Origin of the sequence: Rugamonas brunnea (assembly GCF_014042345.1) — a bacterium.
Classification (GTDB): Bacteria; Pseudomonadota; Gammaproteobacteria; order Burkholderiales; family Burkholderiaceae_D; genus Rugamonas; species Rugamonas brunnea.
This window is the reverse complement of record NZ_JACEZT010000008.1, coordinates 56,808-114,478: the sequence shown is the minus strand read 5'-3', so window position 1 is coordinate 114,478 and position 57,671 is coordinate 56,808. Positions and strand designations below refer to the sequence as shown.

Here is a 57,671-nt window from a genome sequence, read left to right as displayed (position 1 = left end):
CCGAACAGCGGATCGACGTCGCAATAATCGGACACGTCGTAGCCGAAGTCCTTCATGGGCGACTTGAAATACGGCGAAATCCAGACGATGTCCACGCCCAGCGATGCGATATAGTCCAGCTTGGCCGTAATGCCGGGCAAATCCCCCACGCCGTCGCCATTGGTATCGAGGAAGCTGCGCGGATACACCTGGTAGATGATGGCTTCGCGCCACCATTGGCGTTGCTGGTCGGAAGGCTGGGAGAGTTGTTTGGTCATGGCAAGGCCCGATATTGAATTTGTAGACAATATACATCAGCGATATGCATTTTTCAATGGGGACATGGTTTTCGCAACACCAAGCAAAAACCAATTAAATCAATAACTTACAAAGTTAAATGAAAACAGGGGCAACAATGAATAGTAGTCAAACTACACAAAAAGTAGTGCAAAGTGAGGAAGTGGAAGCCGGCAACGGGCCGATGCCGCGCCAAATTCCCTACATCATCGCCAACGAGGGTTGCGAGCGCTTCAGCTTCTACGGCATGCGCAACATCCTCACGCCCTTCCTGATCAGCACGCTCCTGCTGTTCCTGCCCCAGCCCGACCGGGCCGGCGAGGCCAAGCACGTGTTCCACACCTTTGTGATCGGCGTGTACTTCTTCCCGCTGCTCGGCGGCTGGATCGCCGACCGCCTGTTCGGCAAGTACAACACCATCTTCTGGCTGAGCCTGGTCTATGTGGCCGGCCACGCCTGCCTCGCCATCTTCGAGAACAACCTGCAAGGCTTCTATTTCGGCCTGTTCCTGATCGCGCTCGGCTCGGGCGGCATCAAGCCACTGGTGGCGTCGTTCGTGGGCGACCAGTTTGACCAGAGCAACCGCAACCGCGCCAAGGTGGTGTTCGACGCGTTCTACTGGATCATCAACTTCGGCTCCTTCTTCGCGTCGCTGCTGATGCCCATCTTCCTGCGCGACTATGGCGCCGCCGTGGCGTTCGGCATTCCGGGCCTGTTGATGGCCATCGCCACGCTGGTGTTCTGGATGGGGAACAAGCAGTATGTGCACGTGCCGCCGGCCCCGGCCAATCCCCATTCCGTGCTGCGGGTGGCGCGCTCGGCGCTGCTGGCGCGCCAGCCCGGCCAGTCGCGTCCCGGCCTGACCGTGGCCGCCATGGGCGCCGCCGGCGCGCTGGCCTCACTGGCCATGACGCCGCAATGGGGCTTCGTGATCTCGGCCTGCCTGGCCCTGGTGCTGGTGCTCGCGTTCGGCGGCCTGGGCACGGCCATGCAACTGGAACGGGCCCGTGGCGCGCATCCGGACGAGACCATCGAAGGCGTGCGCGCCGTGCTGCGCATCCTGGTCGTGTTCTCGCTGGTCACGCCGTTCTGGTCGCTGTTCGACCAGAAAGCCTCAACCTGGATCGTGCAGGCCAACGACATGACCAAGCCGGACTGGTTCCTGCCCGCGCAAATGCAGGCGCTCAACCCCTTGCTGGTGATGCTGCTGATCCCGTTCAACAATTTCGCGCTGTTCCCGCTGCTACGCCGGCTGGGCTGGGAGCCGACCACGCTGCGCCGCATGACGGGCGGCATCGCCTTCACGTCGCTGGCCTGGGTGGTGATCGGCGCCATCCAGTTGCAGATGGACGGCGGCACGCCGACCTCGATCGCGTGGCAGATCCTGCCCTACACCCTGCTCACCTTCGGTGAAGTGCTGGTGTCCACGTCCGGGCTGGAATTCGCGTACAGCCAGGCGCCGGCCTCGATGAAGGGCACCATCATGAGCTTGTGGTGCCTGGCCGTCACCGTCGGCAGCCTGTGGGTGCTGATTGTCAATGCGGGCGTCAAGAACGATGCCATCACGGCCATGATCGCCACCACGGGCCTCAGCACGATCGCATTCCAGATGTTCTTCTTCGCCGCCTTCGCGCTGGTGGCGGCCATCCTGTTCGGCTGGTATGCGCGCAGCTACCGCATGACCAACCACTACCGCCCGGCCTGACCCTGGCCTCCCGCCTTGGGCGGAAATCCGCATGCGGCGCGCGCGCCAATGGCGGATTTCCGCCCAGCTTGCTGATGGCGCGCAATCCGACTGCCAGCACGATCCGATATAAATCAACACCTTAGCGTTCGCTATAGGTTCCCCTTGTGGCTGGCACAGAAACTGCAGTTGCTTCTGCATCACAACCACAACGGAGACCCAGCATGTCCAAGTACCGCCTGCTCGCCCTCAGCACCGCCCTCCTCTGCACCGCCGCCCAGGCGGAAGACGTGGTCCGGCTCGGCAATCTCAAATTCGCCCACTACGGCGCCGTTTCCTACATCAAGGAAATCGCGCCCAAGTGCGGCATCAAAGTGGAAGAACACGTGTTCGCCAAAGGCCCGGATGTGATGCAAGCCATCCTGGCCGGCGAACTGGACGTGGGCGCCACCGCCTCCGAGGCCGCCATCTCCGGCCGCGCCAACGGGGCGCCCATTTACGTCGTCGCCGGTTTCGCCAAAGGTGGCGCGCGCCTGGTCGCGCGCCCCGATGCCGGCATCAAGTCCATCAAGGATTTGAAGGGCAAGAAGGTGGGTGTCACGCGCGGCGGCATCCATGAAGTGCTGCTGGTGGCGGAACTGGCCCAGCACGGCCTGACGGCGTCCGACCAGCCAGGCAAGGACGTGCAACTGGTGTATCTCGCGTTCGCGGACTTGAACCAGGCGCTGATGGGCAAGAACCTGGACGCCATCATGCAAAGCGAGCCGCAATCGTCGCAGGCCATCAACAAGGGCTATGGCGTGGAAGTGATGAAGCCCTACGACACGCCGATCGGCGCGCCGGTGCGCACCATGGTCATGAGCGAGAAGTTCTACAAGGAGCACCGCGCCGTGGCGGCCAAGTTCATGAACTGCTTCGTACAGTCGACCAAGCTGTTCATCGATAACAAGGCCGTGGCCGAGAAATACGTGCGCGAAGTGATCTTCAAGAACCAGATCACGAAGAACGACTTCGACGACGCCATCAGCAATTCGCCCTACAGCTACGACATCACGCCCGAGCATATCCAGCTCACCACCGACGTGATGGCGAAAACCGGCACCGGCAAGATGCGCACCCCGCCCGTGGCCAAGGACTGGGTCAAGACAGACCTGCTGGAAGCGGCCAAGAAAAGCCTCAACATCCAATAAGCGGGGACACCATGAAACAACAACACTGGCGTGAATTCGCCGCCGGCATCGTGGTGCCGGTACTCGTCGTCGCCCTGTGGCAGGCCAGCGCCATGCTGGGCTGGGTCAACCCGCAGGTGCTGCCGTCGCCCGCAGCCGTGGTGCACAAGTGGTTCGAATACCTGCTGCCGTTGCAGCCCTACGATCCGGCCGCCGGCTCGTGGCTGGCGTGGGCGTTTTCCGGTGAACTGGTGGGCGACACCTTGAGCAGCATGTACCGCGTGCTGGTCGGCTTCGTGGTGGGAGCCGGACTGGCGCTGCCGCTGGGCCTCGTGATGGGGTCGAGCAAGCGCATGTACGCGTGGTTCAACCCGCTGATGCAGGTGCTGCGACCAATTCCGCCGATCGCCTACATTCCGCTGGCGATCCTGTGGTTCGGCCTGGGCAACGCGCCGGCCGTGTTCCTGATCGCGCTGGGCGCCTTCTTCCCGGTGCTGATGAACACCATCGCCGGCGTGCGCCAGGTGGACGGCATCTACATCCGCGCCGCCCGCAACCTGGGCGTGGGCCAGCACACCATGTTCGTGCGGGTGATGCTGCCGGCGGCCGTGCCCTACATCCTGTCGGGCGTGCGGATCGGCATCGGCACCGCCTTCATCGTCGTCATCGTGTCGGAGATGATCGCCGTGAACAACGGACTCGGTTTCCGCATCCTGGAGGCGCGCGAGTACTTCTGGTCGGACAAGATCATCGCCGGCATGATCAGCATCGGCTTGCTGGGACTGGCCATCGACGTGGCCATGAACAAATTGAACAACCATCTGCTGCGCTGGCACCGCGGCCTGGAGAACTGACATGAGCGCATCCCACATCGCCGTACGCGGCGTCAACAAGGTATTCCAGGCCGACGGCCGCGAGGTTGTCGCGTTGAAGAACATCGAGCTCGATATCCCGCAGGGGCAGTTCGTGTGCCTGCTGGGGCCATCGGGTTGCGGCAAGTCCACGCTGCTCAACGCCGTGGCAGGCTTCTCGCTGCCGTCGTCGGGCACCATCCACGCCGACGGCAAGCTGGTGACGGGCCCCGGTCCCGAGCGCGGCATGGTGTTCCAGGAATACGCGCTGTTCCCGTGGATGACGGTGGCGAAAAACATCGCGTTCGGCCTGGAGATCAAAGGTATGGGCCAGCGCGAGATCGACGCCAAGGTGGCCGAACTGCTGAAGATGCTGTCGTTGCAGGACTTCGCGCAGCGCTATCCGAAAGACCTGTCGGGCGGCATGCGCCAGCGCGTGGCCATCGCCCGCGTGCTGGCGCTCGATTCGCCCATCATGCTGATGGACGAACCATTCGGCGCACTGGACGCGCTCACCCGGCGCAACCTGCAGGATGAATTGCTGCGGATCTGGTCGGAGCTGAAGAAGACCATCATCTTCGTCACCCACAGCATCGAGGAAGCGATCTACCTGGCCGACCGCATCATCGTGATGACCTACCGCCCCGGCACGGTCAAGCGCGACATGCTGGTGGAGCTGCCACGCCTGCGCGACCCGGCCGCCGCCGAGTTCAACGCCCTCAAGCGCGAGCTGGGACAGTTGGTGATGGAAGAACAGCAGCGCCACCACAACGACGAAATCCGCCTCGCGGCCGTGGACTAAAGCGCCAGCAAGGAACAGCCCCCTCTGCAGGTAGCAGCAAGGGAGCATTCCTCCTCAGTTAGCGCCAGCAAGGGGACTGACCCATCATCAGTTAGCGAGGCCGGAGCCCGCGACACCAAATGCGGGTCTGTCCCCGGTTTTCGCTTGCCGAGAATCAGCCCCCGTCCCCGATGTTGTACAGTACCGACCATGAAGCGCGCACTCCCCTCCCTGCTGCTGTTCCCGGCCCTGATCGTGGCCGCCTGCATCGTAGCGGGCGCTTGGCTGTTCGGCACCCGCCACGCCCGCGCGGAACTGCAGGACCAGGCCCAGCGCCAGCTCCAGCTGATCGCGCCCGACCTGCAATCGGTGCTGCAAAAATTCGAAACCCTGCCCTTCGTGCTGGGCTTCCAGCCCGACCTGATCCAGGCCCTGGCCCACCCGGACGACCCGCAAGCCATCGCCCGCCTGAACAGCACCCTGCACACCATCCAGCAGCAAGCCAAGGTGGGCGCCATCTACGTGATGGACCGCGACGGCCTCACGCTGGGCGCCAGCAACTGGGACCAGCCGCTGGGCTTCGTCGGCAAGAACTTCTCCTACCGCCCCTACTTCCACGCCGCCCTGCACGGCCAGGCGGGCCGCTTCTACGGCATCGGCACCAGCACCAGCGAAGCCGGCTACTTCATCGCCCAACCCGTGTACCGCGACGGCAGCGCGCGCGGCGCCGTGGCCGGCGTGGTGGCCGTCAAAATCAGCCTGGCCGAATTCGAGCGCACCTGGCGCAGCAGCGCCGATCCCATCGTGCTGGCCGACCGCAGCGACGTGATCTTCCTCAGCAACCGGCCGGACTGGATCTACCGCAGCCTGCGCCCGCTGGCCCCAGCCACCGTGCAGGAACTGGCGCGTACCCAGCAATACCTGGACAAGCCGATCGCGCCGCTGCCCGCCAGCGTCCTATCCCCCATCGCGCCCGTCACGCAGCCGGTCGGTGAACTGGGCTGGCAATTGATGCTGTTCCCCGGCCAGGAGCGCGTGTCGCGCGCCGGCCTGCAATGGGCCCTGGCGGCCATGCTGCTGCTGGCCTGCGCGGCCGTGTCGCTCTGGGCCATGCATCAGCGCCGCCGTCGGCTGGAGGAAGCCCAGGCGTCGCGCGCTGCGCTGCAACGGGCCGCGCTGCAACTGGAAGACCGCATCGCCGAGCGCACCGACCAGCTGCGCCAGACCAACGCCAGCCTGGAGGCGCGCTACGCCAAGCTGCAGGAAACGGAGCAGTTGCTGCGTTCGACGCAAAATGAGCTGATCCAGGCCGGCAAGCTGGCCATGCTGGGCCAGATGGCGGCCGGTGTCACGCATGAACTGAACCAACCGCTGGCAGCCATCCGCGCCTTCGCCGACAATGCCCGCACCTTCCTGGAACGGGGCATGACGGCGCAAGCCACCAGCAACCTGGGTCACATCGCCGACGCCAGCGCGCGCATGGGCGCCATCATCAGCCAGCTCAAAGGCTTCGCGCGCAAGGACGAAAGCGTGGCCACGGTGGACCTGGCCGCCTGCGTGCGGGCCGCGTGCTTCCTGCTGCAAAGCGAATTCCGCCGGCTCGGTGTGACGCTGGAGGTGACAGCCGACGAGGGTTGTTGCAAGGTGACCGGCGACGCCGTGCGCATCGAACAGGTGCTGATCAACCTGCTGCGCAACGCGCTCGATGCGGTGGAGACGGGCGCGCCCGACGCGCCACGGCACGTGCGCGTGGCACTCGCGCGCGAGGGGGAGCACGCACATGCACTCAACCCTGCGCACGACCATACCAACGCGCTGGTGAGCATCACCGACAGCGGGCCGGGCATCCCGGAGCAGGTGGCGGCCCACCTGTTCGAGCCATTTTTCACCACCAAGCCGTCCGGCAAGGGACTGGGGCTGGGACTGGCCATCTCGTCGTCCATCGTGCAGGCCATGAACGGCCAGCTCACGGCCCGCAATTTGCCGGAGGGCGGCGCGCGCTTCGAACTGCGCCTGCCACTGTTGATAGAAGGAGAACTGTGAAGTGAGCGCGATGCAAGCGATCCTGGTTGAAGATGAAGATGCGCTGCGCCTGGCCACCAGCCAGACGCTGGAACTGGGCGGCTTTACCGTGCAGGCCTGCGCCAGCGCCGAGGAAGCGCTGCCGCTGCTGCGGCCCGACTACGGCGGCGTGGTGGTGACGGACGTGCGCCTGCCCGGCCGCAGCGGCCTGGAATTGCTGGAGCAGGTGGTCGCGCTGGATGCGGAACTGCCCGTCATCGTCGTCACGGGCCACGGCGACGTCAGCATGGCGGTGGCGGCCATGCGCGGCGGCGCCTACGACTTCATCGAAAAGCCATTCGCCGCCGAGCGCCTGCAGGAGACGGTGCGCCGCGCCCAGGAACGGCGCGCGCTGGTGCTGGAGAACCGCGCACTGCGCGCCCAACGCGCCCTGCATCCCGATTTGCCGGACCTGGTTGGCCGTTCGGAGGCCATCGAGCGCGTGAAGGTCATGATCCGCAACGTGGCGCCGGCCGCCGTCGATGTACTGATCCATGGGCAGACCGGCACAGGCAAGGAGGTGGTGGCGCGGCTGCTGCACGCGGCCAGTGGCCGCAAGGGCCAGTTCGTCGCCATCAATTGCGGCGCCCTGCCCGAATCGGTATTCGAGAGCGAGATCTTCGGCCACGAGGCGGGCGCCTTCACGGGTGCGCAGAAACGCCGCATCGGCAAGCTCGAATACGCCAACGGCGGCACCGTGTTCCTCGACGAGATCGAAAGCATGCCGATGGCCTTGCAGGTCAAGCTGCTGCGCGTGCTGCAGGAGCGCCGGCTGGAGCGGTTGGGCGGTAACGAAAGCATCGCGCTCGATTGCCGCGTGGTGGCCGCCACCAAAACAGACCTGCTGCAACTGGCGGCCCAGGGCCTGTTCCGCGAAGACCTGTACTACCGCATCGGCGTGGTCAACCTGGAGCTGCCGCGCCTGCGCGACCGGCCCGACGATATTCCGCTGCTGCTGGCCCACTTCGTCCAAGACGCGGCGGCCCGCTTCCAGCGCCCAGTGCCCAACTGGAGTGCGCAGCAAATGGCGCAATGGCAGGCCGCCGACTGGCCCGGCAACGTGCGCGAGCTGCGTAACTTCGCCGAGCGGCTGGTGCTGGGCGTGGTGCAGATGCCGGCCGGCGTTGCGGCCACCGGCGCGGCTGTCGGTGCGGCGACCGGCACAGTCACCGGCACTGCCACCGGCACGGCTGCCGGCATGGCGCCGGCCGATGCCGCCACCACACCCCATGCGGCGCCGGCCGGCCCTTCCCTGCCCCAGCAGGTCGACCAGTTCGAGCGCGAACTGATCGTCCGCGCGCTCGACGCCACCGACGGCAACGTGGCGCTGGCCGCCGACCACCTTGGCGTGCCGCGCAAGACCCTGTACGACAAGCTCAAAAAATACCAGATCGGCACCGGCAGAAAATAGCCTGCTCCGGCTGGCGACGCATACAGCCGGCGCAGCCCTGCCCTCAAATATGTATCAAAACTACAGAAATTGGATTACCATATCCAGCAATTTCTAGGCTGTGTTCTGCATATTTGTAGCAACACTACCAAATCATGATACGGAGATGAGCTGATGGGCGCACACCAGACCGGCGCGTGGCAACGCGTGGCACACCTTACGGCGGGCGGCGCGCTCGCCCTCACATGTCTGGCTGCGGCTGCGGCCGGCACGGTAGCCAGCACACCTGAGCTGGCCGCCTGCAACGGCCCGTTCTCCATCGTGCAGCAACCTGCTGTTACCACCGACGCCCGCGCCTACTGGTTCAACCGCCAACTGCTGCGCTGGCCTGGCGCGGACGCCGGCGCCACCTTCAAACTGTACTACTCGGCCGCCGGCACGCTGAACACCGCCGCCGGCGCCAAGGTCAGCGGCGCGGACGGCGCCATCACGCTGGAACGCTACGACGGCGCCCTGCCCGCCGAGCTGGCGCAACGCTTCAAGTTCGTCGCTGCTGGCGCCACGCTGGCCCTGCCGGCCGCCGACGGGGCCCGCGCCGGCACGCTGCTGCGCCAGCAACTGGTGCTGGTGCAAGAAGGGCCGGACGGCACCGTGCGCGACGCCACCAGCATGCAGATCGCCGGTGCGCTGGACGACCTGTACGCCGGGGCCGGCGAAGCGAACGATCTGGGGGTGACCGTGGCGCCCGGCCGCAGCACCTTCAAGCTGTGGGCGCCCACGGCGCGTCAGGTCGCCGTGTGCGTGTACCCCAAAGGCAGCGGCGCAGCGCGCGCCATCGTGCCCATGGCGTTCGACGCGGCCACCGGCATCTGGTCGGCCACCCAACCTGCCGACCTGTCGGGCCAGTACTACCAGTACGCGGTGGACGTGTTCGCGCCCACCAGCGGCATGGTGCGAAACCTGGTCACCGATCCGTACTCCATCAGCCTGACGACGGATTCCAAACGCAGCTACATCGCCAGCCTCGATGCGGCCAATTTGAAACCGGCGGGCTGGGAGCGCGACCGCGCGCCCAACAAGGTGGCGGCGCAGCCCGACATGGCCGTGTATGAACTGCACGTGCGCGATTTCTCCATCAACGACAAAACGGTGAGCGCCGCCCATCGCGGCAAATACGCGGCCTTCACGGAAACGCACTCCAACGGCATGAAGCACCTGGCCGCGCTGAGCCGGGCCGGCATGACCGACGTCCACCTGCTGCCCGTGTTCGACATCGGCAGTGTGCCGGAACAAGGCTGCGTGACGCCCCATCCATCGGGCGCCCCGGACAGCGACGCCCAGCAGGCGCTGATCAAGTCCACCCAGCTCACGGACTGCTACAACTGGGGCTACGATCCCTACCACTACAACGCGCCCGAAGGCAGCTACGCCACCGATCCGGCCGACGGTGCGCGCCGCGTGATCGAATTCCGCCAGATGGTGATGGCGCTGCACAAGGCAGGCCTGCGGGTGGGCATGGACGTAGTCTACAACCACACCTACATCGCCGGCCAGAACGAGAAGTCGGTGCTGGACCGCGTGGTGCCCGGCTACTACCACCGCCTGGACGCGCTGGGCAAGATCGAACGTTCCACCTGCTGCGACAACACGGCCACGGAAAACCGGATGATGGCCAAGCTGATGATCGACTCGGTGGCCCAGTGGGCCGTGCAGTACAAGATCGATTCGTTCCGCTTCGACCTGATGGCACATCAGCCGCGCGCCGCGATGGAGCAGTTGCAACGCCGCGCCGACGCGGCCACCGGCCGCCACGTGAACCTGATCGGCGAAGGCTGGAACTTTGGCGAAGTAGCCAATGGCGCGCGCTTCGTGCAGGCGTCGCAGCTGTCGCTCAACGGCAGCGGCATCGGCACCTTCAGCGACCGTGGGCGCGACGCCGTGCGCGGCGGCGGCGCAGGTGACACGGGCCTGCAGCTGTTCAGCAAACAGGGCTACATCAATGGCCTGGTCTACGATCCCAACGCGCAGGCAGGCCAGCATGCGGCCAGCGAATTGCAGCATGCGGCCGACATGGTCAAGGTGGGCCTGGCCGGCTCCATCCGCGCCTATCCGCTGACGCTGGCCGACGACAGCACGCGCGAACTGCAGGCCATAGCCTACGCCGGCCAGCCAGCCGGCTACGCGAGCGAACCGGGCGAAGTGGTCAACTACGTCGAGAACCACGACAACCAGACCATGTACGACAACAACGTGTTCAAGCTGCCGCTGGCCACCAGCACGGCCGAGCGCGCGCGCGTGCAGATGCTGGGCGCGGCCATCAACGCCTTCAGCCAGGGCGTGGCTTACTTCCACGCCGGCTACGACATCCTGCGTTCCAAATCGCTGGACCGCAACAGCTTCGAATCGGGCGACTGGTTCAACCGGCTGGACTGGACCTACCGCGACAACAATTACGGCGTTGGCCTGCCGCCGGCCGACGACAACGGCAAGGACTATGCGCTGCTCAAGCCCCTGCTGCGCGACGCGAAGCTGAAACCGGCGCCGGCCGATATCGCCTATGCACGCGACGCGTTCCGCGACCTGCTGGCCATCCGCGCCAGCAGCACCCTGTTCCGCTTGCGCACGGCCGACGACATCAAGCGCCGCCTGCATTTCTACAACACCGGCTCGCAGCAGCAGCCGACCGTGATCGTGGCCCACCTCGATGGCGAAGGCTATGCGGGCGCGCGCTTCAAGTCGCTCACCTACCTGATCAACGTGGACAAGGTGGCGCACACGCTGGCCGTGCCGCAGGAACGGGGCCGGGCCTACGTGCTGCACCCGGTGCACCTGCGCGCCGGCGCCGCCGACCAGCGCCCCGCGCGCGCGGCGCGCTTCGACAGCGCGACGGGCACATTTGCAGTTCCGCCACGCTGCGCTGTGGTTTTTGTCGAGAATAGATAAGATTATCAAAGTTTCATGTTATCTTTTTGGTTTTGCAATTTCACCAGAAAGAGAACATGAAGCGTCCATCCCTGCTGCCCCTGCTGTTGTCGATGGCCCTGAGCTCGGCCCTGCTGACCGCCTGCGGCGGCGGCGATGCCGGCCTGCCCAAGAATGTCGCCCCGGTCGCCAACGCGGGCACCGGCCAGACGGTGGACGCGGGCACGCTCGTCAAGCTCAATGGCAGCTACACGGACGCCAACCAGGATCTGGTCAGCTACACGTGGACGCTGACCAAGCCGGCCGGCAGCATGGCCTCGCTGCTCAATCCGAAAGTGGCCACGCCCGACTTCATCGCCGACATCGCCGGCACCTACACGGCCACGCTGACCGTCAACGACGGGGAGCTCAATAGCACGCCGGCCAGCGTGTCGTTCACGGCACAGGTGCCGGTGGCGGCCTTCGTCGCCCTGTGGGATGGCGACACCTGTGCCACGTCGCGCCGCATCTACGTGGCGGACGGCCATCTCGTGTACACGCAACAGGGCTCGACCACCTGCGCCGACACCAACAGCGCCAGCCTGTACGAAAGCACGCCGGCGCGCCTGCTGTGCAAGAGCGGCGGCATCGCCACATTGCCATGCAGCGAATCGGCCAACCAGGCGCTGATGACCAGCATCCAGGCCGACATCGTGCACTTCCTGCGCAACGAGCCGACCGTGGACCACAGCATCAAACAGGTCTACACCTACGGTCCCTGATCACTGGCCGATCAACACCACCGCGTTGTGGGCCGGGAAGGTGACCTTGCCCTTGACCACCACGGCGCTGGTGCCGGAGTAGTAATCACGCACCCGCGCGCCGTTGGCGAACACGCCATGCACGTCGATCGCGGCCGGCTTGTCGGTCGGCTGCTCCAGCGCCACCACCACTTTGTCGTGCAGGACGCCGCGCTCGAACGTGCGCTTGAACACGTAGGGGTGGGCCTGCAATTGCTGGTGCACGCCCGCGCCCACAGCCACGTGGGCCTTGCGGAACAAGGCTAGTTTGGCCCAGTGGCTACGCACGGCCGCCACGCTGTAGCCATCACGCTTGGCGTCCGTGGCCAGGTCATCCCAGTTCATGAATGAGCGCAGCTTGGCGTCGCCCTGCGCCTCGGCCGGATCGAGCCGGCGCGCCGTTTCGTCGCCGTAGTAGATCTGGGCGGCGCCGGGCGCCAGCAGCAGCTTGTTGGCGCTTTCGAACGGTTTGGTGCGGGCCGGGTCGAACGGTTGGTCGAAGTCGTGCGACGCCAGGTAGTTGAGCACCGTGTAGCCTTGCAGCTCGCCGTGCAGCTTCGCCGAGTAGCTGCTGAACAGGGTTTCATAATCCTGCTTCGCGTCCCACACCAGGCCGAAGTTGATGATGCTGTCGAAGCCGCCGTCCTTGTAGTAGTTGACCTTGTGGCCGCCGCCCAGGTCGAACTCCTGGCCGTTGGCGAGGTTGTAGCCAAACAGCTCGGCCGTCATGAAGAACTTGTCGTCACCCAGCTTGCGGGTGGGATGGTCACGCTTCCATTCCTCGTAGGCCAGCGACGCTTCCTTGCCCAGCTCCTTCCATGCGCCCACTTCCACGTGCTTGACGGTGTCGGCCCGGAAGCCGTCGAAGCCGTACTTGCGCACCCAGTCCGCATGCCATTTGATCAGGTAGTAGCGCGGCGCGCGCGGATAGCCGGTGCGGGCGAAGAAGGCATCCAGTTCCGCCACCTCGCGTTCGTAGCGGCCCTCAGCCTTCCACTTGGCCACCAGCGCCGGCGGCAGGGCCACGTTGTCGTTGCTCTCGGTGCGCACGTCGGGCAGGTTGGGTACCAGGGTGCAGGAGATGGTGGTGGCCGGGTCCTTGTAGGTGCAGACGGGGCCGGTGCGCACCCACTCGGGCGGCCACACGGGGTCCTGTTCCGTCACGGGACCGGTCTGGTTCATCACCACGTCGAGCAGCACGCGGATGCCGTGCGCATGGGCCGCGTCCACCAGCGCGCGCATGTCCTGCTCCGTGCCCAGGTTGGCGTCCACGCTGGTCCAGTCGCGCGCCCAGTAACCGTGGAAGCCGTAGGACTTGCCCGTGCCCTCGTCGGTGCCGCCGTGGATCTGCTCGACGGGCGGCGTGATCCAGATCGCAGTCACACCCAGGCTGTCGAAATAACCGTCGTTGATCTTGGCCGTCACGCCGGCCAGGTCGCCGCCCATGTAGCCGCGCAGCGGCGCGGCGTCGGCCTGGCGGCCATAGGCCAGGTCGTTGGCACGGTTGCCGTTGTTGAAGCGGTCCGTCAGCAGGAAGTAGACGGTGGCGTTCTCCCACAGGAATGGCCTGGCGGCCGCGGACGCAGCTTGCGCCAGCTTGCCCGATGCGGCCGGCGCAGACATGGCCAGCGGCGCGGCCAGCGCGCCCAGCGCCAGCGCCAGGGTCATTGCGAGAGGAGTCTTGTTCATGCTGTCTTTTCCTGTGTGGTTGTCGTTTCAGTTGAAATTCAGGTGACCACGCTGGGCGCGGCGCGGCCGGTGTAGGCGCTGATGCCGGCCACGTGTTCGGCGACGGCAATCAGGCCGGCCAGCGCCTGCTGCGTGGGCAGGTGGTGCTGCGCAGGATCGGCTTCGTAGCGCTCCAGGTAGACGCGCAAGGTGGCGCCCTCGGTGCCCGTGCCGGACAGGCGGAACACGACGCGCGAACCGTCCGTCATCACAATGCGCACGCCCTGCTGGCGCGCCACCGAACCATCCACCGGATCGGTGTAGCAAAAGTCGTCCGCCAGTTCCACCGTGTACTCGCCCAGGCGCTGGCCGGCCAGGCCGCCCAGGCGCGCGCGCAGGGCGTCCATCAGTTCGGCGGCGGCAGCGCTGTCGATGGCTTCATAATCGTGGCGCGAATAGTAGTTGCGGCCGAAACGGGCCCAGTGCTCCTGCACCAGCACCGCCACGCTCTTGCCGCTGGCGGCCAGCAGGTTGAGCCAGAACAGCACGGCCCACAGGCCATCCTTCTCGCGCATGTGGTCCGAGCCGGTGCCATAACTCTCCTCGCCGCACAGGGTGACTTTGCCGGCATCGAGCAGGTTGCCGAAGTACTTCCAGCCGGTCGGCGTCTCGAAGCAGGGCACGCCCAGCGCGAGCGCCACGCGGTCGGCCGCGCGCGAGGTGGGCATGGAGCGGGCCACGCCGCGGATGCCGGCCCGGTAGCCCGGCGCCATGGTGGCATTGGCGGCCAGCACGGCCAGGCTGTCCGATGGCGTCACATCGAAACGGCGGCCGACGATCATGTTGCGGTCGCCGTCGCCATCGGAGGCGGCGCCGAAGTCGGGCGCGTCCTCGCCCGCCATCAGCGCGATCAGGCTGGCCGCGTTGACGGGGTTGGGGTCGGGATGATGGCCGCCGAAATCCTCCAGCGGCACGGCGTTGATGACGGTGCCGGCCGGCGCGCCCAGCATGCCCTCCAGGATAGCCTTTGCGTAGGGGCCGGTGACGGCGCTCATGGCGTCGAAGCGCATCGTGAAGCCGCGCGCGAACAGGGCGCGGATGGCGGCGAAATCAAACAGCCCTTCCATCAATTGCGCATAGTCGGCCACAGGGTCGATCACATCCACCGTCATCTGTTCGATGCGGGTGCTGCCCGGCGTATCGAGGTCCACATCGGGCGCATCGCTGGCGCGGTAGCGGTGCAGCGCCACGCTGTGCTGCCACACGGCCTCGGTCAGCGCTTCCGGCGCCGGGCCGCCATTGGCGATGTTGTACTTGATGCCGAAGTCGCCGTCCGGCCCGCCCGGATTGTGGCTGGCCGACAGGATGATGCCGCCGGACGCGCCATGCTTGCGGATCACGCAACTGGCGGCCGGTGTGGACAGGATGCCGCCCCGCCCCACCAGCACGCGCGCGTAACCATGGGCGGCGGCCAGCCGCAGGATGGTCTGTACGGCGGCGCGGTTGTGGTAGCGGCCATCGCCGCCCAGCACCAGCGTCTTGCCGCTGCAATCGCCGAGCGTATCGAACAGGCTTTGCACGAAATTGTCGAGATAGGCGGGCTGCTGGAATACCGTCACTTTCTTGCGCAAGCCCGAGGTTCCCGGCCGCTGGCCGGGATATGGCGTGGTCGCCACCGTCTGTATCGTCATGTTCGCTCCGCGTTGGTTGGGGGGACAGCGGACGATACTATCGCAAACAGCGCAACTCAGGCGGCGGCCTTGATCCCCGCGTCCTTGGCGCTGGCGGCTGCGCTGTCCTTGACGAACAGCGTCAGCACACCGGCCAGCACCATGCAGCCGCCGCCCAGCATCAGCGTGTTGACCGTGTGGCCGGCAAAGAAATGCTTGGTGATGGAGCCCAGCAGCAAGCCGCTGCAGATCTGCGGAATCACGATGAAGAAGTTGAACACGCCCATGTAGTAACCCATGCGCTTGGCGGGCAGCGCGCCGGCCAGGATGGCATACGGCATGGTCAGGATGCTGGCCCAGGCGATGCCCACGCCGATCATCGGCACGAATAGCAAGTTCAGGTTGTGGATGGTGAAGATGCTGATCAGGCTCAGGCCACCGATGGTCAGGCAGGTCATGTGCACCACCTTGCGGCTGGTGTAGCGTGCGAACACGGGCAGGATGAAGGCGGCCAGCGCCGACACGCCGCTGTAGACGGCGAACATGATGCCCACGTGGTTGCCCGCTTCCTGGAACGCGGCCGATTGCGCATCCACCGTGCCGAACACATTCTCAGCGATGGCCGACGTGGTGTAGATCCACATGGCGAACAGCGCGATCCAGGTGAAGAACTGCACGAAGGCCAGTTGCACCATGGTCTTGGGCATGCGCGCGAAGCCGCCCAGGATTTCCGCCATGGCGTGGCCCAGGCCTTTGCTGCGGGCGCGCTCGGCGCGGAACGCTTCCATGTCGTCCGGCGGCGCCTCCTTGGCCGTCAGCACGGTCCACAGCACCGACACCAGATAGACGGCGCCGCCGATGTAGAACGAGTAGCGCACGGTGTCGGGGATGGCGCCGTTGACGGGCACGTTGCTCACACCGAGCAAGTCCGAGAAGATGGTGGGCAGCAGCGAGGCGATCACGGCGCCCCAGCCGATGAAGAAGGTCTGCATGGCGAAACCGGCCGTCTGCTGGGCGGGACTGAGCTTGTCGCCGACGAAGGCGCGGAACGGCTCCATCGACACGTTGATGGCGCCATCCATCAGCCACAGCACGGCGGCGGCCATCCACAGGGCGCTGGAATTGGGCATCAGGAACAGCGCGATCGAGGCCAGCACGGCGCCGACGAAGAAGAACGGCCGGCGGCGGCCCCAGAACGGGTGCCAGGTGTTGTCGCTCAGGTAGCCGATCACGGGCTGCACCAGCAGGCCGGTGACGGGCGCGGCCAGCCACAGGAAGGCCAGGTCGTCGGGATTGGCGCCCAGCGTAGAAAAGATGCGGCTGGTGTTGGCGTTCTGCAGTGCGAAACCGAACTGGATGCCGAAAAAGCCAAAGCTCATGTTCCAGAGCTGCCAGAACGTCAGCCTGGGCTTGTTGGAAGAAGGTTGCATGCCTGCGTGTCCCCGTTATGTGGTCCGGTCTGGAGGCCGGAGCTCAGCGTCAAAATGCGAATTTGTAGCAAAGTAACACGCTAGACCACAGGTGTCAATCGAAACAACTTCATAGTAAAATAAAGGAGTTAGCCGCGCACAGCACCGTGGTTTTGTAGTCAAATGTAGTCAAATAACATAACCGAACACATGACTCGGAAAAACTGAGACCCCTCCACATGACAAGCAAACCAAGCAGACATTTCGCGGGCCTGGCCCTGCTGCTCGCCGCCAGCCCCGCCGTGCTGGCCCAGAACCTGGAACGCCGCTTCGACAGCGCCACCCTGCATGGCAACCAGCTGGAAGTGCGCACCAGCGATGGCCAGTACCTGATCAAGCCCTACTCCACCCGCATCGTGGAAACCACCTTCGTGCCGGCCGGGCAAAGCGTGGAGCCCGAGTCGCACGCCGTGGTGCTGGCGCCGGCCGCCGTGAAGGCCACACTCAGGAACAAGGGTAACACCGTCGAATACGCGACCGGCGGCCTGACCGTCACCATCACCCGCGCGCCGTTCCAGATCGCTTATGCCTACAAGGGACGGCCGCTGGTGGCGGAAAAACGCGGCTACGGCAAGACCGGCTACGGCGAGCGCATCGAGTTCGCGCTGGACGGCACGGAAGCCCTGTACGGCGCCGGCGCCCGCTCGGTGGGCATGAACCGGCGCGGCCATCGCTACACGCTGTTCAACAAGGCCGACTATGGCTACAGCGACCATTCGGAGCTGATGAACTTCACCATGCCGCTGGCGCTGTCGTCCAAGCGCTACCTGCTGCACTTCGATAATCCGCAAACGGGCTACCTCGATTTCGACAGCAAAGGCGACAACAGCCTGACCTACGAAACGGCGGGCGGGCGCAAGACCTACCAGGTGGTGGCCGGCGACAACTGGCAAGACATCATCGCCGGCTACACCAGCCTCACGGGCCGCCAGCCCATGCCGCCGCGCTGGGCGTTCGGCAATTTCGCCATGCGCTTCGGCTACCACACGGAAGCGGAAGCGCGCGCCACGGTGGACAAGTTCATCGCAGACGACATCCCGGTGGACGCCATCGTGTTCGACCTGTACTGGTTCGGCAAGACCGTCAAGGGCACCATGGGCAACCTGGCCTTCGACCAGGACAACTTCCCCCATCCGGCCCAGATGATCGCCGACTTCAAGACCAAGGGCGTGAAGACGGTGCTGATCACGGAGCCGTTCATCGTCGATACCTCGTCGCGCTGGCAGGAAGCCGTGCAAAAGCACATCCTGGGCACGGACGCCAACGGCGCGCCGCTGGCCTACGATTTCTATTTCGGCCACACGGGCCTGATCGACATCTTCGGCCAGCCGGGCCACGACTGGTTCTGGAACATCTACAAGGGCTTGCACGACATGGGCGTGGCCGGCGTGTGGGGCGACCTGGGCGAACCGGAAGTGCATCCCGGCTCCATGCGCCACGCCACCGGCACGGCGCAGCAGGTGCACAACATCTACGGCCACCAGTGGGCCAAACTGGTGGCCGACGGCTACCGCCAGGACTACCCGACCGAGCGTCCGTTCATCCTGATGCGGGCTGGCTACTCCGGTTCGCAGCGCTTCGGCATGATCCCGTGGTCGGGCGACGTGGACCGCAGCTGGGGCGGTTTGAAGTCGCAGCCGGAGATCGCGCTGCAGATGGGCATGCAAGGCCTGGCCTACATGCACTCAGACCTGGGCGGCTTCGCCAACCCCAACCTGGACAATGAGCTGTACACGCGCTGGCTGCAGTATGGCGTGTTCCAGCCCGTGTTCCGCCCGCACGCGCAGGAGGAAGTGCCGTCCGAGCCGGTCTACCGCGACGCGCCCACCAAGGCGCTGGCGCGCGACGCGATCCGGCTGCGCTACCGCATGCTGCCGTATAACTACACGCTGGCCTTCGACAACCACCAGCAAGGCTTGCCGCTGATGCGCCCCATGCTGTACGAGGAGCCGGACAACGTGCAGGCGCGCGCCATCGCCTCCACCTACCTGTGGGGCAAGGACTTCCTCGTCACGCCCGTCACCAGCAAGGGCGCCACCGAGCAGCAGGTATGGTTCCCCGCGCACAGCGTGTGGTTCGACTTCTACACGGGCCAGCGCCAGGACGGCGGCGCCAGCCGCGCCGTGAAGCTGGCGCCGGACCACATCCCCGTCTACGTGCGGGCCGGCGCCTTCATCCCGCTGGCGCCCGTGGTGCAGACGACGCGCGACTATACGACCAAGGCCATCGAACTGCACTACTACCACGACCACACGGTCCGCAGCGGCGAGGGCAAGCTGTATGACGACGATGGCGAAACGGCGCAAGCTTGGGAGCAGGGCAAATACGAGCTGCTGCACTTCGCCAGCAAGCTGCAGGGCCGCGCGCTGACGCTTTCGCTGTCGTCGGAAACGGGCGCGCACTACCAGCGCCCGCAGCGCAGCATCGCGCTGCAGGTGCACAACGTGGGCGCCAAGCCGCCCGGCGTGCAGCTGGACGGCCAGGCGGTGGACTTCGCCTGGGACGGCGCGGCGCGCCTGCTGACGGTGCAACTGCCGGCCAGCGACCTGGCTGCGCGCACAGTGGACATTTCACTGGCGGCGGCTGACGCTCACTAAAACCAGGGTCAGACCCTTGCTGCGCTTGCTGCGGTGGCCATCACGCTGGCGGCGGCCGGCACCCGCTGACAAATCCGCAACACTTGGCAAAACCGCCACACGCGCCAGCCTGACGTGTATATTAATGGCCTTCGGACCACCCGGTCCGGAGGCCATTTTTACATTTCAGGGAGACACGCGTGTCATCTACCTTCATCAAGGCGCTGCTGGCGGTAAGCGCCATCACAGCCGCCAGCGGCAGCGCCTACGCGGCGCCGGCCGCCAAGCCTACCGTGGCCGAAGCCGAACGCTTCCTGGCCGACGCGGAAGCCCGCCTCAATAAACTGAGCATCGAACAGGCGCGCGGCGCCTGGGTCGGCGAGAACTTCATCACCGACGACACGGAAGCGATCAGCGCCTTCTTCTCCGAGCGCTACCTGACCGCGTCCGGCGAACTGGCGCTGGCCGCGCGCCGCTACAACGGCCTGCCGCTCAAGCCGGACGCCGCGCGCAAGCTCAAGCTGCTGCAACTGACGCTGATGCTGTCCGATCCCAAGGAGCGTGAAGCCTACACGGCGGCGCAGACGGCGATGACCGGCGCCTACGGCAAGGCCAAGTACTGCCCGAAAAACCCGGACGGCAGCGCCGGCGCCTGCATGGCGCTGGGTGAAATGGAAAAAGTACTGGCCGACAGCCGCGACCCGAACCGCCTGAAGGAAATCTGGCTCGGCTGGCACGCGCAATCGCCGGCCTACAAGCAACGCTACAGCCAGTACGTGGCGCTGTCGAACAAGGGCGCCCGCGAGATGGGCTTCGCCGACACGGGCGCGCTGTGGCGTTCGCAGTACGACATGCCGCCCGAGCAGTTCGCGGCCGAGATGGAACGCCTGTGGCAGCAGGTCAAACCGCTGTACGAATCGCTGCACACCTACACCCGCTACAAGCTGCGCCAGGCCTACGGCCCCGACGTGGTGCCGGCCACGGGCCCGATTCCGGCCCACCTGTTCGGCAATATGTGGAGCCAGACGTGGGACAACATCTACCCGCTGCTCAAGCCGGCCGGCGAGACCGGCAGCTATGACCTGAGCAAGGTGCTGGTCGAGCGCAAGATCGACGCGAAAGAAATGACGGCCGATGCGGAACGCTTCTACACCTCGCTGGGCATGCAGAAGCTGCCGGCCAGCTTCTGGGAACGCTCGCTGCTGACCAAGCCGCGCGACCGCGACGTGGTGTGCCACGCCTCCGCCTGGCCAATGGACGACAAGGACGACGTGCGCATCAAGATGTGCATCACGCCCACGGCCGAGGACTTCAGCACCATCCACCATGAGCTGGGCCACGTCTACTACTACCTGGCCTACAACAAGCAGCCCTATTTGTTCCGCAACGGCGCCAACGACGGCTTCCATGAAGCCATCGGCGACACGGTGGCCTTGTCCGTCACGCCCGACTACCTGAAGACCATCGGCCTGATGCCCAAGGATGCGGCGGCCGACGCCGACATCGGCCAGTTGCTGCAACGGGCGCTGACCAAGGTGGCCTTCCTGCCGTTCGGCTACTCGGTCGACAAATGGCGCTGGGATGTCTACTCCGGCAAAACCAAGCCGGCCGACTACGACAAGCACTGGTGGGAACTGCGCGAGCAGTACATGGGCATGTCGCGCCCGGCCGCCATCAGCGAGCAAGGCTTCGACGCCGGCGCCAAGTACCACGTGGCGGCCGACGTGCCGTACGCGCGCTACTTCCTGGCCGACATGCTGCAGTTCCAGTTCCACCGCGCGCTGTGCCGCGAGGCCGGCTACACGGGTCCGCTGCACCGCTGCTCCGTGTACGGCAATCCCAAGGCCGGCGCCAAGCTGCAACAGATGCTGGCCATGGGCGCCAGCAAGCCATGGCCGGAAGCGCTGAAAGCCATCTCGGGTGAGGACAAGATCGACGGCAACGCGCTGCTCGAATATTTTGCCCCGCTCAAGACCTGGCTCGACGCGCAGAACGCGCAGTTCGCGGCGGCGGAAAAACACTGACGCAAAAACATGCAGCCGAAAAAAAAACCTCGCCATCTGCATGGCGAGGTTTTTTTTCGGCTTAACATCCAGTAGGTTTAGAACTTGTAGTTCGCGCCCATCAGGATCGTGCGGCCATACTTCTGGTATTCCAGCTGCTGGCTACGGGTGCCGGTGTAGGTCTCGTAAGCCGAGTTGGTCAGATTGTTGACCTGCAGCAGCAGACCCAGGCCCTTATAGGTGCCTTCGTTGAAGGTGTAGCCAACCTGGAAGTCAACCACGTTCTCGCCGACCACATAACGCAGCGTACGCGAGTTGGCGAAGTTGCTGATCTCACCCACGAAGTCCGAACGCTTGCGCTGGCTGATACGGGTTTCGAAACCGTTCTTCTCGTAGTAGGCGGTCAGGTTGGTGACGCGCTTCGACAGGCCTGGCAGCGGGATGTTGCTACCGATGCTGCTGGTCGGATCTTCGATCTTGATGTCGCTGGTGCTGAAGGTGGCGCTAGCCTGCACACCGAAGCCGTCCAGCGACTTGGTCACCAGGTTCATCGGCAGCGAGCCGGACAGTTCCAGACCCTTCATCGTGCCGCCCTGGCCGTTGTACGGCGCCGAGAACGGGCCGATAGCGGTGTTGAGCGAACCCAGCACACCAGTGTTGTACACATAGCCTGGCGGGATGAAGGACGAGAAATCGTAGTCCTTGGTCTGGGTGTAGATGTAGCTGGTCAGCTTCTTGTAGAAACCGGCCACGGCATAGTAAGCCTTCTTGTCGAAGTATTTCTCATACGAGATGTCGAAGGCATTGGCGCGCCATGGGTCCAGCTTGGCGTTGCCGCCGTTGGCGGTCAGGCGGAACAGGGTCTTGTCGTAGTCCATCTGGAACGCCGAGCTCAGCTGGTCCACGCGTGGACGGGCCAGTTGCTTGGCCACGGCCAGACGCACGGTCTGCTGGTTGTCGAAGCCGAACGCCAGGTTCAGGCTAGGCAGCACGTCGGTGTAGGTCTTGCCCAGGTCCACAGGCTTGATCTCGGTGGTGCCGCTGGAATTGTCCACATAACGCGATTGCGACGACTGGTGGGTGCGCTGCACTTGCACGCCCACGTTACCGCGCACGCTCACATCGCCCATTTCGGCTTCGATGTTGGCCTTGACGAAGCTGGTGGTCACTTTTTCCTGCACGTCCCAGGCCTTGGTCACCAGGTAGGACAGGTTGTCGACCGGGTTGAACGCCATGCCGCTGGCGACCACGCCAGGCACGTTCCAGGCCGGGATGGTGCCCACGCCGGCGAAGCTCAGGTCCACGGGCGAGTACTGCAGGTTGGACGGCACGGTGAACTGGTCGCCGGTCAGGGTGATCGGACCTTCAGGCTGACGACGCTTCTTGCTGCGGTCGGCGTAGTTGACGCCCACGTCCACGCCCGAGAACAGCTTTTCCATCATGTCCGGCACTGGCAGGCTGGCCACCAGCTTGAAGCCTTTCAGCTCGTCTTCCACGTGCGGCACTTTGCCGTAGCCCGAACCGTAGATCGTGTTGCGCACATACAGCTGGCTTGGATCGCTGTAGTTCAGGCCGGTCGTGATGGTCGGGAACGCGCCGGACGCATATTTCAGGCCCAGGTTGTCGAGGAACTGGGTGCCTGCCACAGGGTTGTGCTGCAGGTTGTTTTCCAGGCTCAGCTCATCGCGCTTGGCTTGCGAGTAGTTCACGTCGGCGAACAGCGACCAATCCTTGAACTTGATGGTGTTGCTCCAGCCGGCAGCATGGATTTCATCCTTGCGCTTGTTGTACATGCCGCGTACCAGCGGGAACACGCCGGTGGCGGTGCCGCCAGCCAGGCTGTTGCCGTTGAACACAGGATTGACGTAGTTCAGGCCGGGCGTGAAGCCGCCGTTCCAGCCACCCAGGTTGACTTCCAGCTGGTTGTTGGTTTGCTCTTGCTTGAACTCGGAAGCGTAGATGTCCAGGATGCTGGTCCACTGCTTGTTCGGACGGTATTGCAGCACGCCCATGAAGCCGTCGCGCTTGTTGGTGCCGCTGGTGGCCACGGCCTTGATGCCGTCGGTGATGTAGGTGCCCGACGGGATGCCTGGACGCGAATCGGTCTTCCATGGCTCGTACATGCCCGTCTCATGGTCGAGGATGGGCGATTCCAGGTGGGCGAAGCCCAGTGCGATACCGATCGTGCGGTTGGCGAACTGGTCGATGTAGCTGGCGCTGAAGCGGTTGCCGTTGGCCGAGGCGCCGGCGATGCTGCCCAGCGAGTTGTGTTCGCCACGGGCATTCAGCGCCACGGTGCGGCCGCCGAACGACAGCGGACGTACGGTCTGCATGTCGATGGTGCCCGACAGGCCCTGGCCGACCAGGCCGGCGTCCGGGGTTTTGTAGACGGTCACGCCAGCCATCAGCTCGGATGGGTACTGGTCGAATTCCACCGAGCGGTTGTCGCCCGTGCTCACTTGCTCGCGGCCGTTCAGCAGGGTGGTCGAGAAGTCCGGCGACAGACCGCGCACGCTGATCACCTGGGCGCGGCCGGCCACGCGCTGGGCGGCCAGACCGGGCAGGCGGGAAATCGATTCGGCGATGCTGACGTCAGGCAGCTTGCCGATGTCCTCGGCCGAAATGGCTTCGACGATCGAGGTGGCATCCTTCTTGACCGAGATCGCGTCCTCGATACCACGGCGGATGCCCGACACGGTCACCGTCGCCATCGGCGCGGCGTCAGCCTGGGCGGCCGGCGCCGTTTGCGCGTAAACCGGTTGTGCCAACGCGGCCACGAACAGGGCGCAGCCTGCCGCGACCGGACTCAGTTGAAAAGTGGCGCTGTTGCGCTTGCTTGCGAACTTACTCATTGTTAATGCCCCCTCACTCGACACCAAATATATTTCCCGAGCCACGAACGACTTCACGGGTTCCTTGGAATTCAACGTTCTTTGACGTTCCAGAAAGAATTTTGTACTAAAACTAGATTTGGTGTCAATCGAAGTTAAGTTTAGCTACGTCGAAAGAAGCACGCTTACACTGCGCTCCCTATGAGAAGAATGGGGATGCGTTGTATTTCGGCTACAGAGTTACGCACGAGGCGATGTAATCGAACTACAAGATGGAAGAAAAAAGGGGCCGCCGGCGCGCGGCGCCGGGGATCAGTCACAGCCATCATCCCATGCTGCGCGACCCCGATACGCCTACCAGGCGAAGAAATCGAAAACTTTGCACATCGCAGCAACACGATAATGTAGCAACACTAAAAATTTAGCATTTCGCGCCAAGCTTGAAATGCACGAACGTTGCTAAGTCACTGTTTTTAAATTATTATTTTTAAATCGCTAAATTTCAATAAATTGTAGTCTGCCTACCAGAAGAATGGAGATCCCATGAAGCGCCTGATCGTGCTGGCCGCGCTGGCCACCCTGTCCCCGTCACCGGCATGGGCGCAGCCCCGGCAGCACAGCATCGACCACCTGGAGCCGCCCTCGTGGTGGACCGGCATGCACAGCCGGCAGCTGGAATTGATGGTGCATGGGCCCCGGATCGCCGAACTGGAGCCGGCACTGCACTATCCGGGCGTGCGCATCGCCAAGGTGGCCCGCAGCGATAACGCTAACTACCTGTTCATCGACCTGGACATCGCACCCGGCGCGGCGCCGGGCACGCTGACGCTGCAATTCCGCCAGCAAGGCAAGACCGTACTCAGCACCCCGTACACGCTGCAGGCGCGCGCGGCCGGCTCGGCCGACCGGTCCGGCTTCAGCAGCGCCGACGCCATCTATGAAGTGATGCCCGACCGCTATGCCAACGGCGACCCGGCCAACGACAACATGCCCGGCATGACGGAGCAGGCCAACCGCCAGGACGGTTCCGGCCGCCACGGCGGCGACCTGGCCGGCATGGCGGCCCACCTGGACTACGTGGCCGCCATGGGCTACACGATGCTGTGGCCGACCCCGCTGCTGGAGTCCAACATGGAGCGCGGCTCCTACCATGGCTACGCCACCACCAACCACTACCGCATCGACCCGCGCTACGGCAGCAACGAGCAATACCGCGCGTTCGTGGCGCAGGCGCGCCAGCACGGCATCGGCGTGATCCAGGACGTGGTGCTCAACCACATCGGCGACCGCCACTGGTGGATGCAGGACTTGCCGAGCGCCGACTGGATCACCCACCAGGGCAAGTTTGTGCCCACCGAGCACCACCGGGTGGCCGTGCAGGACCCCTACGGCTCGCAGGCCGACAGGCGCGACTTCACGCAAGGCTGGTTCGTCGCCACCATGCCAGACCTGAACCAGGCCAATCCCCACCTGGCCACCTACCTGATGCAAAACAGCATCTGGTGGATCGAGTACGCCGGCCTGTCCGGCCTGCGGGTGGACACCTACAGCTATTCCGACAGCGCCTTCCTGTCCGCCTGGTCGGGCCGCATCATGCACGAGTATCCGAAGCTGAACCTGGTGGGCGAGGAATGGAGCCCGCACATTCCCATCGTCGCCCGCTGGCAGGAAGGCAAGCGCAATTTCGACGGCTATGTCTCGCACATGCCGGGCATGATGGACTTCCCGCTCAACGACACGCTGCGCCGCGCGCTGGCCTCGGACGACGCCGACGGCGCCCAGTACAGCCTGACGAGCTTGTATGAAACCCTGTCCCAGGATTACCTGTACCCCAACCCCGGCAACATGGTGCTGTTCGAAGGCAACCACGACCTGTCGCGCATCTACAGCGACCTGCACGAGGACGACGCGCTGTTTCGCATGGCCATGGCCTACGTGCTGACGGCGCCGCGCATCCCGCAGTTCTATGCCGGCACGGAAGTGCTGATGACCAGCACCACCGGCCGCCGCGACGACGCCTCCTACCGCCACGACTTCCCCGGCGGCTGGGCCGGCGACACCGTCAACGCCTACACGGGCGCCGGCCTGACGCCCAGGCAACTGGCGGCCCAGGCCTTCCTGAAAAAGCTGCTGAACTGGCGCAAGGGCCAGCCCGTGATCCACCACGGCAAGACCATGCAGTTCGGACCCGAGCACAACACCTATGTGTTCTTCCGCTACGACGGCAAGCAGAAGGTGATGGTGGCGTTCAACAAGAACCACAGCGACACCACGCTGGCCACGGCCCGCTTCCAGGAAATGCTGGCCGGCGTGCACGGTGGCGACGACGTGATCAGCGGCCAGCACGTCGCACTGGACGGCACGCTGACCCTGCCGGCCCGCTCGGTGCTGGTGCTGGAGTTGCGCTAAGTTCAGTGGTGCGTCAACGCGGCGCGCACCGGCGCCGCCACTGGTACCACGCCGTCGTTGAGCTTGAAGATGCTGACCGCCTCGTTCAGGCTGGCCGCCTGCTGCTGCAAGGCGTCGGCCGCGGCGGCAGCCTGCTCCACCAGCGCCGCGTTCTGCTGGGTCGCATCGTCCATCTGGCTGATGGCGGTGCTGACCTGTTCGATACCCTCGCGCTGTTCAACGCTGGCCGTGGCGATCTCGCCTATCATGGCCGTCACCCGCCGCACACTGGTCACCACCTCGTCCATCGTCATGCCGGCCTGCCCCACGAGCCGGCTGCCCGCCTCCACCCGGTCGACGGAATCGCCGATCAGTTCCTTGATCTCCTTGGCGGCGGCCGCGCTGCGCTGGGCCAGGTTGCGCACCTCCGACGCCACCACCGCGAAACCGCGCCCCTGCTCGCCCGCGCGGGCCGCTTCCACCGCCGCGTTCAGGGCCAGGATATTGGTCTGGAAGGCGATGCCGTCGATCACGCCGATGATGTCGACGATCTTGCGCGACGACTCGTTGATCGAGCCCATGGTCTGCACCATCTGCTCCACCGCCTCGCCGCCGCGCTGCGCGACGGTGGAGGCAGCGTCGGCCAGCCGGCTGGCCTCGCTGGCGTTGTCGTTGTTGTGCTTGACGGTGGTGCTCAGTTCCATCATCGAGGCCGCCGTCTGTTGCAGTGCGCTGGCCTGCTGCTCCGTGCGGCCCGACAAGTCCAGGTTGCCGCTGGCGATCTCCACCGTGGCCTGATGGATGGTGTCCGTGCCTTGCCGCACCTGGCCGACGATGCGCGCCAGGTTGTCCTGCATGGCCTTGAGTGCGCGCAGCAAGTCGCCGATCTCGTCCCTGGTGCTGGCCCGCACGTCGCTGCGCAAATCGCCGGCCGCCACGGTCTGGGCCATGCCCACGGCCGCGCCCAGCGGCACGGTGATGCTGCGGATCAGCCAGCGCACGGTGACCAGGCCCACCGCCAGCGTCACCAGCAGTGTCGCCAGCATGACGGTGACGGCGCTGCGGTACTCGCGCGCGTTCGCCTGCGCCATTTCCGCCGTCAGCCGGCGCGACTCGGCGCCGATGAAAGCGACGATGTCATTGATCCTGGCCGTGGGCGCCCGGTCTATGCCCTTGACCAGCTTGTCGACCACGTGGGCGCTGTCGGCATTGGCCACATCGTACTGCTTGAGCGCTTCCAGGTATTTGCCTTGCAGCTCGGCGTGGGTACGGATCGCCTCGTCGACCAGCGGCGTGCGCAATTGCAACTGGTCCATGAGACCCTTGAGCCTGGCCAGTTCCGCCCCGGTCGCCTCGCTGCTTTTGAGGAAGGCCTTGGAATACTTGTCGAAGGCGGCCGGATCGTTGCCGCGCAACAGGGTGTCCTTCCATTCCTGCACCTGGATCTTGAATTGCACCTGGGCGCTGCGGGCCGTGTCCACGGCGGCGCTGAGCATGTCGGAACGGGCCATCGCTTCGGCACTGCGGGCATTGCTGCTGCTGAGGGCACGCCAGCCGCCGCCGGCCACCACCAGCAAGGCGGCGAAAAAGAACGCACCCAACAAGCCCAGCCGCACCCCGATTTTCAGATTTGCGAGTCTCATCACTTCCCCTTGCGCGTTGAGAGCCGGCGGCCGGCTCCTGGCAGTCCAGAGTCAAGCGGCCCGTGGCGTAGCACGCGCACGGGCCGGGCTGATGCATTGCAGTGCATGTATAGCTTACATCATGCGCTTCCGCATGGAAAAATCAAGCTGAGCCGTCGCGACTGAAGTCCAGGCGATACAGATTGGAGGGCACGGCCGGCGTCAATTCCGTGCAATGCACAAATTGCAAGCCCAGCTTGCGCAGCAGCGCGTTCGAGGCCACGTTGTCGGGGCCGGTGATGGCCAGCAGCGCGGGCAGGCGCAACACATCGCGCGCGTAGGCCAGCACGGCGCTGGCCGCCTCATAGGCGTAGCCCTGGCCCCAGTGGGCGGGCCGCAGCGCGTAGCCGATGTCGACGCCGGGCAGGCTGTCGCGTTTGATCAGGCCGCACAGGCCCAGCGGTGCGCCATCGGCGCTGCGTTCGACGAGGTAAAGGGAATGGCCGAGGCGGCGCTGCATGTCGCACGGCCCTTGTTCGATGGCGGCGCGGGCCGCCTCGACGGTGCGAAGATGCTTGTCGCCGATATGGCGCAGCCAGGACGGTTCGTTGACCAGCGCCAGGTAGAACGGCGCGTCATCCACGGTGAGCGTGCGCAGGCGCAGGCGCGGCGTCTCCAGCACGATCATGGGGCCGGGTCTGCCCTATTCGGGCCAGTGGGCGCGGTCATTGAGCAACTGGACCATCAGGTAAGCGTCCACATAGCCCAGTTGCGGATGGCGGTAGGCGCCGGGCAAGGTGCCGGCCACCTGGAAGCCCAGCCGTTTCCACAACAGCACGGCCGCCACGTTGGAACTGATCACGAAATCGAGTTGCACGGCCAGGTAGCCGGCCTGGCGCGCAGCCCGCAGGCAGTCGGCGCCGAGCAGCTTGCCCACGCCGATGCCCTGTGCGGCCGGGCTGACGACGAAGAAGGCGCTGGCCACGTGGGCGCCCCGGCCCGGCTGGGCCGGCAGCAAGCGGTACATGCCCAGCAGGCGCTCACCGTTGAGGATGGCCACAAGGCTGGCCACGCCGGGGCCGAACCAATAGGCCAGGCAGGCCTCGCGGGTGATGTCTTCGGGGAAATACAAGGTGTCGCCACTGGCGATCAATTCTTCGTGCACCGCCCACATGGCGTCAAAATCAGCCGGCGTGGCGGGACGTATCGCGATTTCTTTCAAGACAGCTCCAACAGGTTGCCCAGCAAGTTTTTTGATAGTCGATTGTCATGTATTTTCGGCGTCAAGTCCAGCGGGCGAGCGCAAGCGGAACCCGGTCTGCGCCGGCCGGCCCGGCAGATCCAGCGTGGCCGTGGCGCGCGGCGTGGTGCTGATGACCTTGCCGCGCCGCATCACCATCCGCCGCGCCGCGCGCAGCCGGATCGCTTCCACCGGGCTGGCCGCGTCCAGCAACACCAGGTCGGCATGGCAGCCGGGCGCCAGGCCGTAGCCGTGCAAACCGAGGATGCGGGCCGGCGCGGCCGTGACGGCCTCGAAGCAGGCGCGCATGGCGTGCTGGCCCGTCATCTGGGCCACGTGCAAGCCCATGTGGGCCACTTCCAGCATGTCGCCCGAGCCCAGGCTGTACCACGGGTCCATCACGCAATCGTGGCCGAACGCCACCTCCACGCCGGCCGCCAGCAGTTCCGGCACGCGCGTCATGCCGCGCCGCTTGGGGTAGCTGTCGTGGCGGCCTTGCAGCGTGATGTTGATGAGCGGGTTGGCCACGGCCGCCACGCCGGCCTCGCGAATCAGCGGCAGCAGCTTGCTCACGTAGTAGTTGTCCATCGAATGCATGGAGGTCAGGTGGGACCCGGTGACCCGGCCTTGCAGGCCGAGCCGGTTGGTCTCGTAGGCCAGCGTCTCGATGTGGCGCGAATGGGGGTCGTCCGATTCGTCGCAATGCATGTCCACCCGCAAGCCCTTGCCGGCCGCGAACTCGCACAGGATGCGCACCGATTCGGTGCCCTCGGCCATGGTGCGCTCGAAATGGGGGATGCCGCCCACCACGTCCACGCCCATGGCGATGGCGCGCTTGAGGTTAGCCAGCGCCGTGGGGCTGCGCAGCAAGCCATCCTGGGGGAAGGCCACCAGTTGCAAATCCAGGTAGGGCGCCACCTGGCGTTTCACGTCGAGCAGGGCTTCCACGGCCAGCAGGCGGTCGTCGCACACATCCACATGGCTGCGGATGGCCAGCAAGCCCTTGGCCACGGCCCAGTCGCAATATTGCAACGCGCGCGCCACGAGCGCCTCCTGGGTCAGCTGCGGCTTCAATTCGCCCCACAGCGCGATGCCTTCGAGCAGGGTGCCCGATTCGTTCACGCGCGGCAGGCCGTAGCTGAGTGTGGCGTCCATGTGGAAATGGGCATCCACGAACGGCGGCGTGAGCAGGTCGCCGCCGGCGTCGATCTCCTGCCGCCCGCGCGGCGCCAGGGCCGGGCCGATGGCAGCGATGCGGCCGTCGGCGATGGCGATGTCCATGCCCTGGCGGCCGTCGGGCAGGCTGGCGTTACGTATCACGGTATCAAAAGGCGCATCCATGGGCAGCTCCCGGCCAGCTTACTTCTTCCAGTAGGAAAATTCAGTCTCGTAACAGACCGTCTCGATGTCGGCAATGCGCTCCTGCATCGCGCTTTGCGCGTCCAGGATGGCCTGATTGTAGACAGAGGGGCCAATTTCACGCAAACAATAATCGAGCAGCAGGCGCGCCTTGAGCTCGCCCACCTCCTCGTCCATGTTTTCCGCGCAATAGCGCTGGATGGAGGCCAGCAAACGTTGCTCCACGTCCTTGTTCAGCTTGATCGTCATGTTGTTTCACCTGGAAAAGATTATTGTTGCAGCGCATTAATTTGACCATACACCCGGTCCTGTTGGGTATCGCACAGCGGTGCACGGATAGCGGAAAAAATAACTTTCCAAGGCCGGCAATCGCCGCTAGAATGCATTTATTGCAGCGCATCATAAACTCACGGCCACAGCCGCTCCGGTGCGCCAGGCCCGCATTTTAATCGTCCCAGGAGAAGCCATGTTTTCGATTCCAGAACAGTTTTCCGCAGCTACGAAATCCCAGATTGAAGCGCAGTTGAACATCATCAACAACCTGGCCGCCAAGGCCGTGGAAAGCGCCGAGAAAGTCATCGCCCTCAATATCAGCACCACCAAGGCCTCGGTGGAGAAATCGTCTTCGGCCGCCAAGCAATTGCTGGAAGCGAAAGACCCGCGCGAATTCTTCACCCTGAGCACGGGTCAGGCCAACTACCTGGACAACCTGCTGGCTTACAGCCGCCAGCTGTTCAACATCGCCACGGCCGCCCAGGCCGAGCTGATCCAGAGCGCCAAGGAACAGATCAAGGACGTGCCGCAGACGCTGACGCTGGCCGCCCCCGCCAAGCCCGCCGCCGCCCCAGCCCCGGCGCCGGCCCCGAAAGCGGCCGCCAAGGTGGAGCCGGAAGCCAAGGTGACCGTGGTTGCCGAGCCCGTGGTCGAAGTGCCAGCCAAACCCGCCATCGTGGCCGAAGCGCCCGCCCCTGCCAAGGTGGAAGCAGCCGCCGCGCCAGCGCCGGCCGTGACGGAAGCCGCCGCCGCACCTGTGGCCAAGGTCAGCGCCAAGTCCAAGAAATAAGGCACCAACCGGGCGCCAACCCCAAACCGGGGTCAGGTCATGCGATCAAGCAATCACGCCGTGATTGCTTGATCGCATGACCTGACCCCGGTTTTTTTGCGCTTGTTGTATCCTAGCGCCCTGCATGGACAACAACACAATGAATCTCTCCGGGCTGATCGGCCATTTCGTGCGCCAGCATTCCCGCGCCTATGCGGCGGCCGGCGCCATGCTGGCCGGCGTGGCCGCGCTCGGCGTGTGGGTGCCGCGCAAGGTCGGCGCCATGATCGATGGCCTGGCCGCCCACCGCCTCGGCGGCAACGCGCTGCTGCTGGAAATCGGCAGCCTGCTGCTAATCGGCGTGGCCATCTACTTCCTGCGCGTGGGCTGGCGCCAGACCCTGTTCGCCGCCGCCTACCAACTGGGCGTGTCGTTGCGCACCCGGCTTTACGAGCGGCTGGCGCTGCAAGGCCCGGCCTTCTACCAGCAGCGGCGCACAGGCGACCTGATGGCGCTGGCCACCAACGATATCGACGCCATCGAACTGGCGGCCGGCGAAGCCATGCTGGCCGGCTTCGATGGCTCGCTGACGCTGGTGATGGTGCTGGGCGTGATGCTGCTGGGCGTGGACTGGCGCCTGGCCGCCGTGGCCCTGCTGCCGTTTCCCTTGATGGGACTGGCGTTCTGGCGCATTTCCAGCCACATCCACAAGGCCTCGACCGACGCGCTGCGCTGCTTCTCCGCCCTCAACGACCACGTGCAGGAAACCCTGGCCGGTGTGCGCACGCTGCGCGCGCTGGGCCTGGAGCAACGCAGCGCCAGCCAGTTCGCGGACCTGACGGAGCACGCGGCCAGCGCCAGCCTGCGCGCCCAGGTGTGGGAAGCGGCCTACGAACCGGCCGTGGGCCTGACGCTGACGGCGGCCAGCGCGCTCACGCTGGGCCTGGGCGGCTATCTCGTGTGGCATCAGCAGCTCACCATTGGCGCGTTGACCAGCTTCACCATGTATCTCGGGCAGCTGATCTGGCCCATGTTCGCGGCCGGCTGGGTGCTGTCGCTGATCGAACGGGGCCGCGCGGCCTGGGCCCGGCTGCAACCGATGCTCGATGCGCCGCTGGCCGTCGACGACCAAGGCACGCTGGATGCCGTGGCGCCCGGCGCGCTGGAACTGCGCGATGTCGCCTGCGCCTATCCAGGCCAGACCGCGCCCGCCCTGTCCCACCTGACGCTGACGCTGGCGCCGGGCCAGACCCTAGGCCTGGTCGGCCCGACCGGCAGCGGCAAATCGACCCTGCTGCGCGTGCTGCTGCGCCAGCTCACGCCGCAGGCGGGCAGCGTGCGCTGGTCCGGCCAGCCGCTGGAGGCCTACCGCCTGCACGCACTGCGCGCGGCCATCAGTTGGGTGCCGCAGGAATCGTTCCTGTTCTCGGCCACGATCGCCGACAACATCGCGCTGGCCCGCCCCGGCGCCAGCCGCGCCGACGTGGAGCGGGCCGCCACGCTGGCCGCCATCCACGACGACATCCTGCTGTTCCCGGACGGTTACGACACCCAGGTGGGCGAGCGCGGCATCACGCTGTCGGGCGGCCAGCGCCAGCGCGTGGCCATCGCCCGCGCGCTGCTGGCCGATAACGACTTGCTGCTGCTGGACGACGCGCTGTCGGCCGTGGACACCGGCACCGAGGCGCGCATCCTGCAGCACCTGGAACAACTGCGCCAGGCGCGCCCCGGCCGCAGCGCCATCATCGCCAGCCACCGCCTGAGTGCCGTCGTCAGCGCGGACCGGATCGTCGTGCTGCGCGACGGCCACGTGACGGAAGCGGGCACGCACGACGAACTGCTGGCGCTCGACGGCTGGTATGCCAGCCAGTGGCGCTACCAACAACTGGAGGCCAGTCTCGATGCAAGCTGACCACGACCTGCAGCCGCACGACGCGCGCCGCCAGACCCTGCAAGCGGTGGCGCTGCTGCGCCGCGCCGCGCAGCCGGACCAGCGCCACCTGGGCTGGGCCGTGCTCTGGCTGGTGCTGGCCGCGCTGCTCGAAGTGCTGGGCCCCATCATGGGCAAGGCGCTGATCGACCAGCACCTGCTGCCGCACCGCCTCGACTGGCCGCGCATGGCGGCGCTGTTGGCCGGCGTGCTGCTGACGGGCTGGGTGGCCAGCGGCCTGCGCTACCTGCAACTGGTGCGCCTGTCCGGGCTGGCCATGCGTTCGGTGCGGCGCCTGCGTGAACAGGTCTATGGCCACGTGCTGCGCCTGCCCATGGCCTTCTTCGACCGCGCCATCACCGGCCAACTGGTGTCGCGCGTGACCAACGACACGGAAGCCGTCAAGACCCTGTACGTTCAGGTGCTGTTCGTGATGCTCGACAGTTCCATCGTCCTGATCGGCACCGTCTGCGCCATGGCCTGGCTGGACTGGCATCTGATGAGCATCGTGCTGGCCTTGCTGCCGGCCGTGCTGGCCATCATCTGGCTTTACCAGCGCTGGAGCGCGCCGGCAGTCACCCGCGCCCGCGCCCTGCGCAGCGACATCAACGGCCATCTGGCCGAATCGATAGGCGGCATGAGCGTGCTCCAGGCCAGCAACGCCGAAGCCCGTTTCGCCGCGCGCTTCCGCACCACCAACGAGCGCCATTACGAAGCCCGCATGGCCGAACTGCGCGCCAACGCCTGGCTGCTGCGGCCCGCGCTGGACCTGCTCAACATCGTGCTGCTGGCCTCCGTCATCTTCGCCTTCGGCCAGCGCCAGATGACGGCGACCGAGGTGGGTGTGCTGTACGCCTTCATCAGTTACATCGCCCGCGTGATCGAACCGCTGATCCAGATCACCATGCAATTCAGCCAGTTGCAGCAATCGGTGGTGGCCAGTGCGCGCGTGGCGGCCCTGCTGGACGAAGCCAGCGCGCCAGAGCACGCGGCTCACGATAAGGCGGCGCACAACAAGGTGGCGCATGGCGCGGCGGCGCACGACAACGCGGCGCAAGGCAAGGCGACACAGGACGAGGCGGCGCATGACCTCGGAGCGCGCGCCCCTACGACAGCGCAGCGCCCCGCACGGCGTCTGCACGACGCCAACGCGCCGGCCGTGGCGCTGCGCCACATCGGGTTCGCCTACGTGCCTGGCCAGCCCGTACTGCACGACCTGTCGCTTGAGATCGGTCAGGGCGACTTCGTGGGCATCGTCGGCCACACGGGCAGCGGCAAATCCACGCTGCTGTCGCTGCTGCTGCGCTACTACCCGGTGCAGCAGGGCGCCATCACCATCCTCGGCGCGCCGCTGGAGTCGATCGCCAACGCCGAATTCCGGGCCGAGGTGGGGCTGGTGCCGCAGGAACCGTTCCTGCTGGCCGCCTCCGCGCGCGAGAACATCGCCATGGGGCGCGACCTGAGCGACGCCCAGGTCGAGGCGGCCGCCCGCGCCGCCCATGCGCACGACTTCATCATGGCGCTCGAACACGGTTACGACACGGCGCTCGGCGAAGGCGGCTCGCGCCTGTCCGTGGGTCAGAAACAGTTGATCGCCATCGCCCGCGCGCTGGCCGGCCAGCCCCGCATCCTGCTGCTGGACGAGGCCACCTCGCATATCGACAGCCAGACCGAGCAGATCGTGCAGACGGCGCTCGACGAGTTACGCGGGCGCGTCACCATCATCGCCATTGCGCACCGGCTGTCCACCATCCGCGAGGCCGACCGCATCGTCGTGCTCAACCATGGCCGCATCGCCGAATCGGGCCCGCACGCGCAATTGATGCAAGTCGATGGCGGCTTATATCAACGCCTGTACCAGCTCCAGCAACTGGCCGCCTGACGCCCAGGCTGGCAGCAGCATGCCGCCAACGCCGTCGGGGTCTGACCCCAGCCGTATGCGCCGTTGGGGTCTGACCCCGGCCGTATGGGGTCTGACCCCGGTTTGATATTAATCAATATGGGACCTGACCCCGGTTTGATACAGATCAAACAATTCATCTTCGTTTAACATTGCTTTAAAAGCCATTAAAACTGTAGCAAACCACCAACTTCGTTAGCAGAACGGCCATGGAACTGTGCGGATTTCGGTAAATATGCGGCGTGGCTTGGACTTTCTAGACTGCAACAAGAATATAATTGTCTAGACACTTTGCGCACCATGGGCGCAGTGCAGGTGGAGGTGACGCGTTGGCAAGAAAGAAGGCATTTTCGGTACCTGGCGCGCGGCGCCTGCTGATCGCGACGGCCCTGCTGGCGCCGTTGCTGGCGTGCGCCCAGACGCCGCTCGAACAGCGCATCGCCGAGGTGCGCGAACAGAGCCGCTTCGTGCCCGACAAGGCGCTGGCCCAGCTGCTCAAGCTGCAAACGGAGGCCGATGGCGCGCCCCCTGCCACCCGCGCCGAAATCATGTCCCAGATCAGCCTGGCCCACATGCGGCTGGGCGAGAACGATGCCGCGCTGGCCCAGGCCGACGCCGTCATCGCGTATGGCAAGGCCCAGCATAACAACGCCATTCTGGCCAACGGCCTGCTGTCGAGAGCCTATGTGAAATTCGCCCAGGCCGACGTCAAGCAGGCGCACCAGCTGGCGTTCGAGGCCGAGGCCACGGCCGCGCGCACCAACGACCTGCCGCTGCGGGTGCAGGCGACGATCACGGCCGGCCAGGCTTACGCGGAACAGGGCGACTTCCCCACCGCGCTGGTCAAGCTGCAGGCGGCCGTGGACCTGGCGCGCCAGATCACCGACCAGCTGCCGCTGGCCACCGCCCTCAACGCCCTGACCCAGTTGTACAACCAGATGCGCGAATACGACAAGGGCTTCGCCGTGCTGGAAGAACTGCTGAGCGTGTCGCGCGCCCTGCACTCGGCCGGGCGCATGGCCGTGGCCAAGGATACGGAATACGGCCTGGCCATCGAAGCGCACCAGCCGGCGCGCGCGCTGCGCGCCTTGCAGGAAGCGCTGGCGCTGGAACGCCAGTTGGGCGCGCAGCGCATGATCGCCAACTCGCTGGTGAACCTGTCGGACAACTACCTGAAGGCGCGCGACTACGCGCGCGCGCTGCGCTACGGGAACGAATCACTGCAGGCGGCGCGCGCGGCCGGCTCGGCTCCGATCGAGGCCACCGCCCGCGTCAACATCGGCGAAGCCTACATGGGCCTGGGCCGCATCGCCGACGGCAAGAAGAGCTTCGAGGCCGGCCTGGCGTTCTACGAAAAGGCCAACAGCAAGCCGGATCTGCAAGGGGTGCTGCTCGAATATGGCCAGGCGCTGGAGAAGGCGGGCGACCTGCGCGGCGCCGTCGACGCCTACCACCGCGAGCGCGCCATCTCCAACGAATTGTTCGAAAAGCAGCGCCAGCAAGCCGTGCTGGAACTGCAGGAGAAATACGAGGCCGACAAGCGCCAGCGCCAGATCGAACTGCTGAGCCGCGAAAACCAGGTCAAGGGCACGGAACTCGACAACCGGCGCCTGCAACAGCGCGTGTGGTGGCTGTTGGCGCTGGTGTTCGCGCTGGCCGCCGCCGTGGTCGGCCTGCTGTACCGCAAGGTACGCCACGCCAACGCCCAGCTGGAAGTGAAAAATCTGGAGCTGAAGGCGCAAAGCGCCCTCGATCCCCTCACCTCGCTCTACAACCGGCGCCACTTCCAGGACTACATGCGCGGCCACGCGCCGCCCGAACGGCGCGAGGCACCCGTGCGCACCAGCAGTGGCGACGACATCGTGGGCGCCCTGTTCCTGCTGGACGTGGACCACTTCAAGCACGTCAACGACACCTACGGCCACGCGGCTGGCGACGCGGTGCTGAAGATGATCGCCGAACACCTGCGCATCGCGCTGCGCGAGACGGACATGATCGTGCGCTGGGGCGGCGAGGAGTTCCTCGCCTTCCTGCCCGCCATTCCGCGCCACGGCGTGGACGAGGTGGCGCGCCGCATCCTGGAGAGCATCTCGGCGCAGACTGTGGCCTACCAGGACCACCACATCCAGGTCAACGTGTCGGTCGGCTTCGCGCCATTCCCGCTGTTCCCGGACGAGCGGCCGCTGTCGTGGGAACGGGCCGTCAACCTGGTCGACATGGCGCTCTACCTGGCCAAGGCCCATGGCCGCAACCGCGCCTACGGCGTGCGCGGCTTCGCCAATTTCGCCGACACCTCGATGGAGGCCATCGAACAGGATCTGGAACGGGCCTGGCGCGCCGGCTATGTGGACCTGAGCGTGGTGCTGGGCCCGGCCGCGGATGGTCCGCCGCCGGCCGGCTCGGAAGCGAGCAATGTCGTACCATTGAAACAGGCGGCCAAGAACAACCACTAGGCCGCGCGGCGCATCCATGCAATACCAACCAGGGAGAATGGCATGACGAACAGGCGATGCACCACCTTGCTGCTGGCCGCGCTGCTGTGCGCGGGCACGTGCGCGCAAGCGGCGCCACCGGCGGCACCGGCTGCGCCAGCGGCACCAGCGGCCGAGGTGATCGGCACCATCCAGAACCTGCAAGGCACGGTGAGCATCGTGCGCGGCGGCGCCACCTTGTCCGCCACGGTCGGCACGCCGCTATACCGGGGCGACCAGGTCCGCACCGGCAAGCCCGGCGCCGTCGGCATCGTGCTGGGCGACGACACCACCATCTCGGCCGGCTCGTCCAGCGAGCTGGCGCTGAACGACTACATCTTCGATCCCAACAACGGCAAGTTCGCGCTCGTGGTGCGCATGCTCAAGGGGACGTTCTCATACATCACGGGGCAGATCGGCAAGCTGGCGCCAGACACGGTCAAGGTGCGCACGCCGGACGCCACCATCGCCACCCGCGGCACCAAGGTGCTGATCGAAGTGAAGGAGTGACCATGCGCTTTCCATCCAAAGCATTGGCCGCCGCGCCGGCATTGACACTGACACTGCTGCTGGCCGGCTGCGCCGGCGGCGCCAGCGTGATCCTGGTGCCGGACCAGCAGGGCAAGGTCGGCAAGGCCGAAGTGAGCACCGAGGGCGGCAAGCAGTTGCTCACGCAGGCGGGCGCGATGACGCGCACGTCCGGCCCGCGCCAGGCGCCCGGTGCCATCACCACGGCCGATCCGGCCTACCTGGCCAGCACCTTCGGCGAAGCGCTGGCCGTGGAGCCCCCGGCCGGCGAGACCTTCACGCTGTATTTCAAGACCGGTTCCTCCATGCTGGCGGCCGATGACCAGAAGATCATCGACGACATCGCCGCCGCCGTGAAGCGGCGCGCCGCCATCAGCGTGCGCATCAGCGGCCACACCGACAGCACCGGTTCGGCCGCGCTGGACACGGCGCTGTCGCTGGAGCGGGTCAAGCAGGTGCAGGCGCTGCTGCTGGACAAGGGCGTGCCGCCGGAACGCATCAGCACCTCCTACCACGGCAAGGGCAACCCGGCCGTGCCCACCCCGGACGGCGTGGCCGAACCGCGCAACCGGCGCGTGGTGGTGATCGTCCACTAAGGCCAGCGCCCTGCCGCCGCCCATGGCCGCCGCCAGCCGCCCCCACCCGTCCCTGCTGCGCCGCCTGCGCGGCTGGCTGCCGCTGCGCGAAGGCCAGGCGCCGCTGTACGCGTTGGGCCTGTGCCTGACGCTGGCCGTGGCGCTGCTGTCGATCTTCCAGCCCCCGCCCTTGCAGCAGCTCGACCTGCTGTTGTACGACATGATGGTGGCCGGCCGCGCGGCGCCGCCGCCCTCGTCCGCGCCGGTGGTGGTGGGGATCGATGAGGACAGCCTGGCCGCCTACGGCCAATGGCCCTGGCCACGCTACCGGCTGGCGCAACTGGTGCGGCAATTGCGCCAGTTTGGCGCCACCGTGGTGGTGCTGGACTTGCTCATGCCCGAAGCGGACCGCACAGCGCCCGAAGTCATCACGCACGAACGCCAGCGCGACCTGGATGCCACCGCCACCGACTCCAGCCACGCGCCACCGCCCACGCCCGACAGCAACTCCCAGCGCCTGGCCAACACGCTGGCAGAAGGCGCAAGCGTACTGGCCTACTATCTCGACTTCAGCCAACAGGGGACGGCTGCGGCAACGTCAGCGGCTACAACGACGGCTGCGACGACAACGACCACTGCGACCGCGACTGCAACTACGCTTGCGACCGCAACCACGACCACGGCGGCAATAACTGCGGCCTCCACCGCCACCGCCCCGTCCGCGCCCGACGGCACCGTGGTGCTGCGGGCCGATGGCGGCCGCGCCTGGCACATGCCGCGCGCCGGCCGCCTGCTGCGCAGCGTGCCCGTGCTGACGGCTGCCGCCAGCGCCGAGGGCTACACCAACGCGCTGGAAGACCTGGACGGCACGCTGCGCCGGGTGCCGCTGCTGCTGCCCGTGGCGGGCAAGGAGCGGCCATCGCTGGCGCTGTCGGCACTGTTGCTGACGTCGCAGGACCGGCTGCTGCGGCTGGGCAAGGACGGCAGCGATTTCACGCTGTACTGGGACCGCCACGCCATCCCGCTCGACGCGGCCGGCAACCTGCTGCTGGACTACCGCAACGCCAGCCATGCCTACCTGTCGGCGCGCGCCGTATTGGACGGCAAGGTGGCGCCGGCCTCATTACGCGGCAAGATCGTATTGATCGGCACCTGGGCCCGGGGCCTGGGCGACTGGCACCGCACGCCATCGGGCAATTGGCTCAATGGCCTCGACATTCACGCCACCATCATCGACAACGTGCTGAGCGACAGCTACATCAGCCGTCCCGACTGGGCCCGGGGCGTGGAGCTGACCGCTGTGCTGCTGGCCGGCCTGGCCGGCACGCTGATGCTGAGCCAGCCCGGCTACCTGCTGTCACTGCTGGCCGTGCTGGCCGGCACCGGCGGCTTTTACTGGACCGCGCGCCAGTTGCTGCTGGAGATGGGCGTGCACCTGTCGCCGCTGTTCCCCATCATGGCGCTGGTGCTGATCACCACTTGCCTCAGCCTGCTCAAATACGGCATCGAGGCGCGCAAGCTGCACGCCCGCACCCAGGACCTGTACGAGGCGCAGGACGAGATCATCTTCAGCCTGTCGGTGCTGGCCGAATCGCGCGACAAGGACACCGGCCAGCACATCCTGCGCACCCAGCGCTACGTGGAAATCCTCGCGCGCGAGCTGGCCACCACGCCCGCCTACGCCCACCTGACGCCGTCGGACATCGAACTGTATGCCAAGTCGGCGCCGCTGCACGACATCGGCAAGGTGGGCATCCCCGACAGCATCCTGCAAAAGCCGGGCAAGCTGACGCCGGAGGAGTACACCATCATGAAGACCCACCCGCTGATCGGGGCGGCCACGTTGGCGCGCATCATCGTCGGCCACGGCCACCCGGAGAAGCGCCACTTCCTCAACTACGCGCGCGAGATGATCGAAGCCCACCATGAACGGTGGGACGGCGGCGGCTACCCGCACGGCCTGCGCGGCGCCGCCATTCCGCTGGCGGGCCGGCTGATGGCGCTGGCCGACGTGTACGACGCGCTGATCAGCAAGCGCGTCTACAAGCGCGGCTACTCGCACGCCGAAGTGTGCGCCTACATCGCCGAGCAATCGGGCACCCAGTTCGATCCCGACCTGGTGGCCGCGTTCCAGCGGCGGCACGAGGAATTCTTCCAGGTGGCGCAGGAGCATGCGGACGTCACGTCTGCCGATGGCGATGTGAGCGCCGCCTGAACGGCGCCCGCTTCCGGGTCATCCGCGCCCGAATACTTGCATATTTTGCAAATCAATATGATAATATTTTCGTGCTGACAATAACGCCGGGAAGCGGCGAAGCGCAGCACGCTCCACGCGCCGGCCCCTGCTGTCCGCCAGCCGGGCCGTCGCATCAACCTCCTCAACCAACCGAAAGTGACCTATGCTCAAGCAACTCATGTACGGTAGCGTGTTGGCCGCGTGCTGCTCACTGGCCCAGGCCAGCGCCCCCACGCAGTATGCGTTTTCCTGGACCGGCTTCGACGTCTGGGAACCCTACAGCATGCCTTATTTCGACGCCACCCGCACCGTCAGCGGCACGTTCGCCGGCGTGGACGCCAACCACGACAACGCGCTCGAACTGAACGAACTGACCGACCTGACCATCAACGGCACCGAGTTCGTGCACTGCGTCGACAACAGCGGCTACAACACCTGCGGCGTGTCGGCGTTCTCGTTCAGCCAGCAGGGCGGGCTGCAACTCAACGCCGAGCGGACCATCTATTTTTCGCCACCCGGTCCGGATGAGTGGAGCGCGAGCCGCACCACGTACGACATCCGTCGCGGCTCGGGCAACATCGAAGACGTGGTGTTCGGCCGCATGCAGCCTCCTGAAGGCCGGGCGCTGTCCTTCACACCGCAAACCGTCACCAGCATCCATCAGGTGAGCGCCGTGCCGGAGCCGCAGACCTACGCCATGTTCGGCGCCGGCCTGCTGTTGCTGGGCGCGCTGACCCGCCGCCGCCAACGCAACTGACGCGCGCACGCACACAAATACGTACGCCAATACGTACGCAAGCACGCCGCGCCCGTCCGCCCCGGCGAACGCGGCGCGGCCTCGGCCTTCTTATTTTGCAGCCTTGTCGTCGTCTTTCTTGTCGCGCGCCTCGCGGGCTTTCTCCTGGATCTTCTCGCCCGCTTCCTCGATCTTCTTGCCGGCCACCTCGGTCGCCTTGTTTAGCTGCTGGCCGGCCTCGCTGGCCGCCTTCTGCAGCTTCTCGCCGGTATCCTTGGCCGCCTCCTGCGCCTGCTGCGTGGCCTGGTCCAGCTTGCGGCCCATCTGTTCAGCCGGCCCCGGTTCCTCCTTCTTCTGGCAGCCCGCCAGCACGGCGCCCAGCGCGATCACGGCCAGCACGGATTTCGTGGATATCATCATGGTTTGCTCCTGTCAAAAAATAAACAATAATGCATCACAGCATACACCAGAGCGTATCGCACACGGTTACACGCGGCGATTGACAGCGGCCACCTGAGTCCCGACAATAGCACGACCGTTCACTTCCCGAGAAAGGCCGGACCATGACCGACCAGCATGCCGTCGCCCACCGTATCTGCCCCCTGTGCGAGGCCAGTTGCGGCCTTGTGATCGAACGCGAAGGCCAGCACGTCACCCGCATCCGTGGCGACGAGGCCGACGTGTTCAGCGCCGGCTTCCTGTGTCCGAAAGCCGTCAGCCTGAAGGACTTGCATGAGGACGGCGACCGCCTGCGCACCCCGCTCATCAAGCGCGACGGCCGTTTCGTGGCCGTCAGCTGGGACGAGGCCTACGCGGAAATCGAACGGCGCCTGCCGCCCATCATCGCGGCCCATGGCGCCGACGCGGTGGCCACGGTGCTGGGCAATCCGGTGGCGCACAAGATGAGCCTGATGCTCTACTTCCCCCGCCTGGCCCGCGCACTGGGCACGCGCAATATGTACTCGGCCTCCAGCGTGGACCAGGTGCCCAAGATGCTGTCCGTCGGCCTCATGTTCGGCAACTGGATGAGCGTGCCCGTGCCCGACATCGACCGCTGCGACTACCTGCTGGTGCTGGGCGCCAATCCCATGGTCTCGAACGGCAGCATGTGGACCGTGCCCGATTACCGGGGCAAGGCCAAGGCGCTGCGCGCGCGCGGCGGCAAGATCGTGGTGATCGACCCGCGCCGCACCGAGACGGCGCAGGCGGCCGACGCCCACCACTTCATCCGTCCCGGTGGCGACGTGTTCCTGCTGCTGGGCCTGGCGCACACGCTGTTCGACGAAGGCCTGGTGCGCCTTGGCCGGCTGGCGCCGCACGTGGCGGGGCTGGACGCGCTGCGCGAAGCCGTGCTGCCCTACCCGCCCGAGCAGATGGCGGCGCGCTGCAGCGTGCCGGCCGGGGTCGTGCGCGCCCTGGCGCGCGAGCTGGCCGGCGCACAACGTGGCGCCATCTACGGCCGCATCGGCACCTGCACCCAGCAGTACGGCACGCTGGCCTCGTGGCTGATCGACGCCATCAACGTCCTCACCGGCCACCTGGACGCCGAGGGCGGCGCCATGTTCCCCAAGGCGGCCGCCTTCGCCGCCAACACGCGCGGCAAGCCGGGCGCAGGGCGCGGCGTGGTCATGGGCCGCTACCGCAGCCGCGTGGCCGGTGCGCCGGAAGTGATGGGCGAGCTGCCCGTCACCTGCCTGGCCGAGGAGATCGACACGCCCGGCCCCGGCCAGGTGCGCGCGCTGATCGCCATCGCTGGCAACCCCGTGCTGTCCGCGCCCAACGGCGCGCGGCTGGCCAAGGCGCTCGACCAGCTCGACTTCATGGTCAGCATGGACATCTACCTCAACGAAACGTCGCGCCATGCGGACGTGATCCTGCCCGGCGTCTCGCCGCTGGAGGACGCGCATTACGACGTCAGCTTCGGCCAGCTGTCGCACCGCAACCACGCGCGCTACAGCGCCCCCGTATTGGCCCGCGCCGACGGCCAGCCGGACGAATGGGAAAGCCTGCTGCGGCTGGCCGCCATCGTCAAGGGCATGGGCCGCGACGCCGACCTCGACGCCTACGACACGGCGCTGCTGGAAGAAGAAGTGCAGAAAGCGGCTGGCCCGGCCACGCCCCACATCATGGCGGCGCTGGCGGGCCGGCGCGGCGCGGAACGGATGCTGGACCTGGCCCTGCGCAGCGGCCCGTACGGCGACCAGTTCGGCGCCCGGCCCGAGGGCCTGACCCTGGCCAAGGTGCAAGCCGCGCCGTCCGGCATCGACCTGGGCCCCATGCAGCCGCGCATACCCGAAGTACTGCGCACGGCCTCGGGCAAGATCGAGCTGGCGCCATCGCCGCTGCTGGCCGACCTGACGCGGGTGGCCGACGCGATGACCGTGCCGGACCAGGTGCCGGAACTGGTCATCGTCGGCCGCCGCCAGCTGCGCTCGAACAACAGCTGGATGCACAACCTGCCCGTTCTGGCCAAGGGGGCGTTCCGCTGCACGGCTCTGGTGCACCCGGCCGACGCCGCCCGGCTGGGACTGGTGGATGGCGGCCGCGCGCAGATCCGCAATGGCGACCGCATGGTGGAAACGCAAGTAGAATTAAGCGAGGAAATGATGCCGGGCGTGGTCAGCCTGCCGCACGGCTGGGGCCACGACCTGCCGGGCACACAACTGGGCGTGGCGGCCGAGCGGCCCGGCGCCAACCTCAACGCCTTGCTGGACGAGCAATGGCGCGATCCGCTGTCGGGCAATGCCGTACTATCGGGCATCGCGATCGACATGCGGCCTTGCTGATCGGCACGCGGTGGCGGCGGCGATCGCCTCAAGCGTGCCATGCATGTCACGAAAGCCGCCGCTTTTCGATATACCATACAAGCACGCGATAAAAAGAACATGCGCGGGCGAAATGTTACCGAACAGATCAGCCACGAGGTACTGCCATGAAGCCCAATACCATCACCCCCGAACTGACGCACGATCGCGAGGACACCGCCCGGCAGAACCGCGAACTGCGGAAGCTGTGCGCGGCCATCCTGCCTGCCGCACGCCAGCTGGTGCGGCAAGGCGTGGCCCGGGCCACAGAGCAGGAGGCGGACGCCGTGCAGACCGAAGAGGCAGACGCCCTGCTCAAGTCCCTGCTGGCCGAGCTCGACGAGTACATCGCCGCGCTGCCCGACGCCAAGTCCGGGTTGCCGGACGATGCACTGACCACGGGGGTCCCGGAGATTGAGGACGAGGCCGAGCGAGAGCAGCAATGGATGAACCAGATGGCCGGCGACTGGGCCATGGCCGCTGCCGCTTTCTGGCTGGATTTGGGCCACGACCTGCGTGGCCAAACCAACCGCCAGGCATCTGTGATGGCGAATCTGGAGGCCGGCCGCGACGACGAGCTGTTGGCCGCCTTCGATCTGGTCGCGGCCAGATTCCATGTCGGCAAGGAAGGACGCTTGCTGCTAAAAAAAATGCATGACCTGACCCGGCCAAGCTATGTGATCCCGCCAATGGAAATCGACATGACGACGATCGTGTATGTGCCGGAATTGACGGGCACTTACCTGCAGAAATAAGTCCGGCGCAGGCGTGCCGCGACCAGCACGCTCAATACTCCCATACGACAGACTCGACACGATTCGGGTTGCCGGGCGGCGTCAGCACCTGATACGGTCCCGCTCCGCCGCGCCCAACAACACGGCGCTCCATCAGCAACTGCCCCCGCTGCGCGCTGGCCGGCGAGGAAAAGAAGGTCAGGATCTGGCATTGCTGCGGAAAGAAATCAGCATCCTCGAATGTGTCCCGGCCGGCATGCCGGGGCAGTTGCGACAGCGATCCCGCGACCAGCTGCAACTGGCCTTCATACAACGGTGCATATTGCTGTCCCGTCGATGTGGGCGGCAAGGCGCCAAGGCGCGGATAGGTCTCGTGCGTATGCCCGCTCAACAGCAAGTGGGCCAGCTTGCCCCGTTGATGCGTGCTGAAATCGGCCAGCGCATCAGCCACTTCGCCATCGTTGCGCAAGTTCATTTGCATTGTCGGCCGCGGTGGCGGATAGTGGACCGGATGGTGCATGGCCAGGATGCGGAAGTCGCGTGTCTTGCCATCCGCGTGAAACTGCCTGCAAGTCTGCTTGGCCAGCTGCTGTAACTGGTCGTCGCCGAACGTGTTCCATGGCGGGTCCATACCCACCTCGCCGCGCGCCAGCGTGTTAGGCCAGCGCTCGCCCGTCGTGCTGTTGACGGCGCTGAGTGTCACCCTGGCGCTGGAATGGGGAATGCGGGTGTGGATCGCCGTTTGCGGCCACGCCTTGCCCAGCAAATCGCGTAACGCCTGCTGGTGCATATCGATCTCCAACTGATTGGCGGCCAGGGGAAACTTCCCCGGCCATGCATCGTGATTCCCATGCAATATCAGCGTTTGCTTCGCGTCGAGAATGACGCGGTAATCATCGAGCCATTCCAGCGCCGTCCTCAGCGAGCCCATGTCGCCCAGCGCGCTCAGGTCGCCCGTATCGAGCAGCCAGGTTTCCACGTCCGCGCGATCGTCGTGCTTAAAGAAGTCACAGAGAAATTCGCACATCCACGCATGGGCCGTGGGATCGTGACCAGCCAGCCCCGCCTGCCAACGGTGTTCGAGCTGATCGGCCCACTTCGCGCGGCCCAGGCGCCGTAGCGCATTGACCAAACCTCGCACGTTTTTCTCCGTCGCGGTATCGACCACGACGCCCTGCCCTTTGCAGTGCATGTCCGACACATGCACGATATGCAGAAACGCTTCCAACTCAGGATCCGAATGGATAGCCATGTTCATCGCTCCTCAAGATAAGTCTCGCAGCAGCTTGTATGCATCCTCGCCCAGTTCACGCTGGATGGCGGCGGCCAGCCGTTTGCGCACGCGGTGCAGGCGCTGGCGCTCGGCCGCCGTCAAGGCGTCGCCCGCGCTGGACGCCAGCCCGGTGGCGATCGCCACGGCCATCTGGTCTTGCTCGGAAATGGTGCTCAACTCGGCCACGCACACGCGCAGCATGCTGCGGTACAGCGCCGTGGTGGCCAGGTCGCCCGCGCGCTCGTCGGCCGGTTCCGCTTCCGTCGCCGGTGCGGGCGCAGCCACGGCGGCGGCCGCCAGCATGGGACGGGTCTTGCGGAACAGGTCCGCCGCGCGGCGGTTGAAAATCGCGTGCGCGATGCGCTGGATGGCGTCGGCGCCCAGGGCGGGGCCGGGCGCGCGCTCCAGCAGGTATTTCCACAGATCGGCAACGGTCTGTGCGGCCAGGTCATCGATGTCCGGACGCAGCAGCGGAAAGCGCGCATGGCCGGCGCGGCGCAGGCTGGTGCGCAGCGCGGTCAACTGCTCATCGGACAAGAATTCCGGCATGACGGCGGCCTCGATCTTGCAAAATAAGCATTTTACGCCGCTTGTGCGGCAGCGCACGCAGTTTGTGCCTACCGGGCGAACCGCGCCAACCAAGCCAATTACGCGAATTGCGCCGACTGCGCCAACCGCGCCAGCGGCAGGGCGCGCCCGCCACGCGCCGCGTTACGGCGGCGGCAATTCGAAGCGATAGCCGACGCCGTACACGGACTGCAGGCATTCCGACTCGGGCACGCGCGCGGCCAGCTTGCGGCGGATGTTCTTGATGTGGGAATCGACCGTGCGGTCGTTGTTGTCGCGCTGGTCCTCGTGCGCGCAGTCGAGTAGTTGCTGGCGCGAATAGACCCGGCCCGGATTGGCCATCAGTTCAGCCAGCAGGCGGAACTCCACCGGCGTGAGCGCCAGCGCCACGCCGCCATACGTAATGCACATGCGTTCGCGCTCCACCTGGAATTGCGGCGCCTGCGCTGCAGCGGCGGCCGTCGCGGCAGCGGGCGCACCGGCCGCCAGTTGCGCCATGCCGGCCGCGCGGCGCAGGTGGGCGCGCACGCGGGCCACCACTTCGCGCGGGCTGAACGGCTTGCAGACGTAATCGTCGGCGCCCGATTCAAGTCCCAGCAGGCGGTCGATCTCGTCCACCCGCGCCGTCAGCATGATGATGGGCAGTGCGGAAAACGCGCGCACGGCGCGGCACACGCCGATGCCGTCCAGGCTGGGCAGCATCAGATCCAGCACCATCAGGTCCGGCGCGTGGGCGCGCACCGCTTCCACGGCGGCCAGGCCATCGGCCACGCGCGTCACGCGCAGGCCGGCGGCCACGAAATAATCAGCCAGCAGCGCGGCGATTTTGACGTCGTCTTCCACGATCAGGATGTGGGCGTTGTTATCCATGCGCTTGACGGTTGGTTGAGGGGTGGATCGGCAGCCGCACCAGCATTCTCACGCCGCCCAGCGGCGAAGGCAAGGCCACGATACTGCCGCCGTGGGCCTCCACCATGGCCTTGCAAATAGCCAGCCCCAGGCCGCTGCCGCCGCGCCCGCGCGCGCTGTCGCCCCGGTACAGGCGGTCGAACAGGCGCGCCAGCAGGCCGGGCGGCACACCGGGCGCGCTGTCGTCTACCGTCAGTTGCGCCCAGGCGCCGTCGGCGGCCAGCGTGACGGCGATGCTGCCGCCGCTGTCCGTGTAGCGCACGCTGTTTTCCAGCAGGTTCACGCACACTTGCGTCAGGCGGCCGCTGTCGCCCGTCAGCGTCAGCGGCGCATCCGGCAGCGACGCGGTCAGCGTGAGGCCGGCCTGCTGCGCGCGCAGCCGGTAGCGTTCCAGCAGCGGTCGCAGTAGCGCAGTCAGATCCAGCTGCTGCCAGTGGTACTGCAGGTCGCCCGCGTCGGCCAGCGCCAGCTGGTGCAGGTCGTCCACCAGCTGGTTCAGGCGCAGCACTTCCGCGTGGAGCGAATCGAGCGCGTTGACGTCGGCGCGCCGTATGCCATCGAGCAGGGCTTCGATCTCGCCGCGGATCACCGTCAGCGGCGTGCGCAATTCGTGCGAGATGTCGGCCAGCATGCGGCGCCGCTGCTGCTCACTTTCCTCCAGCGCCTGCGCCATCGCATTGACGTGCAGCGCCAGTTCGGCCAGCTCGTCGCGCGAGAGCACGGGCGCGCGCGCCGCGAATTCGCCGCGCGCCAGCTTTTCCGTCACGCCGCGCAGCGCGGCCACGGGCCGCAGCAGGTGCCGCGCCAGCCAGATAGCGGCCAGGATGGCCATGCCTATCAGCGCGCATGACAACAGCAGTATCGTTTGCAACTGGCCGCGCAGGAAGGTGGCGGCGCTGGCGTCGCCGCCTGCCTGGCGCAGCGGCATCAGGCGCATACGGCCCACCACCTGGCCATCGACCTTGATGTCGCGTTCTATGCCGGGCGGGAAGTCGGGCGGGCCGATCAGCGACTGGCCTTGCGCGTCGACGATGGAAATGCGCGAGGCGAAACCGGCGGGATCGGCGCCGCCCGGACGGCGCGGCGGTGGCAGGCCGGCGCGTGGCGGTGGCATGTCGGCGCGCGGTGGCGGCATATCGTCGCGCGGTGGCTGCAAGTCGGCACGCGCTGGCTGCTGCTCGCCATGGAACGGCCCCAGGCCGGCGCGCGGCGGTGGCCGGCCATAGCCGGGCAAGCGGTCGGCCCCGCCATAGCCCGGGCCATCCCGTTGTGGCGGCGGCGCATCCTGCTCAGGCGGCGCGTCCTCCGCTTCAGGCGGCGGACGATCGGGCCGGCCGCCACGTGGGCCACGCCGGCGCACGTCCATGTCGTCCGTCTCGGCCTGCAGGCGCGGTTTCATCTGGTCGAGCAGCGAGCGCAAGGCGCGCGGCTGGTGGCGCAGCCATTCAAAGTCGCCCTCGCTGCGGTAGCGCGCCTCCAGCAGCTCGCGCAGCTGATCCAGGTCTTGCGTCTGCATCTCGTTGAGGTAGGTCACAAAGCCGCGCTGCAGGCTGATGCTCGTCACCCACGCCATGGTGCCGATGCACAGGATGACGATGGCGATCACGGCCAGCGCGATCTTGCGCGCGATCGTCAGCCGCATATCAGGGTCCAGTGCTGCTTCATTGCTCTCCTCTCGCCTCTGGGTCCAGCGCCATCATACCTGCCAATTGTGCAGACAATGTGGACAGCGCGCGCCTGCGGCAGGCGCACCACATTCCACCGCGGTCTCCATTTTTCCTGCACATTTGACCGGCATATTTGTTTCCGCAGACCAACTACGCAATCCAACCACCACCGACGGAGACCATCATGCACCAACGCGCCCTACGCCTGCCCCTGCTGCTGTTGCCCGCCGCCGTGCTGGCCGCTTGCGGCGGCGGCGCCACCGACACCGCCGCCACCGATGCGGCACCGCGCGCGCTGCAAGCTGGCGCCATGGCCCGCGCCGCCGACACCAGCGCCGCCGCCGATGCCAGCGCGAATATCAGCTCGAATGTCGGCGCAAATACCAGCGCGAACACCAGCGCCAGCGCCGCTACCAGCACCAATAACGGCACCACCGCCAACGGCGCCATCACCGCCGCCGTACTGGTCCAGTCGCCACCACCGGTGGTGCTGGCGCCCGTGCCCAACGCCGATGGCGCCTCACTCACCTTCAGCACCGCTGGCACGGTCGACACCAGCAATCCCTTCTTCCAGCCGTTCGGCAATGGACGCAGTTGTGCGAGCTGCCACCAGCCCGGCAACGGCTGGACCATCACTCCGGCCGGGCTGACGGCCCGCTTCAACAGCAGCGCCGGCCTCGATCCCGTGTTCCGCCCCGTCGATGGCGCCGTCGCGCCGAACGCGCCGGTGGCCACGCTGGACCAGAAACGCCTGGCCTACAGCATGCTGCTCACCAAGGGCCTGATCCGGGTCGGCCTGCCGATGCCAGCCAACGCCGAATTCACGCTGGTGAAAGCGGACGATCCCTATCACTACGCCAGCGCCGCCGAACTGTCGCTGTTCCGCCGCCCGCTGCCCAGCACCAACCTGCCGTTCAACGCCAGCGTGATGTGGGACGGGCGCGAAACGCTCACCGACGCCACCTCCGCCATCTGCATCAAGGACGTGCGTCCGGCGCGCTGTTTCGCCCCGCTCGACACCGACCTGCGCCACCAGGCCAACAGCGCCGTGCGCGGCCACGCGGAAGCGGCGCAGGACCTGACGGCCGACCAGCAGCGCCAGATTGCCGCCTTCGAACAGACCCTGTTCACGGCCCAGTCCAGCGCCACGGCCGCCGGCAGCCTTTCCGACGCCGGCGCGCTCGGTGGCCCGCAACTGCTGTCGCAACAAGGCTTCTACTTCGGCATCAACGATCCGCAATCGGGCGACTACCGCACCGGCGCGCCGTTCAACCGCAACGTGATGAACCTGTACGCGGCGTGGCGCAACCTTGCGCCGCCCGCGCCACCGGCGCCACCACCGGCCGGACGTGGCCAGCCGGCGCCCGTGCCACCCGCCCCCAGCACCCAGAACCAGGCGCGCGCCGCCATCGCGCGCGGCGAGCAGATCTTCAACAACAAGCCGTTCAACGTAGTCGGCGTGGCCGGCTTCAACAACGAACTGCGGCTGCCGCTGCAACGCGCCACCTGCGCCACCTGCCACAACGCGCCCAACGTGGGCAGCCATTCCGTGGCCCGCCTGTTCAATACCGGCACCGCCGCCGCCAACCTGCGCACCCCGGACCTGCCGCTCTACACGCTGCGCAACAACGCCACCGGCGAAGTGATCGAGACCAGCGATCCGGGCAGCGCCATGGAGAGCGGAAAGTGGAGCGACATCGGCCGCTTCAAGACGCCCGGCCTGCGCGGCCTGGCGGCGCGCGCGCCCTACTTCCACAACGGTTCGCAGCGCCGCATCGAGGACGTGGTGCGCTTCTACGACACGCGCTTCCGCATCGGCTTCTCGCCGCAGGAAGCGGCCGACCTGGCGGCCTTCCTCAAGGCGCTGTGACGCGGCGAGCCAGGCCGCATGGCCTGGCGAGCCAAAAGTTAAGCCAGTTGAACGGCGCGGAATAGGCCGCCGCGCCGGCGTCGAAATCCGTGCGAAAGAACCGACAAAGCGGCCACGAACATCTTGTGTGTATGACAAAACTGTAGGCATAATCGTTGAGACATCAACCACCTGCCGGAGTTAGCATGCACCAGACGGACCTGCCCGCCCAAGCGCGCGCGTGCCTCACGCGCAACCACCTGCTCCGCACCACCATCGCCGCCAGCGTGGCGTGCGCGTTCGCCGCGCCGGCCGCGTGGAGCGCGGAAGAGATCCAGTCCATCGTCGTCACGGCGCAGGCGCGCAAGCAGCTGGTGCAGGACGTGCCGATCGCGATGCAGGTGATTTCGGCCAAGGACATCAACAACATCGGCGCCAAGGACCTGGCCGATCTGAACGGCTACATCCCCGGCCTGGTGGTCGACAGCACCGAACCGACCCAGCCCAGCTTCGGCATCCGCGGCGTGCAGCCGGGCGACTTCGGCATCGCCACCGATTCGCCGGTCGGCATCTACGTCGACGGCGTCTACACCGGCAAGACCGGCGGCGCGCTGATGAACTTCATCGACGTGCAGCGCATCGAAGTGATCAAGGGTCCGCAAGGCACGCTGTTCGGCCGCAACAGCGCGGCTGGCGCCATCGCCATCAGCACCAACGAGCCGGGCCAGGCGACCGACGCCGAGGCACACCTCAAGCTGGGCAACTACGGCCGCGCCAACGCCGACGTGATGCTCAACCTGCCCATCTCCGCCACCACGGCCGCGCGCCTGGTAGCCGTGCGGGCCGGCAGTGCGGGCTGGGTCACCAACCAGACCATGGACCACAAGATGGGCGGCGACAAGGCCTGGGCCACGCGGCTGTCGCTGCGCCAGGACGTGGGCGCGGCCAAGGTGATCGTCGGCTGGGAACACGAGAGCATGGAGCAGTACGGCCGGCCCGCGTTCGCCGTAATCCAGGACCCGGCCCTGCCGCTGGGCGGCTACCGGGGCGTGTACGACGCGGCCTACACGGCCAACTTCGTCGATCCGTTCAGCGCCCCGCTGCACAACGACACCCAGGGCGCGGAAGGCCGCAACTTCGACGGCGCCACGCTGCGCATCGAGTCGCCGCTGGCCGGCATGGCGTTCGCGTCCACCACCGCGTGGCGCCGCTTCACCACCCACAACCTGACGGACAACGACGGCAACGCGCGCGAGGACCTGTACCTGGCCACGCTGGACGCCAAGCGCGCACGCAGCTTCCAGCAGGAGTTCAAGCTGTCCGGCAAAACGGAGCGGCTGGACTGGATCGCGGGCCTGAGCTACTTCCACAACAACGAGCACCAGGATGCCGGCGCCTACGTGACCACGGGCACGCTCGACACCCTGAGCCTGTTCGCCGGCGGCGCGCCCAACTTCGCCCAGTTGTTCGGCGGGCTGGCGGCGGCCGGCGTGCCCGTCCCGCAGACCAGCTACCCGTGGCAGGAAACCCACTACAGCGACGTGCGCACCCGCTCCGTGGCCCTGTACGGCGACACCATCTGGCACGTGGCGCCGTCGACCAACGTGACGGCCGGCCTGCGCTGGACCCAGGATAAAAAAACGATGACGTGGTACGTGCCGGGCCGCGTCTCGCCCGCGCTCGACCAGTTCCTCACCGCCTACGGCCCGCTGGCCGGCGTGGGCCCGTCCACCTTCCCGTCCAACATCATCTTCGCCACGGCCGGGCAACTGGCCGGCGCGCCTGTCACGCGCGACAAGGACTGGACCGACTTCAGCCCCCGCCTCGTATTCGACCACAAACTGAATACCGACACGCTGCTGTTCGCCTCCGTGTCGCGCGGCTACCAGGCGGGCGGCTTCAACATCTTCACGCCGCCCAATCCGGCCTCGCCCACTTCCACCGGGCGCGACCCCAGCTTCGCGCCGGAGAAGATGACCAACTATGAGACCGGCGTGAAATGGAACGTGCCGGCCCTGCGCGCCAGCGTGAACGCCTCGCTGTTCGCCTACAAGTTCAAGAACCTGCAGGACATCCAGCTCTACAGCGTGGGCGCCATCCCGACCTACAACGTGATCGCCAGCGACCAGAAGGCGCACGGGCTGGACCTGGACGGCCGGGTGCGCGTCAATCCCAACCTCACGGTGTTCGGCGGCCTGGAATACCTGGACCAGACCTACACCCGCTACCAGCGCTTGGACGCGGCCGGCAACGTGAGCCTGGACTTGACCGGCCAGCCGGTGGGCACGCCGCGCCTGAATCTGATGGGCGGCGCCAGCATGAGCTGGGAGACGGCGGGCGGGCGCGCCAGCGTCAACCTGCAAGGCAGCCACCAGAGCGCCACGCGCTGCAACAGCGACACGGCAGCCCTGAGTTGCCTGCGCACGGCCACGCTGAAGACCGGGACGGCCACCAGCAAGTTCGACCTGCGCATGGGCTGGGACAGCCCGTCGCAGCGCTACGGCGTGGCGCTGATCGTCAACAACCTGTTCGACCAGCGCTACATCACCTCGCTGGGCGGGCAAACGCAGCAGTTCGGCTCGCCCTACGCTTATCTCACGCCGCCGCGCACCATCGCCGTGGAGCTGCGGGCCAGCATGTGAGCGACGGCCGTGGCGGCGCCCTCAACGGCCGCCCTGGCGACAACGGTAATCTCGCCGCGTCCGCGCGGTTTCGGGCGGCGCCTCTTCCCCGGGGGCGCCGCCCATTTTTTTGTGCCGCGCGGCTGCCGGGCCGTCGGCACGCCAACCATGCAAAGACGGGCAAAAAAACCACTATTGTTGTTTTTATCCTAAACTTGCGCCAGCACTGTCGTTGTCGAGTTATTATCGGTGGCACTCTTCAAGGAGGAACACGATGAACGCCTGGATCACGTCGTTGAAGTTGTTCGCTTATCTTGTCGTGGTACTCATCGCAGTCGCGATCGCCTATTCGGCCGTGACGGCGCTGCGTTACTGGCCTGCGATTTCTGTCTAGGAGGTCAGCGTGAACAAGCGCCAAGCCAGACTCTTCGCCATTGTTTCCACCGCCATCGCCTCGCTCGCCTTCCTCGGACTGACGCTGGACAGCCATCGCCAGTTCGACAAGCTGACCAACGCCAGCGCGATCACCGACCAGGTCACGCTCGGCAAGGACGTATGGCACAACAATAACTGCATCAATTGCCACACCCTGTTCGGCGAGGGCGCCTACTACGCGCCGGACCTGACCAAGATCACCCAGCTGCGCGGCGAAGCCTACCTGCGCGCCTACCTCAAGGACCCGGCCAAGTTCTACGACGAGAAAAAGCATCGCCGCCTGATGCCGCGCCAGAACCTCAGCGACGCCGACATCACGGGCCTGATCGCCTTCCTCGACTGGGTGTCGAAAGTCGATAACCAGGGCTGGCCGCCACGGCCGCTGCTGGTGACGGGGGCCACCTTCCCCGGCACCGATCGCAGCGCCAGCCAGCCGCCACGCGCCGAATCTGCCGGCACGGCTGCGGCCACGGAAGATCCGGTGGCGCTGGGCGAAGCCGTGTTCCGCAGCGCCGTGCCGGCCTGCACCGCCTGCCATTCGACGGCGCCGGGCGTGAACATGGCCGGACCATCGCTGGCGGGCCTGGCCAGCCGCACCCAGGCGCTGCTCACCAGCAGCGATTACCACGGCCACGCCAAGGACCTGGCGGGCTACATCCGCGAATCGGTGCTCACCCCCAGCGCCCACATCGTGCCTGGCGCCATGTATTCGGCCGATGGCAAGTCGTTCATGCCGGCCACCTATCCCAGCTCGCTCAAACCGGAGCAGCTGGACCACCTGGTGGCCTACCTGTCGACCTTGAAGTAACCGGAGCCCGCGATGAAATACAAATCACAATCAGTCGCCTATTGGTACTTTGCGGTGGCCGTCGCCCTGTTCGGCCTGCAACTGGTGTTCGGCCTGCTGTCGGCCGCGAAATACCTGGGGCCGGACCCGCTGCTGTACGTGCTGCCGTTCGACGTCACCAAGGTCATCCACACCAACCTGCTGGTGGTGTGGGTGCTGTGCGGATTCATGGGCGCCACCTACTGGATGGTGCCCGACGAATCGCGCACCGAACTGCACAGCACACGGCTGGCCTACATCCAGCTCGTGCTGTGGGTGGTGATGGGCGTGACGGCCATCATCGGCTACCTGTTCCGCTGGGGCACCGGCAACAAGCTGCTGGAGCAGCCACTGCCGCACAAGATCGTCATCGTGATCGTCATGCTCATGTTCCTCTACAACGTCGGCATGACCATCCGTAAGGCCGGCCGCCTGACCACCAGCGAAGGCGTGCTGCTGGCTGGCCTGGGACTGGCGGCCGTGCTGTACCTGCCCGCACTGATCGAATACAAGAACTACACGGTGTCGATCTTCTACCGCTGGTGGACCATCCACCTGTGGGTCGAAGGCGTGTGGGAAATGATACAGGGCGGCTTCCTCGCCTACCTGCTGATCCGCCTGTCCGGCGCCGACCGCGAAGTGATGGAGAAGTGGCTGTATGTGATCGTGGGCCTGGTCTTCATCGCCGGCATCCTCGGCACCGCGCACCACTACTACTGGGTGGGTGTGCCCAGCTACTGGCTGCCCATCGGCGGCTTCTTCAGCGCGCTGGAACCGGTGGCGCTGGTGGGCATGGCGGTGTATGCCTATTCGAGCATCCGCCGGGCCGGCGCCGGCCATCCGAACAAGCTGGCCTTGCACTGGACGGTGGGCAGCGCCGTGTTCACGCTGTTCGGCGCCGGCCTGCTGGGCCTGGCGCACACCTTCCCGTCCGTGAACAAATGGACCCACGGCACCCTGATCACCGCCATGCACGGCCATGCGGCGTTCTACGGCGCCTACGCGATGATCGTGCTGGCCATGATCTCGTTCGCCCTGCCCAGCCTGACGCGCCGCCCCGAGGAAGGCACGGCGCTCGGCTATTGGGCGTTCTGGCTGCAGATCGCGGGCATGTTCGGCATGACGCTGTCGTTCGCCACGGCCGGCATGGGGCAAGTCTACCTGGAACGGATCATGGGGCTGGGCTTCCTGGACGCGCAGCTGAAAATCCAGGTGCACTTCCTGATGCTGATCGCGACGGCATCGCTGTTCGCCAGCGGCGTGGTGCTGTTCATCGTGGATTTCTTCCGCTACAGCCCGCGCATGGAATTGAGCGACAACGTCCAGGGACAGCCGTATGCAGCGGGAGCCTGAGGCGGCGCACGGGGCGCCGGGGATCGGCCCGGCCGCACCGCAGGGGGCTATCCCGCCCCCTCCCCAAGGGGCAATCTCGCCCCCTCCCTACTATCAGCCGCAGGGCGACGAGGTGGCGCTGTTCGAGCAGTGCCACGAGCGCAAGCTGGCCGTCATGTTGAAAGGCCCCACCGGCTGCGGCAAGACGCGCTTTGTCGAGTTCATGGCCTGGAAGCTGGGCCGCCCGCTCGTCACCGTCTCCTGCCATGACGACCTGACCACCTCCGACCTGGTGGGACGCTTCCTGATCGAAGGCGGCAACACGGTATGGCAGGATGGCCCGCTCACGCGCGCTGTGCGCAGCGGCGCCATCTGCTACCTCGACGAAGTGGTGGAGGCGCGCCAGGACACGGTGGTGGTGCTCCATCCCTTGACGGACCACCGCCGCATCCTGCCCATCGACAAGACCGGCGAAACCATCGAAGCGGCGCCCGGCT

The 57,671-nt window shown here is 66.3% G+C and carries 41 protein-coding genes (2 of these 41 cut by a window edge); 26 read left to right on the top strand and 15 right to left on the bottom strand.

Annotated elements, in window-relative coordinates:
- Positions 1-257: the start of an alpha-glucosidase gene (locus H3H37_RS13670; RefSeq protein WP_182163343.1), read on the bottom strand. 1,396 nt of this gene lie to the left of the window's left edge; the window shows 257 of its 1,653 coding nt (coding positions 1-257); it begins with the start codon at positions 255-257; the stop codon falls past the left edge of the window.
- Between the two features lie 203 nt (positions 258-460).
- Here H3H37_RS13670 and H3H37_RS13665 point away from each other — a divergent pair, with 203 nt between their 5' ends.
- The 8 genes from H3H37_RS13665 (at position 461) to H3H37_RS13630 (ending at position 11,895) form a co-directional block, all read left to right on the top strand.
- A complete protein-coding gene (locus H3H37_RS13665; RefSeq protein ID WP_182163341.1) occupies positions 461-1,981 on the top strand; it encodes a POT-type proton-dependent oligopeptide transporter in 1,521 nt (506 codons plus the stop codon).
- 203 nt (positions 1,982-2,184) lie between these two features.
- Positions 2,185-3,150, top strand: a complete 966-nt coding sequence (locus tag H3H37_RS13660; RefSeq protein ID WP_182163339.1) for an ABC transporter substrate-binding protein — start codon at positions 2,185-2,187, stop codon at positions 3,148-3,150.
- 11 nt (positions 3,151-3,161) lie between these two features.
- On the top strand, positions 3,162-3,983 hold the full coding sequence (locus H3H37_RS13655; protein WP_182163337.1) for an ABC transporter permease: 822 nt from the start codon (positions 3,162-3,164) through the stop codon (positions 3,981-3,983).
- A 1-nt stretch (position 3,984) separates the two neighbouring features.
- A complete protein-coding gene (locus H3H37_RS13650; RefSeq protein ID WP_182163335.1) occupies positions 3,985-4,782 on the top strand; it encodes an ABC transporter ATP-binding protein in 798 nt (265 codons plus the stop codon).
- Positions 4,783-4,971: 189 nt separating this feature from the next.
- Entirely contained in the window at positions 4,972-6,804 is a 1,833-nt protein-coding gene (locus H3H37_RS13645) for a sensor histidine kinase (RefSeq protein ID WP_182163333.1), read from the top strand.
- Between the two features lie 10 nt (positions 6,805-6,814).
- Positions 6,815-8,233, top strand: coding sequence for a sigma-54-dependent transcriptional regulator (locus H3H37_RS13640; protein ID WP_182163615.1), 1,419 nt, complete (start codon positions 6,815-6,817; stop codon positions 8,231-8,233).
- Positions 8,234-8,386: 153 nt separating this feature from the next.
- Entirely contained in the window at positions 8,387-11,155 is a 2,769-nt protein-coding gene (locus H3H37_RS13635) for an alpha-1,6-glucosidase domain-containing protein (RefSeq protein ID WP_182163331.1), read from the top strand.
- Positions 11,156-11,211: 56 nt separating this feature from the next.
- Positions 11,212-11,895 carry a PKD domain-containing protein gene (locus H3H37_RS13630; protein WP_182163329.1) on the top strand — a complete coding sequence of 228 codons (684 nt, stop codon included), beginning with the start codon at positions 11,212-11,214 and terminating at the stop codon, positions 11,893-11,895.
- Here H3H37_RS13630 and H3H37_RS13625 read toward each other — a convergent pair whose 3' ends face one another.
- The 3 genes from H3H37_RS13625 to H3H37_RS13615 are packed head-to-tail and all read right to left on the bottom strand — an operon-like array spanning position 11,896 to position 16,681.
- The gene (locus H3H37_RS13625) at positions 11,896-13,602 is read right to left on the bottom strand and encodes an alpha-amylase family glycosyl hydrolase (protein ID WP_182163327.1); all 1,707 of its coding nucleotides are present in this window, start codon (positions 13,600-13,602) and stop codon (positions 11,896-11,898) included. It abuts the gene before it with no gap.
- Between the two features lie 38 nt (positions 13,603-13,640).
- Positions 13,641-15,272 (bottom strand): alpha-D-glucose phosphate-specific phosphoglucomutase, encoded by a 1,632-nt coding sequence (locus tag H3H37_RS13620; RefSeq protein WP_182163325.1) that lies wholly within the window; start codon positions 15,270-15,272, stop codon positions 13,641-13,643.
- A 56-nt stretch (positions 15,273-15,328) separates the two neighbouring features.
- Positions 15,329-16,681, bottom strand: coding sequence for an MFS transporter (locus H3H37_RS13615; protein ID WP_182163323.1), 1,353 nt, complete (start codon positions 16,679-16,681; stop codon positions 15,329-15,331).
- A gap of 218 nt (positions 16,682-16,899) precedes the next feature.
- On the opposite strand from H3H37_RS13615, the gene H3H37_RS13610 reads away from it, so the two are divergent.
- Together H3H37_RS13610 and H3H37_RS13605 are read left to right on the top strand one after the other, a co-directional pair.
- Positions 16,900-19,317: a glycoside hydrolase family 31 protein gene (locus H3H37_RS13610; RefSeq protein ID WP_182163321.1), complete on the top strand. Its 2,418-nt coding sequence runs from the start codon at positions 16,900-16,902 to the stop codon at positions 19,315-19,317.
- A gap of 179 nt (positions 19,318-19,496) precedes the next feature.
- Positions 19,497-21,320 (top strand): M2 family metallopeptidase, encoded by a 1,824-nt coding sequence (locus H3H37_RS13605; protein ID WP_182163319.1) that lies wholly within the window; start codon positions 19,497-19,499, stop codon positions 21,318-21,320.
- A gap of 77 nt (positions 21,321-21,397) precedes the next feature.
- Here H3H37_RS13605 and H3H37_RS13600 read toward each other — a convergent pair whose 3' ends face one another.
- Positions 21,398-24,151 (bottom strand): TonB-dependent receptor, encoded by a 2,754-nt coding sequence (locus H3H37_RS13600; protein WP_182163317.1) that lies wholly within the window; start codon positions 24,149-24,151, stop codon positions 21,398-21,400.
- Between the two features lie 522 nt (positions 24,152-24,673).
- On the opposite strand from H3H37_RS13600, the gene H3H37_RS13595 reads away from it, so the two are divergent.
- A complete protein-coding gene (locus tag H3H37_RS13595) occupies positions 24,674-26,539 on the top strand; it encodes a glycoside hydrolase family 13 protein (RefSeq protein ID WP_182163315.1) in 1,866 nt (621 codons plus the stop codon).
- A 2-nt stretch (positions 26,540-26,541) separates the two neighbouring features.
- Here the strand turns inward: H3H37_RS13595 and H3H37_RS13590 are convergent, their stop codons facing one another.
- The 5 genes from H3H37_RS13590 to H3H37_RS13570 all read right to left on the bottom strand — a co-directional run bounded on the left by H3H37_RS13590 (position 26,542) and on the right by H3H37_RS13570 (position 30,988).
- Complete coding sequence (locus H3H37_RS13590) at positions 26,542-28,161, bottom strand: methyl-accepting chemotaxis protein (RefSeq protein ID WP_182163313.1); 1,620 nt, start codon at positions 28,159-28,161, stop codon at positions 26,542-26,544.
- A 142-nt stretch (positions 28,162-28,303) separates the two neighbouring features.
- On the bottom strand, positions 28,304-28,828 hold the full coding sequence (locus tag H3H37_RS13585) for a GNAT family N-acetyltransferase (protein ID WP_182163311.1): 525 nt from the start codon (positions 28,826-28,828) through the stop codon (positions 28,304-28,306).
- Positions 28,829-28,843: 15 nt separating this feature from the next.
- On the bottom strand, positions 28,844-29,362 hold the full coding sequence (locus H3H37_RS13580; protein ID WP_182163309.1) for a GNAT family N-acetyltransferase: 519 nt from the start codon (positions 29,360-29,362) through the stop codon (positions 28,844-28,846).
- A 45-nt stretch (positions 29,363-29,407) separates the two neighbouring features.
- Entirely contained in the window at positions 29,408-30,721 is a 1,314-nt protein-coding gene (locus H3H37_RS13575) for an amidohydrolase family protein (RefSeq protein WP_182163307.1), read from the bottom strand.
- Positions 30,722-30,739: 18 nt separating this feature from the next.
- Complete coding sequence (locus H3H37_RS13570) at positions 30,740-30,988, bottom strand: DUF2164 domain-containing protein (RefSeq protein WP_182163305.1); 249 nt, start codon at positions 30,986-30,988, stop codon at positions 30,740-30,742.
- 217 nt (positions 30,989-31,205) lie between these two features.
- On the opposite strand from H3H37_RS13570, the gene H3H37_RS13565 reads away from it, so the two are divergent.
- The 8 genes from H3H37_RS13565 (at position 31,206) to H3H37_RS13530 (ending at position 42,178) form a co-directional block, all read left to right on the top strand.
- Positions 31,206-31,802: a phasin family protein gene (locus tag H3H37_RS13565; RefSeq protein ID WP_182163303.1), complete on the top strand. Its 597-nt coding sequence runs from the start codon at positions 31,206-31,208 to the stop codon at positions 31,800-31,802.
- A gap of 139 nt (positions 31,803-31,941) precedes the next feature.
- Entirely contained in the window at positions 31,942-33,693 is a 1,752-nt protein-coding gene (locus H3H37_RS13560) for an ABC transporter transmembrane domain-containing protein (RefSeq protein ID WP_182163301.1), read from the top strand.
- Positions 33,683-35,593, top strand: coding sequence for an ABC transporter ATP-binding protein (locus H3H37_RS13555; protein WP_182163299.1), 1,911 nt, complete (start codon positions 33,683-33,685; stop codon positions 35,591-35,593). The genes H3H37_RS13560 and H3H37_RS13555 overlap by 11 nt, the downstream gene beginning before the upstream one ends.
- A gap of 347 nt (positions 35,594-35,940) precedes the next feature.
- Positions 35,941-38,064: a GGDEF domain-containing protein gene (locus H3H37_RS13550; protein ID WP_220456433.1), complete on the top strand. Its 2,124-nt coding sequence runs from the start codon at positions 35,941-35,943 to the stop codon at positions 38,062-38,064.
- Between the two features lie 42 nt (positions 38,065-38,106).
- Positions 38,107-38,592 carry a FecR family protein gene (locus H3H37_RS13545; protein ID WP_182163297.1) on the top strand — a complete coding sequence of 162 codons (486 nt, stop codon included), beginning with the start codon at positions 38,107-38,109 and terminating at the stop codon, positions 38,590-38,592.
- A 2-nt stretch (positions 38,593-38,594) separates the two neighbouring features.
- Positions 38,595-39,206 (top strand): OmpA family protein, encoded by a 612-nt coding sequence (locus tag H3H37_RS13540; RefSeq protein ID WP_182163295.1) that lies wholly within the window; start codon positions 38,595-38,597, stop codon positions 39,204-39,206.
- Positions 39,207-39,228: 22 nt separating this feature from the next.
- Entirely contained in the window at positions 39,229-41,400 is a 2,172-nt protein-coding gene (locus H3H37_RS13535; protein WP_182163293.1) for a CHASE2 domain-containing protein, read from the top strand.
- A 184-nt stretch (positions 41,401-41,584) separates the two neighbouring features.
- Positions 41,585-42,178 (top strand): PEP-CTERM sorting domain-containing protein, encoded by a 594-nt coding sequence (locus H3H37_RS13530; protein WP_182163291.1) that lies wholly within the window; start codon positions 41,585-41,587, stop codon positions 42,176-42,178.
- A 90-nt stretch (positions 42,179-42,268) separates the two neighbouring features.
- On the opposite strand, the gene H3H37_RS13525 is transcribed toward H3H37_RS13530, so the two are convergent.
- The gene (locus H3H37_RS13525) at positions 42,269-42,577 is read right to left on the bottom strand and encodes an apolipophorin (RefSeq protein ID WP_229218828.1); all 309 of its coding nucleotides are present in this window, start codon (positions 42,575-42,577) and stop codon (positions 42,269-42,271) included.
- A gap of 143 nt (positions 42,578-42,720) precedes the next feature.
- On the opposite strand from H3H37_RS13525, the gene H3H37_RS13520 reads away from it, so the two are divergent.
- Positions 42,721-44,943, top strand: coding sequence for a molybdopterin-dependent oxidoreductase (locus tag H3H37_RS13520; RefSeq protein WP_182163289.1), 2,223 nt, complete (start codon positions 42,721-42,723; stop codon positions 44,941-44,943).
- A 146-nt stretch (positions 44,944-45,089) separates the two neighbouring features.
- On the top strand, positions 45,090-45,716 hold the full coding sequence (locus tag H3H37_RS13515; RefSeq protein WP_182163287.1) for a response regulator: 627 nt from the start codon (positions 45,090-45,092) through the stop codon (positions 45,714-45,716).
- Positions 45,717-45,747: 31 nt separating this feature from the next.
- On the opposite strand, the gene H3H37_RS13510 is transcribed toward H3H37_RS13515, so the two are convergent.
- The 4 genes from H3H37_RS13510 to H3H37_RS13495 all read right to left on the bottom strand — a co-directional run bounded on the left by H3H37_RS13510 (position 45,748) and on the right by H3H37_RS13495 (position 50,086).
- Positions 45,748-46,947 carry a metallophosphoesterase family protein gene (locus H3H37_RS13510; protein ID WP_182163285.1) on the bottom strand — a complete coding sequence of 400 codons (1,200 nt, stop codon included), beginning with the start codon at positions 46,945-46,947 and terminating at the stop codon, positions 45,748-45,750.
- Between the two features lie 12 nt (positions 46,948-46,959).
- Positions 46,960-47,517 carry a hypothetical protein gene (locus H3H37_RS13505; RefSeq protein ID WP_182163283.1) on the bottom strand — a complete coding sequence of 186 codons (558 nt, stop codon included), beginning with the start codon at positions 47,515-47,517 and terminating at the stop codon, positions 46,960-46,962.
- A gap of 162 nt (positions 47,518-47,679) precedes the next feature.
- The gene (locus tag H3H37_RS13500; RefSeq protein WP_182163281.1) at positions 47,680-48,405 is read right to left on the bottom strand and encodes a response regulator; all 726 of its coding nucleotides are present in this window, start codon (positions 48,403-48,405) and stop codon (positions 47,680-47,682) included.
- A complete protein-coding gene (locus tag H3H37_RS13495; protein WP_182163279.1) occupies positions 48,398-50,086 on the bottom strand; it encodes an ATP-binding protein in 1,689 nt (562 codons plus the stop codon). The genes H3H37_RS13500 and H3H37_RS13495 overlap by 8 nt, the downstream gene beginning before the upstream one ends.
- A 209-nt stretch (positions 50,087-50,295) precedes the next feature.
- Here H3H37_RS13495 and H3H37_RS13490 point away from each other — a divergent pair, with 209 nt between their 5' ends.
- The 5 genes from H3H37_RS13490 to H3H37_RS13470 all read left to right on the top strand — a co-directional run.
- Entirely contained in the window at positions 50,296-51,981 is a 1,686-nt protein-coding gene (locus H3H37_RS13490) for a cytochrome C (protein WP_182163277.1), read from the top strand.
- A 185-nt stretch (positions 51,982-52,166) separates the two neighbouring features.
- On the top strand, positions 52,167-54,602 hold the full coding sequence (locus tag H3H37_RS13485; RefSeq protein ID WP_182163275.1) for a TonB-dependent receptor: 2,436 nt from the start codon (positions 52,167-52,169) through the stop codon (positions 54,600-54,602).
- Positions 54,603-54,984: 382 nt separating this feature from the next.
- Positions 54,985-55,824: a c-type cytochrome gene (locus tag H3H37_RS13480; protein WP_182163273.1), complete on the top strand. Its 840-nt coding sequence runs from the start codon at positions 54,985-54,987 to the stop codon at positions 55,822-55,824.
- A 12-nt stretch (positions 55,825-55,836) separates the two neighbouring features.
- Positions 55,837-57,195, top strand: a complete 1,359-nt coding sequence (locus H3H37_RS13475) for a cbb3-type cytochrome c oxidase subunit I (RefSeq protein WP_182163271.1) — start codon at positions 55,837-55,839, stop codon at positions 57,193-57,195.
- Positions 57,179-57,671 carry the 5' portion of a CbbQ/NirQ/NorQ/GpvN family protein gene (locus tag H3H37_RS13470; protein WP_182163269.1) on the top strand. 377 nt of this gene lie beyond the right edge of the window, so the window shows 493 of its 870 coding nt (coding positions 1-493); the start codon lies at positions 57,179-57,181; the stop codon falls past the right edge of the window. The genes H3H37_RS13475 and H3H37_RS13470 overlap by 17 nt, the downstream gene beginning before the upstream one ends.

Excerpts from the sequence above, each read along its gene's own strand:
- H3H37_RS13665 (WP_182163341.1), top strand. The coding sequence starts at position 461 with ATGCCGCGCCAAATTCCCTACATCATCGCCAACGAGGGTTGCGAGCGC.
- H3H37_RS13660 (WP_182163339.1), top strand. The coding sequence starts at position 2,185 with ATGTCCAAGTACCGCCTGCTCGCCCTCAGCACCGCCCTCCTCTGCACC.
- H3H37_RS13655 (WP_182163337.1), top strand. The coding sequence starts at position 3,162 with ATGAAACAACAACACTGGCGTGAATTCGCCGCCGGCATCGTGGTGCCG.
- H3H37_RS13650 (WP_182163335.1), top strand. The coding sequence starts at position 3,985 with ATGAGCGCATCCCACATCGCCGTACGCGGCGTCAACAAGGTATTCCAG.
- H3H37_RS13645 (WP_182163333.1), top strand. The coding sequence starts at position 4,972 with ATGAAGCGCGCACTCCCCTCCCTGCTGCTGTTCCCGGCCCTGATCGTG.
- H3H37_RS13640 (WP_182163615.1), top strand. The coding sequence starts at position 6,815 with ATGCAAGCGATCCTGGTTGAAGATGAAGATGCGCTGCGCCTGGCCACC.
- H3H37_RS13635 (WP_182163331.1), top strand. The coding sequence starts at position 8,387 with ATGGGCGCACACCAGACCGGCGCGTGGCAACGCGTGGCACACCTTACG.
- H3H37_RS13630 (WP_182163329.1), top strand. The coding sequence starts at position 11,212 with ATGAAGCGTCCATCCCTGCTGCCCCTGCTGTTGTCGATGGCCCTGAGC.
- H3H37_RS13625 (WP_182163327.1), bottom strand. The coding sequence starts at position 13,602 with ATGAACAAGACTCCTCTCGCAATGACCCTGGCGCTGGCGCTGGGCGCG.
- H3H37_RS13620 (WP_182163325.1), bottom strand. The coding sequence starts at position 15,272 with ATGACGATACAGACGGTGGCGACCACGCCATATCCCGGCCAGCGGCCG.
- H3H37_RS13615 (WP_182163323.1), bottom strand. The coding sequence starts at position 16,681 with ATGCAACCTTCTTCCAACAAGCCCAGGCTGACGTTCTGGCAGCTCTGG.
- H3H37_RS13610 (WP_182163321.1), top strand. The coding sequence starts at position 16,900 with ATGACAAGCAAACCAAGCAGACATTTCGCGGGCCTGGCCCTGCTGCTC.
- H3H37_RS13600 (WP_182163317.1), bottom strand. The coding sequence starts at position 24,151 with ATGAGTAAGTTCGCAAGCAAGCGCAACAGCGCCACTTTTCAACTGAGT.
- H3H37_RS13595 (WP_182163315.1), top strand. The coding sequence starts at position 24,674 with ATGAAGCGCCTGATCGTGCTGGCCGCGCTGGCCACCCTGTCCCCGTCA.
- H3H37_RS13590 (WP_182163313.1), bottom strand. The coding sequence starts at position 28,161 with ATGAGACTCGCAAATCTGAAAATCGGGGTGCGGCTGGGCTTGTTGGGT.
- H3H37_RS13585 (WP_182163311.1), bottom strand. The coding sequence starts at position 28,828 with ATGATCGTGCTGGAGACGCCGCGCCTGCGCCTGCGCACGCTCACCGTG.
- H3H37_RS13575 (WP_182163307.1), bottom strand. The coding sequence starts at position 30,721 with ATGGATGCGCCTTTTGATACCGTGATACGTAACGCCAGCCTGCCCGAC.
- H3H37_RS13570 (WP_182163305.1), bottom strand. The coding sequence starts at position 30,988 with ATGACGATCAAGCTGAACAAGGACGTGGAGCAACGTTTGCTGGCCTCC.
- H3H37_RS13565 (WP_182163303.1), top strand. The coding sequence starts at position 31,206 with ATGTTTTCGATTCCAGAACAGTTTTCCGCAGCTACGAAATCCCAGATT.
- H3H37_RS13560 (WP_182163301.1), top strand. The coding sequence starts at position 31,942 with ATGAATCTCTCCGGGCTGATCGGCCATTTCGTGCGCCAGCATTCCCGC.
- H3H37_RS13555 (WP_182163299.1), top strand. The coding sequence starts at position 33,683 with ATGCAAGCTGACCACGACCTGCAGCCGCACGACGCGCGCCGCCAGACC.
- H3H37_RS13545 (WP_182163297.1), top strand. The coding sequence starts at position 38,107 with ATGACGAACAGGCGATGCACCACCTTGCTGCTGGCCGCGCTGCTGTGC.
- H3H37_RS13540 (WP_182163295.1), top strand. The coding sequence starts at position 38,595 with ATGCGCTTTCCATCCAAAGCATTGGCCGCCGCGCCGGCATTGACACTG.
- H3H37_RS13535 (WP_182163293.1), top strand. The coding sequence starts at position 39,229 with ATGGCCGCCGCCAGCCGCCCCCACCCGTCCCTGCTGCGCCGCCTGCGC.
- H3H37_RS13530 (WP_182163291.1), top strand. The coding sequence starts at position 41,585 with ATGCTCAAGCAACTCATGTACGGTAGCGTGTTGGCCGCGTGCTGCTCA.
- H3H37_RS13525 (WP_229218828.1), bottom strand. The coding sequence starts at position 42,577 with ATGATGATATCCACGAAATCCGTGCTGGCCGTGATCGCGCTGGGCGCC.
- H3H37_RS13520 (WP_182163289.1), top strand. The coding sequence starts at position 42,721 with ATGACCGACCAGCATGCCGTCGCCCACCGTATCTGCCCCCTGTGCGAG.
- H3H37_RS13515 (WP_182163287.1), top strand. The coding sequence starts at position 45,090 with ATGAAGCCCAATACCATCACCCCCGAACTGACGCACGATCGCGAGGAC.
- H3H37_RS13510 (WP_182163285.1), bottom strand. The coding sequence starts at position 46,947 with ATGGCTATCCATTCGGATCCTGAGTTGGAAGCGTTTCTGCATATCGTG.
- H3H37_RS13505 (WP_182163283.1), bottom strand. The coding sequence starts at position 47,517 with ATGCCGGAATTCTTGTCCGATGAGCAGTTGACCGCGCTGCGCACCAGC.
- H3H37_RS13500 (WP_182163281.1), bottom strand. The coding sequence starts at position 48,405 with ATGGATAACAACGCCCACATCCTGATCGTGGAAGACGACGTCAAAATC.
- H3H37_RS13495 (WP_182163279.1), bottom strand. The coding sequence starts at position 50,086 with ATGCGGCTGACGATCGCGCGCAAGATCGCGCTGGCCGTGATCGCCATC.
- H3H37_RS13490 (WP_182163277.1), top strand. The coding sequence starts at position 50,296 with ATGCACCAACGCGCCCTACGCCTGCCCCTGCTGCTGTTGCCCGCCGCC.
- H3H37_RS13485 (WP_182163275.1), top strand. The coding sequence starts at position 52,167 with ATGCACCAGACGGACCTGCCCGCCCAAGCGCGCGCGTGCCTCACGCGC.
- H3H37_RS13475 (WP_182163271.1), top strand. The coding sequence starts at position 55,837 with ATGAAATACAAATCACAATCAGTCGCCTATTGGTACTTTGCGGTGGCC.